General features: G+C 52.1%; 48 protein-coding genes, 1 tRNA gene, 1 rRNA gene and 1 riboswitch (1 of these 51 running past the window's edge). Of the genes, 27 read left to right on the top strand and 23 right to left on the bottom strand.

Features of this window, described 5'->3' with window-relative positions:
- Together rrf and CAG64_RS01790 are read left to right on the top strand one after the other, a co-directional pair.
- Nucleotide 1 (top strand): 5S ribosomal RNA (rrf, locus tag CAG64_RS01795); it begins 115 nt to the left of the window's first position.
- Between the two features lie 32 nt (nucleotides 2-33).
- Nucleotides 34-110: transfer RNA gene (locus tag CAG64_RS01790), tRNA-Asp, on the top strand.
- 656 nt (nucleotides 111-766) lie between these two features.
- Here the strand turns inward: CAG64_RS01790 and CAG64_RS01785 are convergent.
- Nucleotides 767-2,089 (bottom strand): cation:proton antiporter, encoded by a 1,323-nt coding sequence (locus tag CAG64_RS01785; protein WP_161457891.1) that lies wholly within the window; start codon nucleotides 2,087-2,089, stop codon nucleotides 767-769.
- Nucleotides 2,090-2,284: 195 nt separating this feature from the next.
- Between CAG64_RS01785 and metH the strand changes: the two genes are divergently transcribed.
- The gene (gene metH, locus CAG64_RS01780) at nucleotides 2,285-5,965 is read left to right on the top strand and encodes a methionine synthase (RefSeq protein ID WP_161457892.1); all 3,681 of its coding nucleotides are present in this window, start codon (nucleotides 2,285-2,287) and stop codon (nucleotides 5,963-5,965) included.
- A gap of 38 nt (nucleotides 5,966-6,003) precedes the next feature.
- On the opposite strand, the gene lysC is transcribed toward metH, so the two are convergent.
- Nucleotides 6,004-7,359, bottom strand: a complete 1,356-nt coding sequence (gene lysC / locus CAG64_RS01775) for a lysine-sensitive aspartokinase 3 (RefSeq protein ID WP_161457893.1) — start codon at nucleotides 7,357-7,359, stop codon at nucleotides 6,004-6,006.
- A gap of 120 nt (nucleotides 7,360-7,479) precedes the next feature.
- Nucleotides 7,480-7,657, bottom strand: a riboswitch (Lysine riboswitch).
- A 176-nt stretch (nucleotides 7,658-7,833) separates the two neighbouring features.
- Between lysC and CAG64_RS01770 the strand changes: the two genes are divergently transcribed.
- A complete protein-coding gene (locus tag CAG64_RS01770) occupies nucleotides 7,834-8,955 on the top strand; it encodes a pyridoxal-phosphate-dependent aminotransferase family protein (protein WP_161457894.1) in 1,122 nt (373 codons plus the stop codon).
- 56 nt (nucleotides 8,956-9,011) lie between these two features.
- Here the strand turns inward: CAG64_RS01770 and CAG64_RS01765 are convergent, their stop codons facing one another.
- From CAG64_RS01765 to CAG64_RS01750, 4 genes are all read right to left on the bottom strand, one after another.
- Nucleotides 9,012-10,778, bottom strand: a complete 1,767-nt coding sequence (locus tag CAG64_RS01765; RefSeq protein WP_161457895.1) for a PglL family O-oligosaccharyltransferase — start codon at nucleotides 10,776-10,778, stop codon at nucleotides 9,012-9,014.
- Between the two features lie 69 nt (nucleotides 10,779-10,847).
- Complete coding sequence (uvrA, locus tag CAG64_RS01760) at nucleotides 10,848-13,670, bottom strand: excinuclease ABC subunit UvrA (RefSeq protein ID WP_161457896.1); 2,823 nt, start codon at nucleotides 13,668-13,670, stop codon at nucleotides 10,848-10,850.
- Between the two features lie 141 nt (nucleotides 13,671-13,811).
- Nucleotides 13,812-14,687 carry a UTP--glucose-1-phosphate uridylyltransferase GalU gene (gene galU / locus CAG64_RS01755; RefSeq protein ID WP_021706877.1) on the bottom strand — a complete coding sequence of 292 codons (876 nt, stop codon included), beginning with the start codon at nucleotides 14,685-14,687 and terminating at the stop codon, nucleotides 13,812-13,814.
- 114 nt (nucleotides 14,688-14,801) lie between these two features.
- Nucleotides 14,802-15,449, bottom strand: coding sequence for a LuxR C-terminal-related transcriptional regulator (locus tag CAG64_RS01750; RefSeq protein ID WP_021706876.1), 648 nt, complete (start codon nucleotides 15,447-15,449; stop codon nucleotides 14,802-14,804).
- 282 nt (nucleotides 15,450-15,731) lie between these two features.
- On the opposite strand from CAG64_RS01750, the gene CAG64_RS01745 reads away from it, so the two are divergent.
- The 11 genes from CAG64_RS01745 (at nucleotide 15,732) to tldD (ending at nucleotide 30,072) form a co-directional block, all read left to right on the top strand.
- On the top strand, nucleotides 15,732-16,259 hold the full coding sequence (locus CAG64_RS01745) for a single-stranded DNA-binding protein (RefSeq protein WP_161457897.1): 528 nt from the start codon (nucleotides 15,732-15,734) through the stop codon (nucleotides 16,257-16,259).
- Nucleotides 16,260-16,384: 125 nt separating this feature from the next.
- Nucleotides 16,385-18,400, top strand: a complete 2,016-nt coding sequence (csrD, locus tag CAG64_RS01740) for an RNase E specificity factor CsrD (RefSeq protein ID WP_161457898.1) — start codon at nucleotides 16,385-16,387, stop codon at nucleotides 18,398-18,400.
- 232 nt (nucleotides 18,401-18,632) lie between these two features.
- On the top strand, nucleotides 18,633-19,100 hold the full coding sequence (locus CAG64_RS01735) for a type II secretion system protein (protein WP_161457899.1): 468 nt from the start codon (nucleotides 18,633-18,635) through the stop codon (nucleotides 19,098-19,100).
- A gap of 260 nt (nucleotides 19,101-19,360) precedes the next feature.
- A complete protein-coding gene (locus tag CAG64_RS01730) occupies nucleotides 19,361-20,404 on the top strand; it encodes a rod shape-determining protein (RefSeq protein WP_021706872.1) in 1,044 nt (347 codons plus the stop codon).
- A gap of 64 nt (nucleotides 20,405-20,468) precedes the next feature.
- Nucleotides 20,469-21,365 (top strand): rod shape-determining protein MreC, encoded by an 897-nt coding sequence (mreC, locus tag CAG64_RS01725; RefSeq protein ID WP_021706871.1) that lies wholly within the window; start codon nucleotides 20,469-20,471, stop codon nucleotides 21,363-21,365.
- Nucleotides 21,355-21,843, top strand: a complete 489-nt coding sequence (gene mreD, locus CAG64_RS01720; RefSeq protein ID WP_021706870.1) for a rod shape-determining protein MreD — start codon at nucleotides 21,355-21,357, stop codon at nucleotides 21,841-21,843. The genes mreC and mreD overlap by 11 nt, the downstream gene beginning before the upstream one ends.
- Nucleotides 21,843-22,409 (top strand): Maf family protein, encoded by a 567-nt coding sequence (locus CAG64_RS01715; RefSeq protein WP_021706869.1) that lies wholly within the window; start codon nucleotides 21,843-21,845, stop codon nucleotides 22,407-22,409. The genes mreD and CAG64_RS01715 overlap by 1 nt, the downstream gene beginning before the upstream one ends.
- 21 nt (nucleotides 22,410-22,430) lie before the next feature.
- Nucleotides 22,431-23,900: a ribonuclease G gene (rng, locus tag CAG64_RS01710; protein WP_161453915.1), complete on the top strand. Its 1,470-nt coding sequence runs from the start codon at nucleotides 22,431-22,433 to the stop codon at nucleotides 23,898-23,900.
- A 10-nt stretch (nucleotides 23,901-23,910) separates the two neighbouring features.
- Nucleotides 23,911-27,786: a YhdP family protein gene (locus tag CAG64_RS01705; protein ID WP_161457900.1), complete on the top strand. Its 3,876-nt coding sequence runs from the start codon at nucleotides 23,911-23,913 to the stop codon at nucleotides 27,784-27,786.
- 9 nt (nucleotides 27,787-27,795) lie between these two features.
- Entirely contained in the window at nucleotides 27,796-28,617 is an 822-nt protein-coding gene (locus tag CAG64_RS01700) for a carbon-nitrogen hydrolase family protein (RefSeq protein WP_161457901.1), read from the top strand.
- Nucleotides 28,618-28,626: 9 nt separating this feature from the next.
- Nucleotides 28,627-30,072 carry a metalloprotease TldD gene (tldD, locus tag CAG64_RS01695; protein ID WP_021706865.1) on the top strand — a complete coding sequence of 482 codons (1,446 nt, stop codon included), beginning with the start codon at nucleotides 28,627-28,629 and terminating at the stop codon, nucleotides 30,070-30,072.
- Between the two features lie 52 nt (nucleotides 30,073-30,124).
- On the opposite strand, the gene arcA is transcribed toward tldD, so the two are convergent.
- Complete coding sequence (gene arcA, locus CAG64_RS01690; RefSeq protein WP_021706864.1) at nucleotides 30,125-31,345, bottom strand: arginine deiminase; 1,221 nt, start codon at nucleotides 31,343-31,345, stop codon at nucleotides 30,125-30,127.
- Between the two features lie 560 nt (nucleotides 31,346-31,905).
- Between arcA and rraB the strand changes: the two genes are divergently transcribed.
- Together rraB and CAG64_RS01680 are read left to right on the top strand one after the other, a co-directional pair.
- Nucleotides 31,906-32,325, top strand: coding sequence for a ribonuclease E inhibitor RraB (gene rraB / locus CAG64_RS01685; RefSeq protein ID WP_161452422.1), 420 nt, complete (start codon nucleotides 31,906-31,908; stop codon nucleotides 32,323-32,325).
- Between the two features lie 131 nt (nucleotides 32,326-32,456).
- Entirely contained in the window at nucleotides 32,457-33,260 is an 804-nt protein-coding gene (locus tag CAG64_RS01680; protein ID WP_161488663.1) for a glycosyl hydrolase 2 galactose-binding domain-containing protein, read from the top strand.
- A gap of 3 nt (nucleotides 33,261-33,263) precedes the next feature.
- Here the strand turns inward: CAG64_RS01680 and CAG64_RS01675 are convergent, their stop codons facing one another.
- The 5 genes from CAG64_RS01675 to argR form a co-directional block, all read right to left on the bottom strand.
- Nucleotides 33,264-33,659, bottom strand: coding sequence for a DUF2061 domain-containing protein (locus tag CAG64_RS01675; protein ID WP_161488662.1), 396 nt, complete (start codon nucleotides 33,657-33,659; stop codon nucleotides 33,264-33,266).
- 149 nt (nucleotides 33,660-33,808) lie between these two features.
- A complete protein-coding gene (locus CAG64_RS01670; protein ID WP_161488661.1) occupies nucleotides 33,809-34,246 on the bottom strand; it encodes a universal stress protein in 438 nt (145 codons plus the stop codon).
- Between the two features lie 75 nt (nucleotides 34,247-34,321).
- A complete protein-coding gene (locus CAG64_RS01665) occupies nucleotides 34,322-36,901 on the bottom strand; it encodes a TRAP transporter permease (protein ID WP_161488660.1) in 2,580 nt (859 codons plus the stop codon).
- Between the two features lie 190 nt (nucleotides 36,902-37,091).
- Nucleotides 37,092-38,060 (bottom strand): TAXI family TRAP transporter solute-binding subunit, encoded by a 969-nt coding sequence (locus CAG64_RS01660; protein WP_161488659.1) that lies wholly within the window; start codon nucleotides 38,058-38,060, stop codon nucleotides 37,092-37,094.
- Between the two features lie 332 nt (nucleotides 38,061-38,392).
- Entirely contained in the window at nucleotides 38,393-38,863 is a 471-nt protein-coding gene (gene argR / locus CAG64_RS01655) for a transcriptional regulator ArgR (protein ID WP_021706857.1), read from the bottom strand.
- Between the two features lie 329 nt (nucleotides 38,864-39,192).
- On the opposite strand from argR, the gene mdh reads away from it, so the two are divergent.
- Entirely contained in the window at nucleotides 39,193-40,128 is a 936-nt protein-coding gene (gene mdh / locus CAG64_RS01650) for a malate dehydrogenase (protein WP_021706856.1), read from the top strand.
- Nucleotides 40,129-40,243: 115 nt separating this feature from the next.
- Nucleotides 40,244-40,435, top strand: a complete 192-nt coding sequence (locus tag CAG64_RS01645; RefSeq protein WP_040903103.1) for a hypothetical protein — start codon at nucleotides 40,244-40,246, stop codon at nucleotides 40,433-40,435.
- A gap of 60 nt (nucleotides 40,436-40,495) precedes the next feature.
- Here CAG64_RS01645 and ispB read toward each other — a convergent pair whose 3' ends face one another.
- Nucleotides 40,496-41,467, bottom strand: a complete 972-nt coding sequence (gene ispB, locus CAG64_RS01640; protein ID WP_021706854.1) for an octaprenyl diphosphate synthase — start codon at nucleotides 41,465-41,467, stop codon at nucleotides 40,496-40,498.
- Between the two features lie 256 nt (nucleotides 41,468-41,723).
- On the opposite strand from ispB, the gene rplU reads away from it, so the two are divergent.
- The 6 genes from rplU to folA all read left to right on the top strand — a co-directional run bounded on the left by rplU (nucleotide 41,724) and on the right by folA (nucleotide 45,504).
- Nucleotides 41,724-42,035, top strand: a complete 312-nt coding sequence (gene rplU / locus CAG64_RS01635; RefSeq protein ID WP_021706853.1) for a 50S ribosomal protein L21 — start codon at nucleotides 41,724-41,726, stop codon at nucleotides 42,033-42,035.
- A 20-nt stretch (nucleotides 42,036-42,055) separates the two neighbouring features.
- Nucleotides 42,056-42,313 carry a 50S ribosomal protein L27 gene (gene rpmA / locus CAG64_RS01630; protein WP_021706852.1) on the top strand — a complete coding sequence of 86 codons (258 nt, stop codon included), beginning with the start codon at nucleotides 42,056-42,058 and terminating at the stop codon, nucleotides 42,311-42,313.
- 169 nt (nucleotides 42,314-42,482) lie between these two features.
- Nucleotides 42,483-43,655 (top strand): Obg family GTPase CgtA, encoded by a 1,173-nt coding sequence (gene cgtA / locus CAG64_RS01625; protein WP_021706851.1) that lies wholly within the window; start codon nucleotides 42,483-42,485, stop codon nucleotides 43,653-43,655.
- A gap of 117 nt (nucleotides 43,656-43,772) precedes the next feature.
- Complete coding sequence (locus CAG64_RS01620) at nucleotides 43,773-44,534, top strand: threonine/serine exporter family protein (RefSeq protein WP_161454828.1); 762 nt, start codon at nucleotides 43,773-43,775, stop codon at nucleotides 44,532-44,534.
- Nucleotide 44,535: 1 nt separating this feature from the next.
- Nucleotides 44,536-45,009, top strand: coding sequence for a threonine/serine exporter family protein (locus tag CAG64_RS01615; protein WP_021706849.1), 474 nt, complete (start codon nucleotides 44,536-44,538; stop codon nucleotides 45,007-45,009).
- Between the two features lie 12 nt (nucleotides 45,010-45,021).
- Entirely contained in the window at nucleotides 45,022-45,504 is a 483-nt protein-coding gene (gene folA / locus CAG64_RS01610) for a type 3 dihydrofolate reductase (RefSeq protein ID WP_021706848.1), read from the top strand.
- A 32-nt stretch (nucleotides 45,505-45,536) separates the two neighbouring features.
- Here the strand turns inward: folA and apaH are convergent, their stop codons facing one another.
- From apaH to lptD, 6 genes are all read right to left on the bottom strand, one after another.
- Nucleotides 45,537-46,349: a bis(5'-nucleosyl)-tetraphosphatase (symmetrical) ApaH gene (apaH, locus tag CAG64_RS01605; protein WP_021706847.1), complete on the bottom strand. Its 813-nt coding sequence runs from the start codon at nucleotides 46,347-46,349 to the stop codon at nucleotides 45,537-45,539.
- A gap of 15 nt (nucleotides 46,350-46,364) precedes the next feature.
- On the bottom strand, nucleotides 46,365-46,745 hold the full coding sequence (gene apaG / locus CAG64_RS01600; protein WP_021706846.1) for a Co2+/Mg2+ efflux protein ApaG: 381 nt from the start codon (nucleotides 46,743-46,745) through the stop codon (nucleotides 46,365-46,367).
- A gap of 64 nt (nucleotides 46,746-46,809) precedes the next feature.
- Nucleotides 46,810-47,616: a 16S rRNA (adenine(1518)-N(6)/adenine(1519)-N(6))-dimethyltransferase RsmA gene (gene rsmA / locus CAG64_RS01595; RefSeq protein ID WP_021706845.1), complete on the bottom strand. Its 807-nt coding sequence runs from the start codon at nucleotides 47,614-47,616 to the stop codon at nucleotides 46,810-46,812.
- Between the two features lie 15 nt (nucleotides 47,617-47,631).
- Nucleotides 47,632-48,627 carry a 4-hydroxythreonine-4-phosphate dehydrogenase PdxA gene (gene pdxA / locus CAG64_RS01590; RefSeq protein ID WP_161454830.1) on the bottom strand — a complete coding sequence of 332 codons (996 nt, stop codon included), beginning with the start codon at nucleotides 48,625-48,627 and terminating at the stop codon, nucleotides 47,632-47,634.
- Nucleotides 48,614-49,912: a peptidylprolyl isomerase SurA gene (surA, locus tag CAG64_RS01585; protein WP_161454831.1), complete on the bottom strand. Its 1,299-nt coding sequence runs from the start codon at nucleotides 49,910-49,912 to the stop codon at nucleotides 48,614-48,616. Before surA ends, pdxA begins: the two co-directional genes overlap by 14 nt.
- A gap of 50 nt (nucleotides 49,913-49,962) precedes the next feature.
- Entirely contained in the window at nucleotides 49,963-52,323 is a 2,361-nt protein-coding gene (lptD, locus tag CAG64_RS01580; RefSeq protein WP_161454832.1) for an LPS assembly protein LptD, read from the bottom strand.
- A gap of 149 nt (nucleotides 52,324-52,472) precedes the next feature.
- On the opposite strand from lptD, the gene djlA reads away from it, so the two are divergent.
- On the top strand, nucleotides 52,473-53,321 hold the full coding sequence (gene djlA, locus CAG64_RS01575; RefSeq protein ID WP_161457887.1) for a co-chaperone DjlA: 849 nt from the start codon (nucleotides 52,473-52,475) through the stop codon (nucleotides 53,319-53,321).
- A gap of 142 nt (nucleotides 53,322-53,463) precedes the next feature.
- The gene (locus tag CAG64_RS01570; RefSeq protein ID WP_161488620.1) at nucleotides 53,464-54,501 is read left to right on the top strand and encodes a DUF4382 domain-containing protein; all 1,038 of its coding nucleotides are present in this window, start codon (nucleotides 53,464-53,466) and stop codon (nucleotides 54,499-54,501) included.
- Between the two features lie 62 nt (nucleotides 54,502-54,563).
- On the opposite strand, the gene CAG64_RS01565 is transcribed toward CAG64_RS01570, so the two are convergent.
- The 4 genes from CAG64_RS01565 to argF form a co-directional block, all read right to left on the bottom strand.
- Nucleotides 54,564-54,953, bottom strand: coding sequence for a RidA family protein (locus tag CAG64_RS01565; RefSeq protein WP_021706839.1), 390 nt, complete (start codon nucleotides 54,951-54,953; stop codon nucleotides 54,564-54,566).
- Nucleotides 54,954-55,053: 100 nt separating this feature from the next.
- Nucleotides 55,054-55,515 (bottom strand): aspartate carbamoyltransferase regulatory subunit, encoded by a 462-nt coding sequence (pyrI, locus tag CAG64_RS01560; RefSeq protein WP_021706838.1) that lies wholly within the window; start codon nucleotides 55,513-55,515, stop codon nucleotides 55,054-55,056.
- Nucleotides 55,516-55,531: 16 nt separating this feature from the next.
- On the bottom strand, nucleotides 55,532-56,461 hold the full coding sequence (gene pyrB, locus CAG64_RS01555) for an aspartate carbamoyltransferase (protein WP_021706837.1): 930 nt from the start codon (nucleotides 56,459-56,461) through the stop codon (nucleotides 55,532-55,534).
- Between the two features lie 233 nt (nucleotides 56,462-56,694).
- Nucleotides 56,695-57,671: ornithine carbamoyltransferase (gene argF, locus CAG64_RS01550; protein WP_161489261.1), on the bottom strand; the 977-nt coding region annotated here is incomplete at its 5' end.

Here is a 57,671-nt window from a genome sequence, read left to right as displayed (position 1 = left end):
CTTTAAATTTAGACTTAAATGTCTAACCAGTGCGGAGCGGTAGTTCAGTTGGTTAGAATACCGGCCTGTCACGCCGGGGGTCGCGGGTTCGAGTCCCGTCCGCTCCGCCATTTATTTCGAAAGCCTCGCTATCAGCGAGGCTTTTTTCGTTTTTCCCCGTTATTTTGGTCTTCGAGTAAACGAATCCCGGTTGCCCGAAATCCCGGCGGCTTTGCCACCTCTTTCAGACCCTAGCAGAAATGCTGGGGTCTTTTTGTTTGTGGGTCATCCACTTCTCCGCCACGGATTATAAACCCAGGTTGAAAAAGTTGGGCTCTTTGACGTTTTGATAAAGCTTCGGCCTTGGGTCGAAAGAAATGGTTATCTCACCGCCCTGATTGATTTTGGAGCTCTTTAGGAGCGTGTGTACGTAGGTGCTAATTAAAATATTGCCTCTTCAGAACTGCTATCCAGTTTTGTATGCGCCTTTGTATGCGTCCTACTGAACGCTGTTCCAGTTGACCCCTTTCTATGGGAGATTCTGATGTGTACGATGGGGGCGATAGGCGCACAATCCAGGCACATTCGTTAGTGGAGCTTGTCCCATATCGAGGGAGCTAAAGTAAGGCTTAGTTAGCGGTTTATTCGAGCTGTCTAGGAGTGAGAATCAACTCTATGCAGAGATAGGCGTAGAGAGAATAGCAAGAGTAGGTTAACTGTAGGTACTGGTGTTGGATATTGATAGGTAATAAAAAAGCAGCCAAGAGGCTGCTTTGTTTATGTCGCGTTACGATTCCGTTTGCTGCGTGGACGCTGCGGTTTGCCGCTCTTGCTCCATTTTCTTCTCTTCAGCTTTGGCTTTTTCGATCATCGGGGTGATGGTTGACCCCTGAACCAGAATCGAGAACACCACCACGGCATAGGTCATGACCAGGATGATCTCTTTAACATCAATTAACTTATCTTGAATCACCCAAATGCCTGACGGAATTGATAGCGCCATCGCCAACGCCAGGCCTCCTCGTAAGCCTCCCCAAGTCAGAATGTTGATCGACCAAGGGTTGTACTTGCGGTAGCGTTTAAAACCAATGTAGGACAGAAACACACTCAGGTAGCGTGCGCACAGGACTAAAGGAACGGCAAACGCCATCATGATCCAGTCTTCTTTGTGGAACTCAAACAGCAGCATCGACATACCGATCAACAGGAACAGCACACCATTTAAGAACTCATCTACCAGTTCCCAGAAGTGATCCAAGTGGTCTTCACTCTCCTTTGAGAAACCAATAAAACGTGTCCAGTTACCGATCATGATGCCAGAAACTACCATCGCAAGTGGGCCTGAAACGTGGATGTATTCTGCAAAAGCGTAACCGGCGGTTGGGACGCCGATCGTCAACAGCAGTTCCATTGAGTGGTCGTCGGTCGCGCTGATCAGGTAGTGGAATAGCAGTCCCAGAGCAAACCCGTAGGCGATACCGCCGAGTGCTTCCTGAACAAACAACATGGTCACACTGCCAACCGTCGGTGTTTCTGAACCAAAGGCGATGGTAAACAAGGTAACGAAGATCACCAGACCAAAACCGTCGTTAAACAAGGATTCGCCTTCAATCTGGGTTGAAATGCGCTTTGGCGCATCAAGCTTTTTCACAATCGCCAATACCGCTATCGGGTCTGTTGGGGAGATCAAAGCGCCGAACAGCAGGCAGTAGACTAATTCGAAGTGAATACCGATAAACTGGCAGAAGCCATAGAGAACGAAGCCAATGAAGAAAGTCGAGAATAGCGTTGCACCCAGAGCGAGAATAGTGATTTCCCACTTTTGATCTTTCAGATTTGGCAACTTGATGCCGAGACCACCAGCGAACAGCAGAAATCCGAGAATGCCCTTAAGTAGAAAATCTTCAAAGTTGATACTTGAGACCGTTTTTGTTGCGATCTCGGTCAGGTGAAACCAGTTATTCTGACCAGCAATCAATATCAATAATGAAAGGACCATGGACCCGGCGGTGATCGCGATAGTAGTTTGCATTTTGCCAACCTTGCTGTTGACAAACGCTATCATCATCGCTGCTGCCGAAAGAAAGCAAAGCGTGTAATAGACCGACATTAGACTTCTCTTGATGTAACAAATTATGAACGGGAATTTTCGGCTGATGTTGACTAAATAGCAAACACTTTTTGGCCTTTCTTAGTGATTTGAAAGATAGTTATAGAATAGTCATATTTTGTATTTTTAGACGTCTAGATTTCTATTGTGGCTGTGATAGGATGACAAAATAACAACAAGGAGTGAGGCGGTATTGTGGGAAGCAACGTAAGACAACAGATTGAAACTCAGTTAGCACAGCGAATTCTGCTGATCGATGGTGGTATGGGCACCATGATCCAAGGGTACAAGCTGGAAGAGCAGGATTACCGGGGAGAGCGTTTTGCAGAGTGGCACAGTGATCTGAAAGGGAACAACGACCTGTTGGTGCTTACACAGCCTCAGTTAATTAAAGAAATTCACTCGGCTTATCTTGAAGCCGGAGCAGACATCCTCGAAACCAACACGTTTAATGCCACCACCATTGCTATGGCTGATTACGACATGCAGTCACTGAGCGAAGAGATCAACTTCGCGGCGGCTAAGCTGGCGCGTGAAGCGGCCGATGAGTGGACAGCGAAAACACCGGATAAGCCGCGTTTTGTCGCCGGGGTGCTGGGCCCAACTAACCGCACCTGTTCTATTTCGCCGGATGTGAATGATCCGGGCTATCGAAATGTCACCTTCGATCAGTTAGTGGCAGCCTACTCAGAGTCGACACGCGCCCTCATCAAAGGAGGGAGTGATCTGATCCTGATCGAAACCATCTTTGATACGCTCAACGCGAAAGCCTGTGCGTTCGCCGTAGAAAGCGTGTTCGACGAATTGGGGATGCAGTTGCCGGTGATGATTTCCGGCACCATCACTGATGCTTCCGGACGCACACTGTCAGGTCAGACAACCGAAGCCTTTTACAACGCGCTGCGTCATGTCCGTCCTATTTCGTTCGGCCTGAATTGTGCCCTTGGGCCGGATGAATTGCGCCAGTATGTTGAAGAACTGTCACGCATTTCTGAAAGTTACGTCTCTGCTCACCCTAACGCGGGGTTGCCGAATGCTTTCGGTGAGTACGATCTTTCGCCTGAAGACATGGCGCAGCACGTCCAGGAATGGGCGCAGAGCGGTTTCCTTAACCTGATTGGGGGGTGTTGTGGTACCACGCCGGAGCATATCCGTCGTATGGCGAAGGCGGTCGAGGGCGTCACTCCGCGCGCGCTACCCGAACTGAACGTGGCGTGTCGTTTGTCGGGGCTAGAGCCACTGACGATTGAAAAAGAGACTTTATTTATCAACGTTGGTGAACGCACTAACGTGACGGGCTCAGCCCGCTTCAAGCGACTGATCAAAGAAGAGTTGTATGACGAAGCGCTAGACGTCGCCCGCCAGCAGGTTGAAAACGGTGCTCAAATCATTGACATCAACATGGACGAAGGAATGTTGGATGCTGAGGCGTGCATGGTCCGTTTCCTCAATTTGTGTGCTTCGGAGCCGGAAATCTCGAAAGTGCCGATCATGGTCGACTCTTCCAAATGGGAGGTGATTGAAGCGGGTCTGAAGTGCATTCAGGGCAAAGGGATTGTCAACTCCATCTCACTGAAGGAAGGCAAAACGAAATTCGTTGAACAAGCGAAACTGATCCGCCGTTACGGGGCTGCCGTTATCGTGATGGCCTTCGATGAAGTGGGGCAAGCCGACACCCGAAAGCGTAAGCTGGAGATCTGTACCAATGCGTATCGGATCTTGGTCGATGAAGTTGGCTTCCCGCCAGAAGATATTATCTTTGACCCGAACATCTTTGCCATTGCAACGGGGATTGAAGAGCATAACAACTACGCGGTCGACTTTATTGAGGCTGTGGCCGATATCAAACGTGATTTGCCGTACGCGATGATTTCTGGCGGTGTGTCCAACGTTTCGTTTTCTTTCCGTGGTAATAACTATGTGCGCGAAGCGATTCACGCAGTGTTCCTCTACCACTGTTTTAAAAATGGTATGGACATGGGCATCGTGAATGCCGGCCAGCTAGAGATTTACGATAACGTTCCGGACAAGTTGCGTGAGGCGGTTGAAGATGTGGTTTTGAACCGACGTGACGATGGTACCGAACGCTTATTGGATATCGCCGCCGAATACGCCAACAAAGGTGTTGGTAAAGAGGAAGACGCTTCAGCGCTCGAATGGCGCAACTGGCCAGTGGAAAAACGTCTTGAACATGCGTTGGTTAAAGGGATTACCGAGTACATTGTCGACGATACTGAAGAAGCGCGTGTGAAGGCGACAAAACCGCTAGAGGTGATTGAAGGCCCATTGATGGATGGCATGAACGTGGTCGGTGATCTGTTTGGCGAAGGCAAAATGTTTCTGCCGCAGGTGGTGAAATCCGCGCGGGTAATGAAGCAGGCAGTGGCCCACCTTGAGCCGTTTATTAACGCCGAGAAGCAGGCCGGGTCTTCCAACGGTAAGATCCTGCTGGCCACGGTGAAGGGCGATGTTCACGACATCGGAAAAAACATCGTCGGCGTGGTTTTGCAGTGCAATAACTACGAGATCATTGATCTGGGGGTCATGGTGCCGTGTGAACAGATCCTCAAAGTCGCCCGTGAGGAGAACGTCGACATTATCGGGCTGTCCGGTCTGATCACGCCGTCATTGGATGAAATGGTTCACGTGGCTAAAGAGATGGAACGTCAGGGGTTCGAGCTACCCCTATTGATTGGAGGGGCGACCACCTCGAAAGCGCATACGGCCGTCAAGATCGAACAGAATTATCATCAGCCTGTGGTGTACGTCAACAATGCGTCGCGAGCGGTCGGGGTATGTTCTTCGCTGCTTTCTGATACCTTAAAACCCGCGTTTGTAGAAAAATTGCAAGCCGACTACGACGTGGTGCGTGACCAGCATGCCCGCAAGCGCCCCCGCACTAAACCCGTGGCGCTCGACGCGGCGCGCGCCAACAAAGTAGCCATCGACTGGGAGAGTTACACGCCGCCGGTACCGGCTAAACCCGGTGTGCATGTGTTTGATGATTTTGACGTGGCAACGTTGCGTCGTTACATCGATTGGACGCCGTTCTTTATGACGTGGTCATTAGTGGGGAAATATCCGGCAATTTTAGAGCATGAAGAGGTAGGGGAAGAGGCCAAACGCCTGTTCAAAGACGCTAATGACTTACTCGATCTCGTGGAAAAGGAAGGGTTGCTCAAAGCCCGTGGGATGTGCGCGCTGTTTCCTGCGGCCAGTATTGGTGATGATATTGAAGTGTACACCGATGAGTCGCGTACTGAGGTGGCGAAAGTCTTGCACAACCTGCGTCAGCAAACGGAGAAGCCGAAAGGGTTTAATTACTGTTTGTCGGATTACATTGCACCTAAATCGTCGGGTAAAAAAGATTGGATCGGTGCTTTTGCCGTGACGGGCGGTATTGGCGAACGTGAACTGGCGGACAAGTTTAAAGCGCAGGGTGACGACTATAATGCGATCATGATTCAGGCCGTCGCGGATCGCCTGGCCGAAGCGTTTGCCGAATATCTGCATGAACAGGTTCGCCGCGAGATCTGGGGCTATGCGCCTGAGGAAAATCTCAGTAATGATGAGCTGATACGGGAGAAGTACCAAGGCATTCGGCCGGCGCCTGGTTATCCGGCGTGTCCGGAGCACACCGAAAAAGGCACTCTGTGGGAACTGCTCAATGTCGAAGAGATGATTGAGATGTCTCTGACGACGAGTTACGCGATGTGGCCTGGTGCCTCTGTCTCTGGCTGGTATTTCTCTCATCCAGACTCCCGTTATTTTGCCGTCGCTCAGATCCAGGATGATCAGGTCCAGAGTTACGCTGAGCGTAAAGGTTGGGATGCCGTGGAAGCGGAGAAGTGGTTGGGGCCGAATATCAACGGTTAAATCAAGAAAAGGTCACCATCAGGTGACCTTTTGTTTGGTTACGCTTGATGTTCGAACAAATCCTGATGCAGTTTCTGGATCACACTGCGTGACTCATGAGCATCCACTAAAAAGCAGAGATTGTGGTCGCTGGCGCCGTAACAGATCATCCGCAGATTGTAATCTCCCAGCGTACTGAAGACTTCTTTTGCATAACCCTTGGTTTCCATATGATTACCAATCAGGGCCACCAGACACAGATCCTGCTCCACTTCCACCGTACATAACTCTGCCAGCTCTTCACGAACATCCTGTGGCAGTTGCGGTGCACCGCCGGCGGTATCCGTTTTGTCCAGCGTCAGAGAGACGCTGATCTCCGAGGTGGTGATCAGATCGACGGAAATTTTGTGTTTGGCCAGGATTTCAAATACTTTCGCCAGAAAGCCGTAGGCATGGAACATCTTAGCGCTGCGCAATGTCACCATGGTTTGATTGCTGCGCAGCGCCAGTGCCCGGAACTGCGGAGAGCTTTCAACTTGTTGACGAATCCAGGTACCGCCTTTCTCTGGCTCTTTTGATGAGCCGACAAACACCGGAATACCGTGTCGCAAGGCCGGCAGCAAGGTGGATGGGTGGAGTATCTTGGCGCCGAAGTTGGCCATTTCAGACGCTTCGCTGAAGCTGATCTCCGCAATCGGTGCAGCCTTTTCTGCGATGCGTGGATCTGTGGTGTAGATCCCCGGGACATCGGTCCAGATTTCCAGGCCTTCCGCTGCCACGGCCTCGGCAATCAATGCAGCGCTGTAATCACTGCCACCGCGGCCAAGAGTGGTGGTATTGCCGTCCTGATCCGCGCCGATAAAACCCTGAGTGACGACAACATGCTCTGCGCACAGTGGAACCAGATGCGTTTTAGCCAGTGCGGCAATCGTGGCGACCTCAGGTTCAGCGCGGCCATAGTGGCTGTCGGTGCGCAGGACATCGCGAATATCAAAACGCACTGCCGGGATCCCACGCTCACGCATCAGTTGAGCCAATATATGCGTCGACATCAGTTCGCCACAGGCCACCAGATGATCGGTCAGTTTAGTGGTAGCCTGAATGGACGCCGCTTCGGCAAGGCTGGTGATAGTATCCAACAGGCTGTACACCTCGGATGCCACTTCGGTTGACTGGCTTAACTGGGACAGTATCGCGTCGTGAATAGCCGCCAGTTGTTGTAGTAAATGGGTTCGGTGTTCTTGGTCCTGAACGCCATGCGCCAGCTCCACCAATAAATTGGTGACGCCAGAGCAGGCGCTACTGACGACCAGTTTGGTGTTCGGATTGTTTTCGATGATGGCCGCACAGCGGCTCATGGCTTCAAAGTTTGCGACACTGGTTCCGCCAAATTTGGCAACGTTAAATGCGCTCACAGCATTTCTCCCACGACTTCCTGAAAAATTATTCACTGATGACTGCCAATGGCAATCGAACATCCTGTATCTGAAGAGAGTGGTAGAGCCAAAAGAGAGGTAAAATTATAATGAATTGATGACCTCAGAAGCTCTTCACCAGACGGTGCTGGTGACAGTTGCTGGGACTCAACCCAAGTCAACCGACAGATCTGATCCACAACTCAGATCTACCTCGGCACTGCTCCCCCTGAGTATGTCGTGTTGGAGTTGAGGCTCCACAACATACCTGCCTGGGCAGTGCTCCTCTTCTGCATAAAGCTTAGTCATTGAACGGGTTTGCTGAAACAATGTCAATCAATAATTCAACCGGAATGAAAATTTTTGTTAACGAATTTGTGACACTGGTTTGACCTGCCGGAAAGAGGGCGGATTGCTGCCGATGACTATTTCGATTAAGGTGAAAAGTCATGACCAGTCACGCAAGGAGCGAGCATGTCGATTCAAAGCTTTATTCCCCCTCACCGTATTCTGATGGGCCCGGGGCCGTCGGATATTTCTCCACAGGTCTTGCAGGCCTTGAGCCGCCCGACCGTCGGCCATTTAGACCCGCTGTTTATCCAGATGATGGATGAGCTCAAGCAACTGCTCAAATACGCTTTTCAGACAGAGAATGACTTTACTATTGCGGTATCGGCCCCAGGCAGTGCCGGGATGGAAGCGTGTTTCGTCAACCTGGTCGAGCCCGGAGACAAAGTGATTGTCTGCCGCAACGGGGTCTTTGGTGAGCGTATGCGCGAAAACGTGCTGCGTGCTGGTGGTGAAGCGATACTGGTGGACGACGAATGGGGCTCGCCCGTGTCGGTAGATAAAGTGGCACAGGCTCTGAGCGATCATCCTGATAGCAAAATTCTGGCGTTTGTGCATGCAGAAACTTCAACCGGTGCCCTGTCGGATGCTGAGGCGTTGGGACGCCTGGCCAAGCAACATGGGGTATTGACCATAGTCGATGCGGTGACGTCGCTGGGTGGTGTGCCATTGAAAGTGGATGAGTGGCAGTTGGATGCGGTCTATTCCGGGAGCCAGAAATGCCTTTCTTGTGTACCCGGCTTGTCACCGCTGACGTTTTCACCCCAGGCGATTGCGAAGATTCAGTCGCGTCAGACCCCGATTCAGAGTTGGTTCCTGGATCAGAGTCTGGTGTTGGGGTATTGGAGCGGAGAGGGGAAGCGCAGCTACCACCACACAGCCCCCGTGAACAGTTTGTATGCGCTGCATGAAGCTTTGCTTATCCTCAAAAATGAAGGGTTGGAGCAAGCCTGGCAGCGTCACCGCGTAATGCATGACAAACTGAAATCGGGCTTGGAAACGTTGGGCTTTGAGTTTGTGGTTGACGAAGCGCACCGCTTACCCCAACTGAACGCGATATATGTGCCGGCGCACATTGATGAAGCTAAAGTCCGGGCACATCTGTTGCTACAGTACAATCTCGAGATTGGGGCTGGTCTTGGTGCGCTGGCAGGAAAGGCGTGGCGGATTGGTCTGATGGGCTATGCTGCCCGCAACGAGAATGTTGCGTTATGTCTGCGGGCTTTAGAAGAGTCACTCACTGTGTGACGGCTGACGGCTGACGGATGACGGAACGTAAAAAAGGGCGGTACATACCGCCTTTTTTATTCTCTGCTACCTTGTGTGGCAACGGAATCAGACCTTGTCTGGTGGGACTGGATCGGGTCGAAATCCTGGAGAGGAAACAGGTACAGCGCTTCGTTTAAGGTTTGTTTGGCCCGGCTGTCGTCGCCCAGCCCCTGATAGGCCAGGATCAGATTGCGGTAAAATGCCGGGCGGGGTTTGTGCCGGATGATTTGTTGTGACCACTGAATATACGGGGTGATCAGCGCGGGATCCTGACGTGTCAGACCAAGCTGGAGATAGCTGCTGTAAACGTCCCAGTCAAATCTGTCTTTCCATACCACAGGGTTACTGATCCGGCGCAGAATCTCCGGGTTTTTCGGCTTGGAGTGTTCAAACTGCGTCAGAATGTAGTTGGTGTGCAGGGCGCTGAGCATGTACACGCAGGTGACCACCGGCAGTACCAGACTGCTGACTCTGAGCAGTGCTTTGGTGATATTGCTAAAGCGAATAGCTTTATAGCGGGCAACGCGTTGATCGACCCAGAACAGCAGGATGACAAACGTCAGCCAGTGAATTGCAGAATGATAAAACGGGTATTCCAGTTGAGAGTGCAGCACTATCGGCACAAACAGAGCAAACATCGCAGTGCGGGTGCCCTTTTTAGCGGTATAGATACGAAACAGAACCATCCCTGCGGCAAACACGATGCCTATCAGTGGCAGCAGCCCGCCTTCAGCCGACCAGAACAACAGTTCATTGTGCGGATGATCCATGGCGGGCAGGCCTGGTGGATAATCCGGATTCAACTGGTGCTGACGTGCGGTGTACAGCATGTACTGGGACTCAAAACGGCCATAACCGTAACCGGTAAAAGGCTTTTCAATCACCATGTCCAGGGTTTGAGGGAAAGTGTAACGACGGGGGCTGTCGAGGTCCGCTTTGTCCGACATCAACGAGTCACTGCCCTGCAAGTAGCCGGCAATAAGCCCCAACACGATTCCGAGAAACAGTGAAATTAGCCAGCCCACCATCCGGCGACGAGTCGCATAGCGATAGAGGTAGGGCAAGATCAGCGCAGTGGCCAGAGCAGCACCGAGCCAACCCGTGCGTGAGGCCAATACCACCAGGAGCGGCACGGTCAATAGCGGAAGTGCATACAGCAGGTTCGTGGCGCTGAGTTTATTGTGGTACTTGACTGGCTGGCGCGACAGCAGATAAGCGGACAACACCAACCCGGTCGCGAGAAAGCTCGCCATCACATTGGGCTGTTGAAAAATGCCATAAGGCCGGTTGGCGATCGTGTCATAGCCAAATGGGTTGCCCGGTGACAGCAGGAAATACTGAATATAACCCAGCAGGGCTTCGATGGTGACGGCGATAACCACCAACCACAACAGACGCAATTTATGTTTATTGCTGAGTTTGAACTGTTGTAGCGCGATGAACAGCAGGTAACCCGCCCACAGGCCAATCAGACGTCCGGTGGCGTACTCGGGCAGACTATCCGGAAAAAAGATTGGTACCGTGAGCAGTAAGCAACTGACCAAAAGACCGATGGTCAGCTTGGAATAGCGCAGTCTCTGGTTACTACCAAGCTGATAAAGACCCAGCGCCGCGGCAATACTGAACGCCATCCAGGTTGTTGGGTTGAACGAAAGCGCCAGCCCGGCACCGCCTGGGTTGGGCGTGAAAATGTGCATCGCGACGACAAACATGACGGCCAGAGCTGCCATAAAGCGCTTATTGAGTGGGACACTGGGCGTTTCCGGCTCCAGTTGTGTTCCGCTGAGGTGTACAGTTGCCATAGTTGTTAAATCACTGATAAAAACAAACCAGCGCAGGAGACGCTGGTTTGGTTACTTTACCGTTTTTTTCTACTTCAACATAGGTTTGAGGAAGCGGGCGGTGTGCGATCCTTCGACTTGTGCCACATCTTCTGGTGTCCCCTGGGCAATGATCTGCCCGCCGCCCTGGCCGCCTTCGGGCCCCAGATCAACGATCCAGTCAGCGGTTTTGATTACATCTAGGTTATGTTCGATCACCACCACGGTATTGCCGTGATCGCGCAGGCGGTGCAGGACTGTCAGCAATTGCTGAATGTCATGGAAGTGTAGCCCTGTGGTCGGTTCGTCAAGAATGTACAGGGTTTTGCCGGTATCGCGTTTGGACAGCTCCCGAGCCAGTTTGACCCGCTGAGCTTCACCACCGGATAACGTGGTGGCCGCTTGGCCGAGGCGGATGTAAGACAGGCCCACATCGATGAGCGTTTGCAGTTTACGGGCAATGGCCGGAACCGGATCAAAGAAACCACGTGCGTCTTCAACGGTCATTTCCAGCACTTCATCAATGGTTTTTCCTTTGTAGCGCACTTCCAGTGTTTCCCGGTTATAGCGTTTGCCTTTACACACATCGCAGGGCACGTACACATCCGGCAGAAAGTGCATTTCGACCTTGATAACCCCGTCACCCTGACAGGCTTCACAGCGACCACCGCGGACGTTAAAACTGAAACGGCCCGGTTTGTAGCCGCGCGAGCGGGATTCCTGAGTCCCGGCAAACAGCTCGCGGATCGGGGTGAAGATCCCGGTATAGGTGGCCGGATTGGAGCGCGGCGTCCGGCCGATCGGGCTCTGATCAATGTCGATGACTTTATCGAAATGTTCCAGGCCTTTGATGGCCTTGTATGGCGCCGGCGTGGCGGTGGTGGCGCCATTAAGCTGGGTGTGCGCGATTTTAAAGAAGGTGTCATTGATCAGAGTGGATTTACCAGAGCCGGACACGCCGGTAATGCAGCTGAACAGACCAACCGGAAGCGACAGATCGACGGCTTTGAGGTTATTGCCGGTTGCGCCCAGTAGCTCAACCGTTTTCTTGGCATTTCGTGGCGTGCGCTGCTCAGGGATGGCGATCTGCTTGTCACCGCACAGATACTGGCCGGTCAATGAGTCTGGGTTAGCGATGATCTCATGAACAGTGCCTTCTGCCACGACCTGACCGCCGTGCACCCCGGCGCCCGGACCAATATCGATCACGTGATCCGCCATGCGAATGGCGTCTTCATCATGCTCCACTACCAATACGGTGTTTCCTAGATCGCGCAGGTGCGTCAGGGTGTTGAGCAAACGTTCGTTATCTCGCTGGTGGAGACCAATCGAGGGTTCATCCAGTACGTACATCACGCCAACCAGCCCTGCGCCAATTTGACTGGCAAGCCGGATGCGTTGCGCTTCTCCGCCTGAGAGGGTTTCAGCACTGCGCGACAGGTTGAGGTAATTCAGGCCGACGTTGACCAGAAAATGCAACCGGTCATTGATTTCTTTCATCACTTTTTCGGCTATCTGGGCACGCTGGCCTTCCAGTTGCAGGGATTGGAAAAAGGCCAGTGCATCGGCAATGCTCAGTTCAACGATCTGGGGCAGCGTGGTGTCCTGGATAAAAACGTTACGCGCTTCCAGCCGCAACCGGGTGCCGTCACAACTGCTGCACGGTTTGGTGGAGATGTATTTTGCTAACTCTTCGCGTACTGAGTTTGATTCGGTATCACGGTAGCGGCGTTCGAGCGTGTTGAGGATACCTTCAAAAGGATGACGTTTGACGCGGATATCACCGCGATCGTTGACGTAATTGAATTCTATCTGAGTACGCCCGGACCCTCGCAGGATGATTTCCTGTGTTTTTTTCGGTAGGGAGGTAAAGGGGGCGTGCAGATCAAAGTCGTAATGGTCAGCCAGTGATTTGAGCATCTGGAAATAATAGAAATTTTTCTGATCCCAGCCCCGAATGGCGCCGTCTGCTAGACTGAGCGATTCATCCACGATCACCCGGGCTGGGTCAAAGTATTGCTGTACACCCAAGCCGTCACAGGTCCCACATGCACCGGCCGGGTTATTGAACGAAAACAGGCGTGGCTCCAGCTCTCGCATGCTGTAGCCACAGTGCGGACAGGCAAAATTGGCCGAGAAGACAATTTCCTCTCCGTCGCCATCCATTGGGGCAACCACGACGATGCCGCCGGACAGCTCCAGTGCGGTTTCAAAGGACTCCGCCAGGCGTTGCTGTAAATCATCACGAACTTTGAAGCGATCCACCACCACCTCGATGGTGTGCTTTTTATGCAGTTCCAGTGGTGGGGGATCGGACAGATCGCAGGTTTCGCCGTCGATACGTGCGCGGATAAATCCCTGCGCCGCCAGATTCTCCAGCGTTTTGACGTGTTCACCTTTCCGCTCTTTGACGATCGGGGCCAGCAACATCATACGGGCACCTTCCGGCAGATCCAGTACCTTGTCGACCATCTGGCTGATGGTTTGTGCGGCCAGCGGAACCTTGTGATCCGGACAGCGAGGCTCACCCACCCGGGCGTACAGCAGACGCAGATAATCATACACTTCGGTGATGGTACCGACAGTGGATCGCGGATTGTGTGAGGTGGATTTTTGCTCTATCGAAATGGCCGGTGACAGGCCTTCGATATGGTCCACATCGGGTTTTTCCATCAGAGACAGGAACTGGCGGGCATACGCAGACAGAGATTCAACGTAACGACGTTGACCTTCTGCGTATAAGGTGTCAAAGGCCAGGGAAGATTTACCCGAGCCGGATAAGCCGGTGATGACGATCAGCTTGTCGCGGGGAATCGTCAGGTTGACGTTTTTCAGGTTGTGGGTTCTGGCACCACGAACTTCAATCTTATCCATCTTCTGTGCTCTGTGAAAAATTGAGTTCGCCAAGTATTACATAGTGTGAGAAATGTGCAAAGGAATACTGTATAAAAAAACAGTCAAAGAAAAAGGCGGCTCAGAGAGCCGCCTTCAGTTAGTTTGTTGAACAAGCAGGAATTACTTCTGTTCTTTTTGCGTGGTTTGTTTACCCAATGTAGAGACTTTGCTGTCTTTCAGGTACAGATTTTCGTAGCAGTAGTTGGTTGCTTCGATATACCCTTCCACGCTACCACAGTCAAAGCGGTGGCCTTTAAATTTGTACGCCAGAACACAGCCCGCTTTCGCTTGCTTGAGCAGCGCGTCCGTGATTTGAATTTCGCCACCTTTACCAGGTTCGGTATTTTCTATCAGTTCGAAAATATCCGGCGTCAGGATGTAGCGGCCGATGATTGCCAGGTTGCTTGGTGCGGTGCCCGGCTCCGGTTTTTCGACCATGTCATCCACGCGGTAGATGTCATCTTTGATCATTTCACCCGAGATCACCCCGTACTTGTGAGTCTCTTCGGCTGGCACTTCCTGAACGGCAACAATCGAGCAGCGGAATTGTTTAAACAGCGCGACCATCTGTGCCAGGACGCCTTCCTGTTCATTGACACACAGGTCGTCGGCCAGAACAACGGCAAATGGTTCGTCACCCACCAGTTCACGACCAGTCAGAATCGCGTGTCCCAGGCCTTTCATCTCGCGTTGGCGGATGTAAGTGAAGTTTGCGCTGTCGATGATGTTGCGGATATCGACCAGAAGCTCTTCTTTATTGGTGCCGCTGATCTGGTGCTCCAGCTCGTAGTTCTTGTCAAAGTGATCCATGATTGCGTGCTTGCCGCGACCGGTAACAATACACATCCCGTTCATACCAGCGGCAATGGCTTCGTCAACGCCATATTCGATCAGTGGTTTGTTCACCACTGGCATCATCTCTTTAGGCATAGACTTGGTGGCGGGGAGGAAGCGTGTACCGTAGCCAGCTGCCGGGAAAAGGCACTTTTTAATCATGTGAGAAAACCCTTTAAAATATCGTTGTTCTGAGTACCGCCCGAACCTTACCACGAAATGGATGAATAGATAATGAATCGTGACGCGAAAGTCTCTTTGACCTGCAAAAAGTGATCAACCCAACAAATTTTGGTCTGCCCAGGCAATGGCCTGAACCCGATTTTTGACCGACAGCTTTTTGAAAATCTGATACAGATGGGATTTGACCGTGTACTCACTGATAAACAGACTCTCGGCAATTTGTTGATTGGAGGCGCCGGTTTGCAGACAACGCAGAATTTGCAGTTCCCGCGCGGTAATGTCGACGGTAGCCGGTGCGGTATGACTTGCAATCACGTGACGATAATAATGCAGTAACTGGCTGGTGACTTTTCTTGGCAGCCAGTTCTGACCGTTAATGATTTCGCCGCAGCCTCGTGCGATCGCGTTAATCTCATCATTTTGATAAAACAGCCCTTTCAAATTGCCAAACGTCAGCAGTTCCTCGGTGGGCAGGCGCTTTTCGACATTAAAGATGATGGTTTCATAGTTTTTGTTGGTCAGTGGCAGACCACGAACTTGTTGTCTGAGGTGACGGTGGGTCTGATAATCCAGCATCAGAATTTTGTGCCGGTGTTTCGGTGCAGCCTGCATCAATTCCGCTGGCTCAATGCGTGGAATGGTTAATCCTAACGTGGCGGAAACGCGGTCAATGACCGGCATAGGCTGCTGTTTATCCGCGCATAAAAAATAAATCGTCCGTGTGTAGTCGGCTCTGCGCATAGTCTCTCTCCATGAGAAGTTGTTAAAATGGAGCGCTAAAATGACGCATGCCTGGTGAAAGTTCTATTGGTGTTCAAACTTTTGCGTTGGGTTTCATACAACCAGGTAATGCATAATTTTATTAATAGCGGAGCAGTATGAATCGGGTCTAAAAAATGAACACATCACACCGCGCGGGGAATCCGTTCCGCGCACACTACGAATGAGTTGTACCAGGATGAATCCGTGGTATCCTAATGCGCTATTCTTTATACAGACAGATGAAACAAGACGGAGCAAAACATGGCCAGCCGTGGAGTGAACAAAGTTATATTAGTCGGTAATCTGGGGAATGACCCAGAGATTCGTTACATGCCAAGTGGCGGTGCAGTGGCCAACATTACAGTGGCTACGTCGGAAACATGGCGTGATAAAGCGACTGGCGAACAGCGTGAAAAAACCGAATGGCACCGTGTGGCGTTGTTTGGCAAGCTGGCCGAAGTGGCTGGTGAATACCTGCGCAAAGGGTCTCAAGTTTACATCGAAGGTCAGCTGCAAACGCGTAAGTGGCAGGACCAAAGTGGTCAGGATCGTTACACCACTGAGATCGTTGTTCAAGGTTTTAACGGTGTGATGCAGATGCTGGGTGGTCGTGCTCAGGGCGGTGCGCCAGGCCAGGGTATGGGACAACCTCAGCAACAGCAAGGTGGTTGGGGACAGCCTCAGCAACCCGCAATGCAACAGCAACAACAGCCAGCACAGCAACCGCAACAGGCTCAACCTCAGTACAATGAGCCGCCGATGGATTTTGATGACGATATCCCATTCTAAGCGCTTGATTAGCAAAAAAAGCCGCGGATCCCGCGGCTTTTTTATATATTAAACAAGACAATCATGTATCCCGCTGCCGATGTGGCAGCCGGCACGCTTTACCGGGGAAAAGGAATTCTGCGCACATGAGGTACACGCCTACCTTAAAACTGAGCACGCGCTTGGTGGCTTTCGTCACCGTGATAGTGATCAGTGCTATGTTCATTTTATTCATCGGTGGAACGCTGTCGTTCAAGCGTGTCGGGCAGGAATATCTGGATCACTACCTGCAGGGCATTGTTGAAGTGGTCGATAAAGAGATGGAAGATCCGGACGCCGCGTATTCAATGCAGCGCTGGATGCCTAAAATGCTGCAAGCTTCGAACATCATCGAAATGCAGCTCTCTTCCCCTGTCGGTGTAGTTTATCGCTTCAAAGATACCTCCTCACGCATTGATGAGCAGTTGTTGTACGAAAAGTCGTTTGCTTTGGAGCGCAACAGTGGCTATCAGATCGCATTTAAAGCGCTGCCCCCGTATTTGGGTTACAGTTACTCACTCGAGGCATTGTGGTCTATTACACTCGCGGTGGCTTTGGTGATTTTCTGTCTGATGCGAGGCGTTAAGTGGCTGAAGGAGCAGTTATACGGCTCTGAGCTGCTGGAAGAGCGTGGGCGGATGATCCTAGCTGGTCGAGTCGAAGAGCACGCCAAAGGCGATGAGCGCGAATGGCCATACACCGCCAGTGAAGCCTTGGATATGCTGATCGAAGAATTGCAGGACGCGCGGCAAGAGCGCAGCCGCTTTGATACGTTTATTCGTTCACAGACATTTCTCGATCAACTGACCGGTACCGCGAACCGGGTGTTGTTTGACAGTAAACTCGAGTCAACTCTGTCCGAAAGCGGAGCCTACGGCGGGGTGATGCTATTGCGCATCAATGACTGGGATTCCTTGTGCGAGGAAAACGGTAAGAAAGCCGCCGATGATTTCATTGTCGATGTCGGTGAGGGGTTGTCGAATGTTCTGCAGCGTTACCCGGACGTGATTCTGTCGCGTTATTACGATGCCGACTTCGCTATTTTTATTCCACATCAGGGCGCGAAAGAAGTCGCTACCATTGCCTCTAACTGCCTTAAACAACTGGAAAAGATCACACCTCCGCCTCCGATTGACGCTGAGGACTGGTGCCACATCGGGGTCAGTATGTATCAGGAAGGGGAGCGCAGAGGGCGCATTCTTGATGAAGCCGAAACGGCGCTGAAAAGTGCGCAGCTGCAACGAATCAACACCTGGAGTCGTTTTCAGAAAAGCGCCAACGCCAATCTGGAACGTGGCAGTGTCCGTTGGCGGACCTTGTTTGATCAAGTGCTGACTCCCAGTAAGCTGCAAATCTATCAGCAACCGTGCTACCTGTTAACGTCACACAAAGAGTTACAGTTAGAACACCATGAGCTGTTTGCCCGCATTGATGATCCGGAGCGCGGGATCCTGAAAGCGTCCCGATTTAATGCTGCGATCGAATCGGTGGGTTATGAAACCATGCTGGATAAAACGGTATTGATCTCTGTGATCCGCCATATCAAACAGTCGCCACAGCGTAAGCCGCTATCGGTGAATCTGTATGTCCAGCCATTTGCGGATAAATCTTACTTTAAATGGTTCCGCGATGAGCTGCTGCAGTTGCCAATGGATCTGCGTGGCATGCTGACGTTTGAGTTTTCGGAGGCCCGTCTGGTCAAACATCTTGATTACATGCGCCCGGTGATCCGAATGATCGCTGGTATCGGTTGCAAAGTGTGTGTCGGTCAGGCCGGGCGCTCGATCGTCAGTACCTATTATCTGAAAGATCTTAAAGTGGACTTCCTTAAGCTGCATCGCAGTTTGATCAAACAGATCGATCAACGCCATGAAAATCAGTTATTTGTCCGCAGCCTGATTGGCGCCTGTAAAGGACTGAAAACTCAGGTTATCGCGGTAGGCGTCGACAGCAGGGAAGAGCAGGATGTGCTTATCAGCCTTGGGGTGGATGGGTTGCAGGGGCGTTATCTGGCGGCGGAAACGCCCATGTTGCCTGAAATCAGCCCAACCCCGGTCACACGGCGTGACACCAGTAGCGCGAAAGTCCAGCCCGGTAGACGAAACCGCTGGCGGCGCAAATAGCCCCATCAGTGGTGCCTTATACTGTGCGGGTTGTCACTCTGGGTTTCGAATGGTAGTGCGTTTCCAGCTGCGAGCGTGGAACGCTGCTCATAACAATCAGCCTCGAGCGGTATGATGCTCCGCGATTTTTTGTTAGGGTGCGGGCATGCCTTCTGAGGTGGCGTCAACGTGGTTCGTGTGTTCGCCACTGACAGTCAGCGGATTATCAACTGCGAGCCGAGGAAACGTGCCAATGAATCAACACTTGGGATTTAGCCTGATAAAACTGACGGTGATGCTGATGATCCTGGGAATTCTGACGGTGATCGCCGCCCCGCGCTTTTTGAATCTTCATTCTGAGGCTCGAATGTCGGCATTAGAGGGACTCAAAAGTGCTATGCAAAACGCAGCCGGCGTTGTGCATGCACAGGCTGAACAGGCTCCGCAGGCAACGCGATCTGCAGTCACTATGAGCCTGAATTCGGGCTCGCAAGTGGTCGAGATGGTGTTTGGTTATCCGGCAGCCACGTCAGCCGGAATTGGTCACGCGGTGGCGGGTCTGAGCGACACCGCTACCTGGCGGGTGGTGTCGACGTCGGCCACATCGATTAGCTATGGATTTCGTGACGATAGCGAAAAAGCCTGTGTCGTGCGCTACGTGCAGCCCTCAAGTGCGGGCGAACCACCTCAAATTATCACCTCGAATGCTGAGCAGTGCTGATTCATAAGGCCGCCTGATAGCCATCTTTCCGAGCGCGATGATATTCACCGCCGGTCATAAGCGTATGCGTTGCCTGCGTCACACCCGGCGCAGCGGATTGCTACGCGATCAAGGCAGATTTTTCCGATTAGGTTAGGAATCTGTTAGAAATTGAGTGTTTCAGCCCATGTTTCCGCTTCAATGCCTTGCTGTGATGGCGAGGCATTGGTACATTTAGTGCAATTTTCATCTTCTAATTCTTGCAGGACGAGCGAAGAAATATGTTCAAAAAACTTCGTGGCATGTTTTCAAATGACCTATCGATTGATTTAGGTACTGCCAACACTCTTATTTATGTTAAAGGACAGGGCATTGTTCTGGACGAACCCTCAGTAGTCGCCATCCGTCAGGACCGTAACCGGACGGGAAAAAGTGTAGCCGCAGTTGGTCATGCCGCCAAGCAGATGCTGGGCCGTACGCCGGGTAATATTTCTGCTATTCGTCCAATGAAAGACGGTGTGATCGCCGACTTTTATGTTACGGAAAAAATGCTGCAACACTTCATTAAACAGGTGCATGACAACAGCATTTTGAAACCAAGCCCGCGCGTACTGGTGTGTGTGCCTTGTGGCTCCACTCAGGTAGAGCGCCGTGCGATTCGTGAATCGGCACTGGGCGCTGGTGCACGTGAAGTGTACTTAATCGATGAGCCAATGGCGGCCGCGATCGGTGCTGGCCTGCGTGTTTCAGAACCGACCGGTTCTATGGTGGTCGATATCGGTGGCGGTACGACGGAAGTGGCGGTGATCTCGCTGAACGGTGTGGTGTATTCCTCCTCAGTGCGTATCGGTGGTGACCGTTTTGATGAAGCTATCATCAATTATGTTCGCCGTAACTACGGTAGTCTGATTGGTGAAGCGACCGCAGAAAAGATCAAACATGAAATCGGCTCGGCATACCCGGGTGATGAAGTTCAGGAAATTGAAGTGCGCGGCCGTAACCTAGCAGAAGGTGTGCCACGCAGTTTCAGCCTCAACTCAAACGAAATTCTGGAAGCGTTGCAAGAGCCTCTGACGGGCATCGTCTCCGCGGTGATGGTTGCGCTGGAACAGTGTCCGCCTGAACTGGCGTCCGACATTTCAGAAAACGGCATGGTACTGACCGGTGGTGGTGCTTTGCTGAAAGACATCGACCGTCTGCTGACGGAAGAAACAGGTATTCCGGTTGTTATTGCTGAAGATCCCCTCACTTGTGTGGCTCGTGGCGGTGGTAAAGCGCTGGAAATGATCGACATGCACGGTGGCGATCTCTTTAGCGAAGAATAATAACGATGTCGATCCGGGCTGACCGAGCGCCGGATCCTGAAACCGGAATAGGGGATCTCTATAGATGAAGCCGATTTTTGGCAGAGGACCTTCCCTGCAACTTCGCCTGTTTCTTGCGGTCATCGTATCAGCCAGCCTTATGCTGGCTGATAGTCGTTTAGGTGCTTTCGCCAACGTACGCTTTTTGCTCAACAGCCTGGTCGCGCCAATCCAGTACGCGGCCGATCTTCCCCGGGTGATGTTTGACGATTTTTATGAGCGACTCAACTCCCGTCAGGAACTGATGGAATCCAATCGTGGACTGAAACAGGAAGTGCTGCGCCTCAAAAGTGAGCTGATCCTGTTGGACCAGTACCGGGAGGAAAACCAGCGTTTTCGTAAACTGCTGGGCTCGTCGTTTGTCCGTGATGAGAGAAAAGTGGTGACGGAAGTGATGGCGGTGGATACCTCCCCATATCGTCATCAGGTGGTGATCGACAAAGGTCAGATTGATGGCGTATACGTTGGGCAGCCAGTGATCAATGAAAAAGGCATTGTGGGTCAGGTAACATTTGTGTCGGCGCACAATAGTCGGGTACTGCTGTTGACCGACAGCAACAGTGCCATTCCTGTGCAAGTGATACGCAATGATATCCGGGTGATCGCATCCGGTAATGGGAAAATTGACCAGATTCAGCTTGAACATATTCCAACCAGCACCGACATTCAACAGGGCGACCTATTGGTGAGCTCTGGACTGGGCGGCGTGTACCCGGAAGGTTATCCGGTGGCACATGTTTCGAAAGTCGAGCGAGACACTCAGCGCGAGTTTGCGTCCATTGAGGCGGATCCGGTGGTGGATTTCGAACGTTTGCGATACCTACTGCTGATATGGCCCAATGGCTCGAAACCTGAAGCGGCCGGTCTGACAACCAGCAATGAGCCGCCACAAGCTCAGCCGGAGGCGCAAGATGGGCAATAATACGTTAAGCAGCCGCCTGGCAATTTGGCTGACCTTTCTGATCGCGTTGGTGCTACAGACCATTCCCTGGCCGGGCGTGCTGGATTTGGTTCGACCGTCCTGGTTGCTGCTGGTGACCTGCTATTGGGTGCTGGCACTGCCACATCGTGTCAATGTCGGTACTGCGCTGATTCTGGGGTTGTTGTGGGACGTGCTGCTGGGCTCAACGCTGGGCATTCGCGGCATGATGATGTCGATTGTGGTCTATCTGGTGGCATTAAACTTTCTGGTGCTGCGTAACATGGCACTGTGGCAGCAAGCATTGGTGATTGCTTTGCTGTCGATGTTACTGGATGTACTGATTTTCGGTGGTGAATACCTGATCCGAGACATCACGTTTAACACTATGTCGCTGTGGAGCGGGCTGGTTAACTGCATTCTTTGGCCGTGGTTATTCCTGTTGCTGCGTCGCATTCGACGTCACTGGCATGTAAGATAATGAATATAGTATTAGCGTCCGGCTCTCCGCGGCGTAAAGAACTGCTGGCTCAGCTTGGCTATCAGTTTCAGGTAATGACCACGGATGTGGAAGAGCAGCGGCAGCCCGGCGAAGCGCCACTGGATTACGTGCGCCGCTTGTCGCAAGACAAAGCGCTGGCGGGAGTGACGCTGGCAGGGGCTGTGATGGCAGCCCCGGTGGTGATTGGCTCCGACACCATCGTCGTTCAGGGCGATGAGGTGTTGGAAAAACCGCTCGACCTGGCCGATGCCAAGCGTATGCTGCTGGGGTTATCCGATACACGCCACCAGGTGATGACCGCGGTCACCGTGGCCAATAAACAGATGCATAAATCGGTCGTTGTGACGACCGATGTGTGGTTCAAACCCTTGTCTGAAAAAGAAATTGAACAATACTGGCAAACGGGTGAGCCATGCGATAAAGCTGGCAGTTACGGCATACAAGGACTGGGTGGAAAATTTGTAACCAGAATTGAGGGCAGCTTTTACGCTGTTGTGGGTTTACCTCTATTTGAAACTGACCAGCTTCTGCGCGAATTCTTATAAATTAAAAATTGAGGTGCTCTCATGAGTGCAGAACTGCTGATTAACGTGACCCCGAGTGAAACTCGTGTGGCCATGATTGAAGGCGGCGTCCTTCAGGAAATCCATATTGAACGTGAAGCAAAACGAGGCATTGTTGGCAACATCTACAAAGGGAAAGTGAGCCGGGTTCTGCCGGGTATGCAGGCCGCTTTTGTGGATATCGGTTTAGACAAAGCGGCGTTTCTTCACGCCTCTGATATTGTCCCTCACACCGAATGCGTGGCTGAAAACGAAAAGCAGCAATTTCAGGTCCGCGATATCTCCGAACTGGTTCGTCAGGGACAGGATATCGTGGTCCAGGTGGTCAAAGATCCGCTCGGTACCAAAGGGGCACGGTTGACCACGGACATCACTCTGCCTTCCCGTTATCTGGTCTTCATGCCAGGCGCCAGCCATGTTGGTGTCTCGCAGCGAATTGAAAGCGAAGAAGAGCGCGAACGCCTGAAGAAAGTGGTGATGAACTACTGCGATGAGCACGGCGGTTTTATCATCCGTACTGCGGCAGAAGGCGCATTTGATAAAGAGCTCTCTCAGGACGCGGCGTTTCTGAAACGCCTGTGGTCGAAAGTGATGGAGCGCCGCTCTAAATACAAAACCCGTTCGACATTATATGGTGAGCTTGGATTGTCTCAGCGTATCCTGCGCGACTTTGTCGGTACAGACCTGACAAAAATTCTGGTCGACTCACGTACGGAGTATGAAAACCTACAAGAATTTACCTCCGAATACGTCCCTGAGCTGACCGATAAGCTGGAATTGTACGAAGGCGACAAGCCGATTTTCGATATGTACGACACCGAGAATGAGATCCAACGTTCGCTGGAGCGGAAGGTGGAACTCAAATCCGGTGGTTATCTGATCATTGATCAAACCGAAGCCATGACCACGGTCGACATCAACACCGGTGCGTTTGTCGGGCGGCGGAATCTAGAAGAAACCATCTTCAATACCAATGTCGAGGCGACGCAGGCGATCGCGCGTCAACTGCGTTTGCGTAACCTAGGTGGCATCATCATCATCGATTTTATCGATATGGCATCGGATGAGCACCGTAAGCGGGTACTTACCTCACTGGAAGCCGCCTTGAGTAAAGATCGGGTGAAAACCAACATCAACGGCTTTACCCAGCTTGGCCTGGTTGAAATGACCCGTAAACGTACCCGCGAAAGTATTGAACATGTGCTGTGTTCTACTTGTCCAACTTGTGAGGGGCGTGGCAGCGTTAAAACCGTGGAAACTGTGTGCTATGAAGTCCTGCGTGAAATCACCCGGGTCAATCGTGCTTACGATGCCGACAAGTTTGTGGTGTACGCCTCACCGGCCGTCGCGGACACGTTGCAGGGCGACGAATCTCATGCGCTGGCGGAACTGGAAGTGTTTATTGGCAAGGAAGTGCGTATCCAGGCGGAGCCACTTTACAGTCAGGAACAGTTTGATGTGGTTATGATGTGATGGAAATTGTGTGAATCCTGGTGTTACCCGCTTATCGCGTTTTCTTCTTTGGTTAGTCGTCACTTTACTGGTGACGCTTGCCGTGGCTGTGACCGCTTTGCGGATCATGTTACCTGAGCTCAACCGCTATCAAGTTCAGATTCAGAACATGGTCAATGAAGCCACCGGGCTTGAATTTCATATTGATAATGTCAGTGGATTCTGGCGTAACACACACCCATCCATTTCCCTTCAGGGCCTGAAGGCAGAGCAGCCAGAGGGCTCAACCGTCGGTTTTTCGGCCGACAAAATTGAAATTGAGTTTGACCTGATCCAGTCGCTGATGCAGATGCAGCCGGTGATTGCTGAACTGACGACCTACCAGCTGAAACTGGATTTGCGCCGCGTCGATCTGTTCTCTCAGCGTCAATCTGATGCCACTGACAGCAAAGACAACCGGGTACTGCAACGTCTGGATAACTTGTTCTTGCGCCAGTTGGATGACTTTTCTCTGCTCCATTCCGCGATTCAGTACCGTTCTGTGGCCGGCGAAGAGCGCCAGCTCGATATTGAGAAGCTGCGCTGGAAGAACAGTGGCCGCCGCCATCGCGCTGAAGGGGTGGTCAGCATTGCGGAAAAACACATCAACTCGCTGTCGGTGAACGCTGATTTTATTGACCATGGCTCGTTGCAGGATGTGTCCGGTGAGTTTTATGTCGGGGCCGAGAATCTGCGCATTACGCCGTGGCTGACCACCTATCTGCAGACACAGACGGGCATTGACAATGGTCAAATCAGCTTCAACAGTTGGGTCACGCTTGAGCACAGTCATCCGCAGGATGCGTATGTCGAGTTAAAGCCGTCAGACATCAGCTGGCAGGAAGGAACGCGTCATGACCTGATGCTCGAATCCGGCATATTCCAATTGGTTCCTTCGCAAAAAGGCTGGCAAGTAAGCGGGCATTCACTACGAGTACGCACCGATGACAAAGCATGGCCGGAATTGGATGTGGCGTTTAACTGGCAACCGGACAAATGGCGTCTGAACGTCTCGCAACTGGATCTGGCTGCGATCGCTCCGCTGGTGAAGTTGGCACCTGACTCTGACCAAACCTCGCTGTTGATTGATCAGCTCCAGCCGGGGGGACTGGTTGAAGACTTGCGCATCGCCATGGGGAAAGACCGCGATTCTTTGCAATACTCGGCGCGTTTGAGTGACGGAGCGCTGGCACAATGGCAACTACTGCCTGAACTGCATCACCTGTCGGCCACCCTGGCCGGGAATGCCCGCCAGGCGCACGCCCGATTATCATTAATTGATGATGTGTTGCCGTATGGCGAGGTCTTCCAGGCTCCGCTCAATATTAAGCAAGGCGCAGTAAACATCGTCTGGCAAAAGCAGACCAGCGGCTGGTCGTTGTGGGCTGATAAAGTCACGGTCGCAACCTCGGATTTACAGGTATTGGGGGCGTTTCGTCTTGATTTTCCTGAGGAGCAGAGTCCGTTTTTGTCTTTCTATGCTGAAGCGGATCTGTACAACGCCGGTCAGACCTGGCGTTATTTGCCCACGCTGGCGTTAGGACGCACGCTGACCGATTATCTCTCGACCGCAATACAGGCCGGTCAGGTCGATACCGCCAAGCTGGTATGGTACGGCGCACTCAATGATTTCCCCTATCATGAGCATAATGGTGTCTTTCAGGCGTGGGTGGGTCTGAAGCACGCCAAGTTCAGTTTTGATACGGCCTGGCCGCCAATCACCGACCTGCAACTGGATCTGTTGTTCCACAACGATGCCATGTACCTCGATTCGCATGACGCCACGCTGATGAACGTGAAAGCGCAGCGGATCACTGGCCGCATTCCCGAACTGGCGGAAGGGGGGCACATTGAGATTGAAGCCAGTGCCACGGCGCAAGGGAACGATTTACGCGATTACATGACCGCCACGCCGCTGGTGGACTCGGTGGGCGCAGCACTGACCGCAGTGCAGGTGGATGGTGAGGTCAAATCTGCGTTTCAGCTCAATATTCCATTTGACGGCGATAATGAGCCGCGCGCCTGGGGCTGGGCTGATCTGACAGGCAATCATGTGGAAATCGATGCACCGGCGATGACGCTGGAAAAAGTTTCGGGTCGGATCCGCTTTGACAACGACGTGGTCCAGGCCGCGGGGCTGGCCGCTGGCTTGCTCAAGCAGCCCGTCTCTATTGACTTCAAAGGTGAAAGTGCGGCGAACGGATATGACGTGAATATCGATGTATTGGGCGACTGGAAGATCAAGCCACTCAGCCCTTATCTGGGGTCTCGCTGGACGCAGCCACTGACGGGACATGCGCCGTGGACGATGGATCTCAATATTCAGCTCAATGATGTCGGCTTCACTTATCAAATTGATACGCAGGCGGATTTACGTCAACTGAGCAGCCGTTACCCCTATCCACTCAATCGAGACGCAGGCACTGCGGGCAAAGCGCGTTTGCAGGCATCAGGTAATCAACAATCAGTCACCGCCCGGTTGTCGCTGCCGTCGGCCAAATATCAGGCGGAAATCGACATCAGCAAAGATAAGCCGGTGTTGCAAGCCACCAACCTGGTGCTGGGCAGTGGCAGTTTTAAGATCAGCCCGGTGGTGGGGCATCAGGCGCAAGTGCGTACCGATAAGTTGAACCTGGATGAGTGGCTGGCCCTACTGGGTCATTCGTCTGACGCTCAAACGGCGTCGTCACAGCAGCAGAAGGCAGAGGCTGTGGAAATACCATTGCCTGAACGGGTTGATGTCAACGTTGCGGAGCTGACGCTGGGCGGGATCGACTGGCACGACGTTAACTTTGATGCTCGTAAGAAGAACCTCACCTGGTATATGTCGCTGGACAGTCAGGAAGCCAAAGGCGAAGCCAGCTACCTGCAGCCCTACGATCTGAGTGTGGTTCTGGAACGCCTGCATGTGTACATTCCTGAGCTGGAGAACAAGCAGAAGTCAGAAACCAGCCTGTTCCGGGGTCAGGAAGAGGGGGCATCACTGATCTCTGACTTTGATCGCGAGTTTCACGATCTGATGCCCAACCTGACTCTGAATATCGACGATTTCTGGTTGCAGGGCTACAAGGTGGGCAAGTTGACGATGGATTTGCAGCGCACTGGCGATCAACTGGAGTGGAAACAACTGACGCTGCAAAGTGGCAACAACAAAGTGGCGATCCAAGGCGCCTGGTCACTGACCGATACCAGTAGCCACACCAATTTCAACCTTGATATGCAAGGGCAGAATAACTCAGAGTTGATGGAGCGTTTCGGCATCAGCTCCGGCATCCAACAGGCTCCGTTTGAGCTGTCCGGTAATATCGACTGGGATGGCGCGCCCTGGTCGATGAGGGTTGATACGCTCAAAGGCAACATCAAAACCAAACTGGGCAAAGGCATGGTGTCGGATGTCAGCGGTGCGGCGCGTCTGCTCGGTCTGTTCAGTCTGGATTCGATCATTCGCAAGATGCAACTCGATTTTTCCGACGTGTTTGACAAAGGCATGGCGTTCAACTCGATTTCCGGCAGCGGTGAGATCCGCAACGGCATTTTTGTCACTAATGACATTAAGATGGACGCGGTGGCGGGCGAGATGAAGATCAAAGGCATGGCCAACCTTAATACCCGGATGGTGGATGCCGAAGTTAACTTCACGCCGGATATTACCTCCGGCATACCGGTATTAACCGCGTTTGCAGTGACACCGCAGACGGCGTTGTATGTGCTGGCCATAACCACGGTGCTTTCCCCTGTTGTGGAAGTCTTTACTCAGGTAGATTATGAAGTGAAAGGGCCGTTGGACTCGCCGACGGTAAAAGAACTGTCGCGCAGTAAAGGTGAGTTTAAACTGCCGGAATCACTGCGGCTTAAAAGTAAAGAGTAAGGAGGACGCATGGAGCGCGTCGGATTGATCCAGATGACCTCAGGTGCGGGCCCTGAGCAAAATATTGACTTTGTGGCGGCGCAGCTGCCCGGATTGGTGGCGCAAGGCGCCCAATGGGTGGTATTGCCAGAGAATGCACTGGTGTTTGGCTCGCGAGCCGATTATCACCGTCACGCCTATCCACTTGGTGACGGGCCACTATTCGGGGCGATGGCGGCTCTGGCGCGCCAGCATGCCATCTGGATCGTGGTTGGCAGTATGCCAGTGCGCCGGGCGGAGGGCGTCAGCACCACGTGTGTGGTGATCAATTCGCTCGGGGAACCCGTAGCGTACTATGATAAACTGCATATGTTTGATGTCGATGTCGCCGATGGCCACCAACATTATCGGGAGTCGGAAACCTTTATACCGGGTAATCAGGTGAGTACCACCTCGACACCTTTTGGCAAACTTGGTCTGTCAATCTGTTATGATGTGCGTTTCCCCCATTTGTATGCGGAGCTGGTGGATTTGGGTGCTCAGATCCTGCTTGTTCCAGCGGCGTTTACCGCGGTCACCGGTGAGGCGCATTGGGAAACGCTGTTGCGTGCCCGAGCGATTGAGACGCAGTGCTGGGTGGTCGCCGTTAATCAGACAGGCACCCACCAGGGGGGCAGAGAAACCTGGGGACATTCAATGGTGATTACACCCTGGGGTGAGAAAGTCACCGATCTTGGCCGGCAGGCAGGTGTAGGCATCGCCGACATCGACCTGGCGCAGGTCGATAAGCTTCGAACCGCCATGCCGGTTCAGCAACATCGCCGTTTCGCCAATCAGTTTCAACCTAAATAAGAGCAGAATATGACGATTAACCGCATTGAAGATGCACTCCTGAAACCGGCCGGTCTGACAGAGCAGGACGTTGCCGCGACTCTGGCAAGCATCACGACCCGCGCTGTAGACTACGCTGACATCTATTTTCAATCCAGCTGGCACGAGTCTCTGGTACTGGAAGACAGCATCATCAAAGATGGTTCATTCAATATTGATTGTGGCGTTGGTGTCCGCGCTGTCTCCGGCGAGAAAACCGGCTTTGCCTACTCTGATCAGATTCAACTTGAAGGGTTAAAACAAAGTGCCCAGGCCGCCCGGGGGATTGCACAACAAGGCCAGAATGGTCAATTGCAGGCGTTTCGCCGTCATGATAACCAACAGGTGTACGCGGCTGTTAACCCGTTAGAATGTTGGGAGAAACAACAGAAAACTCAACTTCTGAAAGCGCTGGATGCGTACATCCGGACCAAAGAACCGTTAATTAAAGAAGTGTCAGTCAGCCTCAGTGGTGTCCATGAACAGGTGCTGGTGGCTGCAACCGACGGAACCTATGCTGGCGATATCCGTCCGCTGGTGCGTTTGTCGATCAGCGTGCTGGCACAAAAAGGCGATCGTCGTGAGCGCGGCAGCGCCGGTGGTGGTGGTCGCTTCGATTACAATTATTTCCTCTCGGATCTCAACGGCAGTCAGATTGCGTACCAGTACGCAGACGAAGCGATCCGAATGGCGCTGGTGAATCTGGAAGCCGACGCCGCGCCTGCGGGGGCGATGCCAGTTGTATTGGGTTCTGGTTGGCCGGGAGTACTGCTGCACGAAGCTGTCGGACACGGCCTGGAAGGGGACTTTAACCGCAAGGAATCGTCGGTCTTTTCCGGCAAGATGGGCCAGAAAGTCACCTCAGATCTGTGTACCATTGTGGATGACGGCACTTTGACGGATCTGCGAGGCTCACTCAACATCGATGATGAAGGAGTCAACGGCCAGTACAACACGCTGATTGAAAACGGGGTGCTCAAAGGGTACATGCAGGACAAACTGAATGCGCGCCTGATGGGTGTCGCACCGACGGGTAATGGCCGTCGTGAGTCTTATGCTCACCTGCCGATGCCGCGCATGACCAATACCTACATGCTGCCAGGTCAGCACACGCCGGAAGAGATCATCTCGACGGTGAAAAAAGGCCTGTATGCGCCGAATTTTGGTGGGGGCCAGGTGGACATCACGTCTGGTAAATTTGTTTTCTCTGCCTCTGAAGCGTATTTGATTGAAGACGGAAAAATTACCCGTCCGGTGAAAGGCGCGACGTTAATTGGCTCGGGCATTGAAGCGATGCAGCAGGTATCGATGGTGGGCAACGATCTCAGCATTGATCGGGGCGTGGGTGTTTGCGGCAAAGCCGGGCAGAGTGTGCCTGTGGGGGTTGGACAACCGACGCTGAAACTCGACTCGCTGACCGTCGGCGGAACGGAATAACAAAAAAGCTGCGCAGAGCGCAGCTTTTTTTTCGTTCAGAGCCTGTCAGGAGTCAGATGTCGTCCCGCTCGATAGGGCAGCTCATACAACGCGCACCACCACGGCCACGGCCCAGCTCGTTGCCCGGGATGGTCAGAACCTGAATGCCGGCTTTATCATACTTCTCGTTGGTGTAGACATTGCGCTCGTAGCCAATTACCACACCCGGTTTGACGGTGAGTACGTTGTTGGCGTCATTCCATTGCTCACGTTCCGCTTCGTAATTGTCACCGCCGGTGGTGATGATTTTGAGGTAATCCAGTCCCAGCGCCTCTTCGATTGCGTGCACGTAGCTCGGTGCGCTCTGCGCCTGGATGGTGCCATCGTCTTTAGGCGTCAGACGCCAGGTCGCGAGATCTTTGCGCATGATTTCCGGATACACCGAGAACGTATCAATGTCCATGTGAGTCATTACTGTATCCAGGTGCATGCACGAACGGTGTTTTGGCAGTTCCACTGCGATCACTTCTTTGGCTTGTCCATGACGGAATAGGTTGGCCGCCAGGTTCTCAACTCCTTGCGGAGTGGTGCGCTCGGAAATACCAATCAAGACAGCTCCATTACCAATCACCAGTACGTCGCCGCCTTCAATGTTGGCGTTGTCGTAATGCAAATCTTCATCACCGAAGTACTTAATGAAGTCCTGGCCGGCAAAGACCGGGTGCCAGCGGTAGATCGCCCGCAAATGGTTGGTTTCACGTTGACGAGCCGGTTTCATCATTGGATTGAGTGACACGCCACCGTAGACCCAGCAAGATGTATCACGGGTAAACAGATGATTGGGTAGCGGTTCAATGACGAAATCTAGTGGACGGTGCATGCGAGGTAGCATTGAGGCGGAATCCAGCTTAAGTTCAGAATACGCCAGACCACCCAGTAAGACGGTGGCCAGATGCTCATTATCCATTTCTGACAGATAACGACGCAGTTCGCTGGCAAAGGTTGGGCCGTAACGGAAATCAGAAATCTGGGTGTCGAGCAGCCACTGTTTGGCTTCTGCGATGGCCAAAGTTTCCACCAACAGATCGTGCAGCAGCAGAACTTCCACGTCCTGAGCACGTAAGGTGTCGGCGAAGGCATCATGCTCTTTGCCTGCCGCTTCGACCGCCAGTACATCATCAAACAACAGCTCATGGCAGTTTGATGGTGTTAAGTGGGTGAGGGCGCGTTCTGGGCGATTCAGCAGCACTCGGCGCAGTTGACCGACTTCAGATCCAACGTACAACTTACTCATTTTGTATCCTTACTCTTATTCCAGCCCGTATTTATGACAAGCTTAACGGGAAGATGCAAGTTGATTAATTGAAGCTTTTATCTAAATTTTGTGTTTTTTGTTGGTGTATATTTTTATACGATGTGTTTTTTTGATTATTATTGAAATTTTATGTGTTTTGGTGCCGGTTGGGGAAAATGCGTGACTATGCGTACTTGGCCCAAGGTGCAATAGCGTAGATCTCAATGTAAATGAGAATAGTTATTCAATATTTGAGATGAATAGCAAGCTTTATCTAAATTTTATGCAGATAAGTGGGTGAGAGCTGTATTCATCCTGAACTGATATTCACGCACTTTTTCGCCATCCGATGTGGTTTTGACCGCAAAATAAAACTCTGAATGCGTCATTTTGGCTAAAAATGTTAATTTTTTGTGTGTTTGCACGCGGTTCTTTTCCGCTCTGCGCGCCTGGTGCGCTAAAGATCCGGATCATTCGGGTTTCGAGGTGGTAATTCCACGCGATCCATGCCATATTTCGTCGCAATTCAAATGATCCTTTTTTACTGTCTGGAGCACCTTATGTCGCATGAAGATGAATACATGTCTGTGGAAGAACTGATCGAGATTCAAAAAGAAGATACTCGCGACATCATTCAGGCCTTGTTGGAAGATGGCAGTGATCCAGATGCGCTGTATGAGATCGAACACCACCTGTTTGCGGAAGACTTTGATACGCTGGAAAAAGCGGTCGTCGAAGCATTTAAGATGGGGTTCGAAGTACTTGAAGCGGAAGAAACTGAAGATGAAGACGGCAACAAACTTTTGTGTTGCGACGCGACTATGGAATCGGCCCTGAATGCTGAAGCGATTGACGCTCAGGCGGAAAAACTGATTCACCTTGCCGAAAAATACGACATCATCTACGACGGATGGGGTACCTACTACGAAGGTGAAGATGCCCTGTACAGCGACGAAGATGAGGACGAAGAAGACGCTTAATTGTCTTGGTCGAAAATCAATGGATACCAGCCGATGTCGGCTGGTATTTTTTTGTCTGTCGACAAACTCATGTCCTTATGGAATGAGATTCATTATACTTTTAACCTTTCATTCAACGATGTTTTGATATCATGCAGCTAACATTGGCCGGTCTCTGGCAACTTTCTCCGCTCACCGATCTCTCCATTCCTCAGGACGACATCACGTTTCCCGGACCGCTGAGCCGTGTCCTGCCATCATCGCTGAGTGAAGCGGACATTGCCCGTCAAGAATGGCACCTGATGCACGACATTGAGGTTGATGACGCTATGCTGGCGTTTCCAGCCGTGGATCTGGTGATGACGGGGATCGATTTTCATGCCGAAGTTCGCGTTAACGGCGTGGCGGTGTTTGATTGTGACGCGACCCACAATGAGTATCGCAAGGACATTCGGCCGTATCTGCAGCGTGGCCGCAACCGGTTTGAAATTCTGTTTCTCCAAGAAGAAGATGACTGGCTGATCGATGACGAGCCAGCCACGCCGCTCTGCCCGTTGGGAGAAAGTGCTTACCGGATTAGTGATGCGCGCATCGGGGTTTGGCAAGTGCCGTATTTGCAGTTTATCCGCCATGTGCGTCTTGAACACATTACCACGGAACAAATCTGGCATTATGGGGGCGGGTGTGAATTTCTGGTCGACTTGCACTATCAGACCTACACCCCTGGCCTGGTCTCAGCGTCCGTCAAGTTTAACGGCATGACTTATCAGTTGCCGATAGATGTTCGCAGCGACCACGCCAGTGCACTGTTTCAGGTTGAGGCGCCGATCTATGTTGACCCTCTTCATCCGATGCCCGAGCAGCTCTATCTGCTGGAAATCATGCTCGACGGTCAGAGCCGGCGTTTGTACATCGGCCTGAGCGAAAATCAGTGTGTAACGCACTACCCAGTGTAGAGATCAGTGCGTGCAAACCAGACTGAATGACTGTTTTGATGACTGCTTACGTTGCCAGAAGGTCTCATGGAAATAGTACGCACAGGTATTAATGGTTGGTTCAATCGCCGCCATGATGCCACCGACAAATGCGTCACCAGTCAACACGTATACCACGCTAAACGCCACACTGAAGTGCACCACGGCGAAGCTGGTGGTTTTGCTCCGTGCAGATCGGGCGAGTGTTTTTAGTGAGGAAAATGTGTTCCACGCTTTTTCGTGAAAGTAGAACGCCACCGTGTTGACCATAGGTTCAATCATCGCGATCAGGCTGCCTACAATGATATCTCCGGTCAGCACGTACGCCACGGTGAATGCGATAGTAAAATGAATCGTTGCAAAACTGAGCGTTTTTTTCATAGTGAATGCCTGATGAGTGGTTGTCTCGATATGACTATTATTGATAATCATTCTCATAAAATAAAATGGAACATTTCAATAATATCAATAGGCAAAAACTATTAATGTAGCGCTGAATAAAAAAGGCGCCTACTGGCGCCAGATTGGTTTCAGCCCTGTGGTTTCACCACGAGCACATTGATAGGTGAGCTCTGAACCACTTTGCTGGCCACAGAGCCAAGCATGACTTTGTCCATTTTGGAACGCTTGTGACTTGGCATCACGATAAGATCCGCACCGAGTTTGTCCGCGTAGTCGAGGATGGTTCGGTAGGCTTTTCCTTCAGCCACATGGATCTGGTACACCACCTCATCATCTATCTGCTTTTCCGCAAACTGTTTTAGTTGGGCTTTCACATCGGCTTTCATTTTCTTGGCAGCGTCTTTGGGGAAGTAAGTTGCGACCATCGACATGTGAATCCCCGGTAATACCGTCAAAAGATGCACTTCGGCGTTGGAATGTTTGGCGTGCCAAACCGCCAGTTGAACGGCTTTATCGGCAAAGCCTTTTTCATTGAGGTCAACGGGAACCAGGATTTGTTTAAACATAGGTCATTCTCTTGTCGGGTGGCTTGTGCCACTTGATCCTTTGTGTCAGGCTCCGGCTTGCGGAGCCTGATTTTGTTATGCGCTGACCGGTATACGACGTGCGCGACGTTTCTGATTCAGACCCAGAGCGATCAAGATCAACAAGGCCGGAATGAACACCCACTCTTTCATCGGACGATCTGCTTCTTGAACGATCGACTCGATCTCCCAATCAAAGTCAATACCGGCCGCTTCTGCTGGACTACCGAATTCCACCATATCGACCAGCATTTTGCCGTCGCTTTGAGTCAGAGTCAGTCCCATCGAGCTGAGACGCGCTTTGGCGCTGGTGGCCTGTTCGTCAAACGGCAGGCTGACGATTTTCTCAATGTGTTCACCTTCGAGATTGTCGCCACTGACTTTCAGTTCCAGCGATTGTCCTACATGCAGTTGTTCGACAACTTGCGCTATCTCAACGCCTGGGGTAATAACCTTCGCTGGGTACACCATGTCCCACCAGAAGCCCGGACGGAAGAAGGAAAAAGTCAGAACCAGAAGCAGCAGAGTCTCCCACCAGCGGTTCTTGGTGAACCACCACCCCTGAGTGGCTGCGGAGAAGATCAACATGGCGATGATCGAGGAGACCACCGTGAGCATCAGATGCCACCAACTGTCGATGCCGATCAGCAACAACTGGGTATTGAAGATGAACATGAACGGCAAAATGGCGGTTCGGATATCGTATGTGAAACCCTGAATACCGGTTCGGATCGGATCCGATTTGGCGATCGCGGCAGCGGCGAAGGCCGCCAGACCTACCGGAGGCGTATCGTCGGCCAAAATACCGAAGTAGAACACAAACAGATGCACCGCGATCAACGGAATGATCATGCCGTGCTGGGCGCCCAATGTGACGATCACCGGAGCCATTAGTGTTGACACCACGATGTAGTTAGCGGTGGTTGGCAGGCCCATGCCCAGAATCAAACTGATCACCGCGGTAAACAGCAGCATCAAGATCACACTACCGCCAGAAATGAACTCAACGAAATCGGTCATCACCAGACCAATACCGGTTAAGGTTACAACACCGACGACGGTACCAGCGGCGGCGGTCGCCACCCCGATGCCGATCATATTGCGCGCACCGGACACCAGACTCTCTGCCAGATCAACAAACCCGGCTTTGGTCTGTTCCCCCATGTCGTTGCTCTGGTTAAAGATCGCCATCAACGGACGCTGGGTGATCAGAATAAAGATCATAAACACGGTTGCCCAGAACGCGGACAGACCCGGTGAGAAACGCTCGACGGTCAGACACCACACCAGAACCACGATAGGGAGCAGGTAATGCAGGCCTGACTTGATCGTCGGGCCGGAATCAGGCACTTCTTGAATATCGGCGTCGATTTCAATATCGCCCTCGTGGGCAAAGCGCGATGAGATACGTACCAGCAACACGTACGCGATAAGCAGCACTGTGGTGACAATCGGAGTGGCGGCGGCGCCAAAGACGTCCTTGGTCCAGCCCACGCCATAGTAAACCAGTGCGCTGAGCACGCACAGCCCCAAAATGGTACCGGTAAATGACAGCATGCTTTGCAGCAGCGTCGGATTATGACGACGTGGCAGGCCGGTCATGCCCGCTTTGCATGCTTCCAGATGAACGATGTAGATCAGGGCGATGTAGGAGATCAGCGCGGGCAGCAGCGCAGCTTTGATCACTTCAACGTAAGAAATACCCACGTATTCCACCATTAAGAAGGCTGCAGCGCCCATGATCGGTGGTGTGAGCTGTCCATTGGTGGACGCGGCAACTTCCACAGCACCAGCTTTGGTGCCCGGAAAACCGACCCGTTTCATCAGCGGAATGGTGAAAGTCCCGGTGGTCACGACGTTCGCAATCGAGGAGCCAGACACTAGGCCAGACAGACCGGAGGCCACCACGGCGGCTTTGGCCGGGCCACCACGCATGTGACCTAACAAGGAAAACGCTACTTTGATGAAGTAGGCGCCAGCACCTGCGCGCTCAAGCATGGCCCCAAACAAAACAAACAGGAACACGAACGAGGTAGAGACGCCCAGGGCAACCCCAAACACCCCTTCGGTCGTCAGCCACAAGTGTGACATGGCTTTGTTCAGGCTGGCCCCTTTGTGGGCGATCACATCGGGCATATACGGGCCGCCGAAGGTGTACAGCAGGAAGACGGCGGCGACGATCATCAACGGTGGACCGAGCGCACGTCGGGTGGCCTCAAGCAGCAGCAACATACCAATCACTGAAACGACAATGTCCAGTGTGGTAGGGGCCCCAGAGCGCCCAGCCAGCTCCGCATAGAACAGGTAAATATAGGCCGCCGAGAAGCTGCCAGCCAGCGCCAGCACCCAGTCGATCAGAGGGATATGATCACGGGAAGAGTGCTTCAACGCCGGATAGGCGGTGAACGCTAGAAAGATGGCGAAGGTCAAATGAATAGAGCGAGCCTGGGTGTCATTGAGGACACCAAAGTCAAAAATGAACGGTAGAGGTGAAGCGTACCAAAGCTGGAAGAGTGACCAGCACAGCGGTACAAACCACAAGATGCGGCCCGGAATGCCACTTGGATTACGGGCGCCGGTATCGGACTGAGCCACCATGTCTTGCACATCTTGCGACGAATGATTTGTCTGCGTCATGTACTTTATCCTTATTATAAACGGTCCTGCCTGTCAGTGTTTGGACCACGACTTTGCCACTACTCAGTGTAGTGGATTGAGAGCAAGTTGTTTTCTCAGGTTGTACGAAAGGTGGTTTTCCAAAAGGAAGAAAACCAAAGGTATGAGGATGGTAGGGAGGCCTGGCGACCTCCCCGTCTGCAGGGCTGAATTACTTCAGCAAACCCACTTCTTTGTAGTATTTTTCCGCACCCGGATGCAGAGGGATAGACAGCCCGGCTTTCACCATGTCTTCTTTTTTCAGGTTGGCGAATGCCGGGTGAAGACGTTTGAAGGTATCAAAGTTTTCGAATACCGCTTTCGCCACATTGTAAGCCACGTCGTCGGACACGTCAGTGGATGTCACCATAGTGGCGGCAACACCAAAGCTCTTCACGTCTTTATCTGTGCCACGATACATGCCGGCAGGAACCGTGCTGTAAGCGTAGTATGGGTTGTCTGCGACGATCTTGTCGATCTGTGGGCCTGTCGCAGGTACCAGTTTCGCGTCACAAGATGTGGTGGCCTCTTTAATCGAACCGTTCGGGTGACCAACCATATAGATAAATGCGTCGATTTTGTTGTCGCACAGGGCTTGCGAGCGCTCAGAACCTTTCAGCTCTGACGCTAGTTTGAAACTGTCGTTGGTCCAGCCCATGGCTTCCATCACCACACCCATTGTCGCGCGGTCACCTGAGCCTGGGTTACCGATGTTGACACGTTTGCCAGCCAGATCGGTCACATTCTCGATGCCTGAGTCTGCACGAGCGATGATGTTAAAAGGTTCGGTGTGCAGAGAGAACATCGCGCGAAGTTTTTTGTATGGGCCTTGCTCGGCAAACTTACTGGTGCCGTTGTAGCCGTGGTATTGCCAATCTGACTGAACGATACCGAAATCCAGCTCGCCGGCGCGAATGGTATTGACGTTGTAGATCGAACCGCCGGTTGACTCTACCGAACAACGGATGTTGTGATCCTTACGGCCTTTGTTCACCAGCTTACAGATCGCCCCACCAGTCGGGTAGTAAACGCCGGTGACGGAACCTGTACCAATCGTGATGAATTCCTGAGCGTTAACCGCGCCTGCACCCATTACTGCGGCTGCAATCGCACCGACCTTAATCAAATTTTTAAATGCCATGAATTTCCCTTCCTTTATTTATTATTAACCCACCGCAAGTGTAGTCGCTGGGGGAGTTTCCCATACTGGAAACGGCATCTTTTTCAAATCCGCGAGTTGAAAAAGTGCCTGAATAATAGCAAAAAATTGGCAGATAATTACAAGGATGTTAAGAAATATAGAGAATTGGGCTAAAATGTAAGCAGATTTGCATGGCGAAAATATGGTCTAATTCTCTTATTAATCATCAGTTTATGATTAACTAACCAGCAAGCCTTTGATTTTTAAAGATGTGATATAAGTCACGCGTTAAAAAATTGGCGTGACTTATATGAAAGAGCGGAAAGTGGAATTTATCCAGTGTATTCAAACAGTTCACATACGGACTGAAACAGTTGCTCTGTGGTGACGTTCAGGGTCGGGGTAATGAAAATAGTGTCATCACCCGCGACGACACCCAGAATGCCTTCCGACTTGCCGAGTGAATCCAGCAGACGGGCAATCAACTGCGCCGCACCCGGACCAGTGTGAATGACCACCAGGGCTTGGTTATGGTCGACATCCAGTACCAGTTCACGCAGCGAGCTGGAGACCGTCGGAACGCCTAATTCGGCTGGCAGACAGTAAACCATCTCCATTTTGGCATTGCGCGTACGTACTGCACCAAATTTGGTCAGCATACGTGAGACTTTGGACTGGTTGATGTTCTCAAAGCCTTCGTGCTTGAGCGCTTCAACAATGTCGCCCTGAGAGCCAAAGCGCTCTTCTTTCAACAGCGCTTTAAACGCGCGGACCAAATTATCTTGTTTCTCTGAATTACGCATAGTTCTTCTTCTGCTTCGGAAAATCAGTTGGTGCATATTTTCGCATAGTCATGCACTCGGCGCCAAACCCAGGTGCAAAACTGTCTAACACATCACTGTAAACTTTCACCACTTTACTGAGAATTATCGATGTAACTCTTTGTCATTAAGGTAATTAATATGATAATCACCGCTGTCGGTGTAGCACGAAAAAGTGGAGTTGCGCAAAGTCGCAAAGCTGACGTTAATTGATTGTAATCAACTTGTGATTGCTATAGGTTGAGTGCAGCTGTTTATATAGAATGCCCTACAAGAATGTAATAAGAGATCTACTCTCAAGGAGAACTACAATGAAAGTAGCTGTTATTGGTGCCGCTGGTGGCATCGGTCAAGCCCTAGCCCTTCTTCTTAAAAACCGCCTTCCTGCGGGTTCTGATTTAGCCCTGTACGACATTGCTCCGGTTACGCCAGGTGTGGCGGCCGATCTGAGTCATATCCCAACGCCTGTATCGATCAAAGGTTACGCAGGTGAAGATCCAACGCCAGCACTGGAAGGTGCAGACGTGGTCCTGATCTCTGCAGGTGTTGCGCGTAAACCGGGTATGGATCGTGCGGATCTGTTTAATGTGAATGCCGGTATCGTAAAATCACTGGCGGAAAAGATCGCGGTAGTATGCCCAACGGCGTGTATCGGTATCATCACGAACCCAGTCAACACCACAGTGCCAATCGCAGCTGAAGTGCTGAAAAAAGCAGGTGTATACGACAAGCGTAAACTGTTTGGTGTGACAACGCTGGACGTGATCCGCTCGGAAACGTTCGTCGCTGAACTGAAAGACAAAGATCCAGGCGAGATCCGCGTGCCTGTGATCGGCGGCCACTCGGGCGTGACAATTCTGCCTTTGTTGTCTCAGGTCGAAGGCGTTGAATTTACCGCAGAAGAGATCGATGCTCTGACCAAACGTATCCAGAATGCGGGTACCGAAGTGGTGGAAGCGAAAGCGGGCGGCGGCTCGGCAACTCTGTCTATGGGTCAGGCGGCGTGTCGCTTTGGCCTGTCTCTGGTGAAAGCACTTCAGGGTGAACCTGGAGTGGTGGAATGTGCTTATGTTGAAGGTGACGGTCAACACGCGCCGTTCTTTGCACAGCCAGTGAAACTGGGTAAAGACGGGGTGGATGAAATCCTAAGTTATGGCGCCCTGAGCCAGTATGAGCAAGCTGCGCTGGAAGGTATGTTGACAACGCTGCAAGGCGACATCGAGACCGGTGTTGAGTTTGTTAAATAAGCCAGTCTAACCGTGTGTTGCAAGCCGATCCTGTGGATCGGCTTTTTTGATCCTGATGATCGTGTATGGCGTAAACTTAAAGGGAACCCCAAGTCATGCGTTGCGGGAGGGAGAGATGGACATAGCGCAAATTAGAAAAGGCATGGTGGTGGAGTGTTCACAAGGTGTGGGGACCGTACTGGTGGTCGACCGTGAAACTCAATCGGTGTTGCTGGAAAAACAGGACACTCATGAGCAGCTGGCCGTGGATGCCGGAGAGATCGAATTTAACCCACAACTGCACACTGGCTGCGAACGCTATTACTGAGCCACAGATACCATAAAGGGGAGCCTGGCTCCCCTTTACTCTGGATGTCGTACCGCTGAGTTACTTGCTGCGGTTGACCGACAAATGAGCCAGAGCGATCAACGCTTGTTTGTATTCTGAGTCGGGCAGTACCGCCAGTTCGGCAATCGCTTTATCCGCTTCTTGCAGCGCTTTTTGCGTGGTGTACTCCAGAGAACCGGCCTGGTCCATAACCGCCAGAATGTCGTTCAGTCGTTCCATTCCGTTAGCTTTCTCTATCGCTTCCCGAATCATGGTGGCTTGCTCGGCGTTACCATGACGCATGGCGTGCAGCAGTGGCAGTGTCGGTTTTCCTTCTGCGAGGTCATCGCCGACGTTTTTGCCCATTTCTTCGCCGTCAGAGCTGTAATCCATCACGTCATCAATCAACTGGAATGCAGTGCCCAGGTACTTGCCATAGTTCTGCAGAGCCAGTTCGATCTCTTGCGATGAATCGGTCAGAATGGCACCAATTTGGGTGGCGGCTTCGAACAGACGAGCGGTTTTTGAGTAGATGACCTGCATGTAACTCTCTTCGGTGGTGTCCGGATCGTTGCAGTTCATCAGTTGCTGCACTTCACCTTCGGCGATCACGTTCACCGCATCACTCATCAGTTTGAGGATCTTCATGGATCCCAGTTCCGTCATCATCTGGAACGAACGGGTGTAGATAAAATCCCCGACCAGCACGCTGGCTGCATTGCCAAACGCCGCATTGGCGGTCGCTTTGCCCCGGCGCATATCGGACTCGTCCACCACGTCATCGTGCAAGAGTGTCGCCGTGTGGATGAATTCAATGAAGGCCGCTGCCATGGTATGGCCGTTGCCCTGATAACCCAGTGCGCGAGCGGACAAGACCGCCAAAAGGGGACGCAGACGCTTACCTCCCCCACTAACGATATAAAAACCGAGCTGATTGATTAGAGAAACGTCAGAGTTAAGTTGGGCTTGAATTGTTTCATTCACTTTTGCCATGTCGTCGGCAGTAAGCGCTTGGATAGCTTTAAAATCCATTGTAAATCCGGCTGAGGTTAGAACCCATAAGGTCTTTTATCTACTTTAATTCTTGAATAATACACTAAAAAACGTTGATAAATACATTGCTTAAAGGCATGATTGCGGCACTTTTCTTTGGCGATTAGCTTTTCGCCAATTTTTTCAAAATATGGCTTGTCATAGGGGCATCCTTTCTGTAGAATCTGCGCCCTATTGATGATTAGTTTAGCGCACACCCTCATGAAAAGGCTGTGCGGAAAAAGCGGAGTAAAATATGTACGCTGTTTTCCAATCTGGTGGTAAACAACACCGTGTAAGCGAAGGTCAAACTCTTCGTTTAGAGAAATTAGACGTTGAAACTGGCGCAACTGTAGAATTTGATAAAGTTCTGCTGGTTGCTAACGGTGAAAACATTCAAGTTGGTGCACCTCTTGTAGAGGGTGGCAAAGTTGTTGCTGAAGTAGTACAGCACGGTCGTGGCGATAAAGTTAAAATCGTTAAGTTCCGTCGTCGTAAGCACTCTCGTAAGCAACAGGGTCACCGTCAGTGGTTCACTGAAGTGAAGATCACTGGTATCAACGCTTAATCTAATAGGAGAGTTTAACAATGGCACACAAAAAAGCTGGTGGTTCTACTCGTAACGGCCGCGATTCAGAAAGCAAACGTCTTGGTGTTAAGCGTTTCGGTGGTGAATCGGTACTAGCAGGTAACATCATTGTTCGTCAACGTGGTACTAAATTCCACGCTGGTAACAACGTTGGCCTAGGTAAAGACCACACTCTGTTCGCTCTGACTGACGGCAAAGTTAAGTTTGAGACGAAAGGTCCTAAAAACCGTAAATTCGTAAGCATTGAAGCTGAATAATTTAGGTTTCTAGCTGAATTCAAAAGCCCTGCCGATTCGGCGGGGTTTTTTATTTATACAGAGAGCAAAGACCTTAGACCCTAGACCCTAGCAAGCGGGGAGACTGGGATCTACAGTCTAAGGTTTACTAGACTTATATTGACTTCCCACGCAAACGAGTGGAGGAAAAATGAAGTTCGTTGATGAAGCGGTAATTAAAGTTCAGGCAGGCGATGGCGGCAACGGTGTCGTCAGCTTCTGGCGTGAAAAATTCGTTGCGAAAGGTGGCCCGGATGGTGGCGACGGTGGCGACGGTGGTGATGTTTACATCGAAGCCGATGAGAACCTTAATACCTTGATTGATTACCGCTTCCAGCGCTTCTATGAAGCGGAACGCGGTGAAAATGGCCGCGGTGGTAACTGTACCGGTAAGCGCGGTAAAGACAAAGTCATGCGTGTTCCGGTGGGGACGCGAGCGGTCGACATTCATACCAATGAAATTGTCGGTGAAGTGGCTGAGCACGGCAAAAAGGTCATGGTGGCGAAAGGTGGCTGGCACGGACTGGGTAACACCCGTTTTAAGTCCTCGGTCAACCGTGCGCCGCGCCAAAAGACAATGGGTACCAAAGGTGAAGTGCGTGAACTGCGGCTGGAACTGTTGCTGCTGGCGGATGTCGGTATGCTTGGTTTGCCAAACGCGGGTAAGTCAACCTTCATCCGTGCGGTATCGGCGGCCAAACCTAAAGTGGCGGACTATCCGTTTACCACGTTGATCCCGAGCTTGGGTGTGGTGAGTGTGGTTCCTGAAAAGAGCTTTGTGGTGGCGGACATTCCGGGTCTGATTGAGGGCGCTGCGGACGGCGCGGGCCTGGGCATTCGCTTCCTGAAGCACTTGGAACGTTGTCGTGTTTTGCTGCATATGATCGATATCATGCCGATCGATCAATCCGATCCGGTTGAAAATGCGCTGACGATCATCGATGAGCTGGAACAGTACAGTGAGAAACTGGCGGATAAACCACGTTGGCTGGTTTTCAACAAGGTTGATCTGATGCCGGAAGAGGAAGCGGACGAAGTGATCCAACGGATCCTCGACGCTCTGGGCTGGGAAGAGCAATACTTCAAGATCTCTGCGGTGAATAAACAGGGCACCAAAGAGCTGTGCTACAAACTGGCGGACTTCATGGAAACGCTGCCGCGCGATGTGGAAGAGCGCAGCGATGAAGAAAAAGTCGAGTTTATGTGGGATGACTACCACAAAGACGCGATGGCCGGTGACAATGTGGTCACCGAAGATGACTGGGATGATGAAGATTGGGACGACGAAGAAGATGACGGGCACGTTATCTACGTTCGCGACTGATTGAAATCCGTTAAAAAGCCGCAATGTCTATTGCGGCTTTTTTGTGTCTAAATCATGATTCTGACTGATGTTTTCAGGCACAATAACACGATACCTAAATGGAGTTAGAGACACACTATGGCATCGGAACAGCGGGCGGTGTCCCGTTTAATTGCCCAGGCCGGGCAAATGTTACTGGCCCATGGCGCAGAGAGTACGTTGGTGGGTGATATTATGCGTCGTATCGGACTTGCGAGTGGCATGAATGAGGTGGAAGTCTCGTTGTCCGCCAGCTCGCTGGTGATCACCACGGTGTACGACGGGCATTGTATTACCACTGCCCGGCGTTGCCCGGATCGTGGCATCAACATGCGTGTGGTCACACAGGTACAACGGATTTGTATCATGCTCGAGCGTGGCATCATTGATCCGCCGATGGCGCAGCACAAATTGGAGAAGATCAGCCCGGCGCGTTACAACCGCTGGTTGGTGCTGGTGATGATTGGCTTGTCCTGTGCTTCGTTCAGTCGACTGGCAGGCGGTGACTGGAGTGTGTTTGCGATGACCTTTCTCGCTTCATCGGTTGGTATGGTGGTGCGTCAGGAGATCGGTCACCGCCATTTCAATCCACTGCTCAACTTCACCGCGACAGCCTTTGTCACCACCGTGATTTCCGCTCAGGCGGTGACACTGCAAATTGGTAATCGCCCTGAACTGGCGATGGCGTCGTCCGTACTGATGCTGGTACCGGGATTTCCGTTGATCAATGCCGTTGCTGACATGCTGAAAGGCTACATCAATATGGGGATTGCACGATTTACCATGGCCAGCTTGCTGACGTTGGCGACGAGCTTGGGCATTGTGGCTGCGATGACACTGATCGGCGTATGGGGGTGGTGAGATGCTGAGTTGGACGCTGTTGCTGGGATTACTCAATGACATGTTTTTTGCCGCCATTCCGGCGGTGGGATTTGCTCTGGTGTTTAATGTGCCAGTGCCGGCACTGAAGTACTGTGCATTGGGCGGCGCGCTGGGGCACGGTGCGCGTTATCTGATGATGCAGTTTGGCATTCCGATTGAGTGGGCGACGTTTTTTGCCGCAACGTTGGTGGGAATGATCGGCGTGCACTGGTCGCACAAATTCCTCGCCCACCCGAAAGTGTTTACTGTGGCGGCATTGATCCCTATGGTGCCTGGGGTGTTTGCGTTTAAAGCCATGATTGCTATGGTCGAAATCAATCATCTGGGCTATCAGCCAGCCTTAATTGCGACGCTGATGGAAAACTTTCTCAAGGCGATGTTCATTATTGCCGGTCTGGCGGTTGGTCTGGCCGTTCCCGGGCTGTTATTCTACCGTCGTCGACCGATTGTTTAGATAGGAAAAGTTATGATCATCAGTATGATTGCCGCGATGGCAGAGCAGCGTATCATTGGCAAAGACAATCAAATGCCATGGCATTTACCTGCGGATTTCGCCTGGTTTAAGCGCTGTACGTTAGGCAAGCCGGTGGTGATGGGGCGCAAAACGTATGATTCAATTGGCCGTCCTCTGCCGGGACGGATGAACATCGTTATCAGTCGTGATGCATCGCTTATCATTGACGGCGTGACCACCGTGACCTCAATTGAATCGGCGCTGGAAGCCGCTGGCGATGCGGAAGAGGTGATGATTATCGGCGGCGGTAGCATCTATCGGACTTGCCTGCCGCAAGCTGACAAATTATATCTGACGTTCATTGACACCCAAGTGGATGGTGACACCCGGTTTCCTGATTGGGGAGAAGCGTTTGAAGAGATCCACAGTGAAGAGTATGCCCGGGATGAGAAAAACGCTTACGACATGCGTTTTACCATCTGGCAACGCCGTTGATGCCATCGCCCACCCCTCCGGTGGGCGTAATCTCAGGCGGTCGTCAGAGCAGGTTGATGGAACCAGCGCTGATCTTCCCAACGGAGCATCGTGAGGCTGCCGCCCCAGACACAGCCGGTATCGAGTCCGATCACACTTTCTCCCTGATAACCTTCCAACGCCGCCCAATGACCAAACAAAACCGGTTTTGCCAACTGAATGCGTTGCGGTAAACGGAACCAGGGCATCAGTTCCTGGGGACTGACCTCGTTAGGGGGCAGCTTACATGCCATGTCGAGTCGTCCGTCCGGCAAGCAAAAGCGCATCCGGGTATACGCATTGATGATGTAACGATAACGCTCCAGCCCTGATAAGGTCGGCTGCCAGAAATCCGGCGTGTTGCTGTACATATGCTCAATTAGCCAAGGCCAGTGTTCACTGCGTAGCACGTGCTCTACTTCTCGGGCGCACTGACGCGCGGTATCCAGATCCCATTGCGGGGAGATCCCAGCATGGGCCATCACAAACTGATCGTGTTCCGCCAACAGGGGCTGTTGACGCAACCAGGCCAGCAACTCGTCGCGATCCGGTGCGTCGAAAATCGGCTGGGTTTGATCTTTCTTTTTGACTTTGTGGATCCCAAGCGATACGGCCAGAAGATGCAGATCATGATTCCCCAGTACCACGGTCGCGTTGTCGCCCAGATCGCGTACAAAACGCAGTGTCTCAAGGGATTTGGGGCCTCTGGCCACTAAGTCACCCGCCAGCCATAAGTGATCGTTGTCCGCGCAAAAGCCGGCCTGAGTCAGCAGTGCCTGCAACTCATCAAAGCAACCTTGAATATCACCAACAATATATGTCGACACAGCAACTCCGTTCGGTTAGTTCAGCACATTCGGTACCGCCAGGCGGAACGGATCGATTTCAGCGCTGAATTCCACGCCTTTACTGTCGTGCATGATGTACTGGCCTTGCATGACGCCGACCGGGGTTTCCAGTGCCGTTCCACTGCTGTAGGTGTATTCGTCGTTGCCGTCGATAAACGGCTGCTTGCCGACAACGCCTTCACCTTCTACCGACATTTGTTTGCCGTTAGCATCGGTGATTAACCAGCGTCTGCTGATCAGCTGCACGGTTTCTGTACTGAGGTTTTTAATCGTGATCATGTAGGCAAACACATAGCGCTGCAGTTCCGGATTGGATTGCTCGGCGATGTATTTGGTGTGAACCTGAACTTTGATGCAAGGTGAGGATACGTCCATGGCAACTCCTTACTTGTCTTAACAGACAAAAGCCGATAGCAGTGCTATCGGCTTGATGATGCAATTATTGGTGGTGAGCGTCCAGCCAGTTGGCCATCGCGACAAACTGCTCCAGAGTCAGATTCTCCGGACGAACGCCTGAGTTGATACCCAGTTGTTCAAACTCGTTGTCACCCAGCAGGCCCTTGTAGCAGTTTCGCACGGTTTTACGGCGTTGATTGAAGCCTTCGCGACAGACGCGATCCAGCCATTTGAGACTGGTGGCCGGGTGCGGTAGATCTTCATAAGGCACCAGACGCACAACCGCTGAATCTACTTTTGGTGGCGGGACAAACGCCGTTGGTGGCACTTCCAGTACAGGCATGACTTTACAGTAGTACTGCGCCATGACGGTCAGGCGACCATACGCTTTGCTGCCTGGGCCGGCGGCCAAGCGGTTGACCACCTCTTTTTGCAGCATAAAGTGCATGTCCTGAATGTCTTTATGGAACTCAAACAGGTGGAACATCAGCGGCGTAGAGATGTTGTAAGGCAGGTTACCGAAAATACGTAACTTGTTGTTTGGCTTGACCAGTTGTGTGAAGTCAAAGCGCATGGCATCGCCTTCGTGAATGGTCAGTTTGTCTGCCAGTTCCGGGTGGTTACGTAAACGCTCCGCCAGATCGCGATCGAGTTCAATCACGGTCATCTTATCGATTTCGCGGCCAACCGGTTCGGTAATAGCGCCCAGGCCCGGACCGATCTCAACCAGATTCTGGCCTGGTTTCGGGTTGATGGCTGAGACAATGCCATCAATGATATACGGATCGTTCAGAAAGTTTTGACCAAAACGTTTACGCGCTTTGTGCCCTAAATGGACATCATTTCTCATAGTCATCTCAAAAAATTAATTCGGTTGCTTTTCTACTAATTCAATAGCGTGTGTCAGTGCTGTTCTAAAGCTCCCTGTGTCCGCTCGTCCTGTCCCTGCCAGATCGAGAGCGGTACCGTGATCGACCGAAGTTCTTATAAAGGGTAGACCAAGGGTGATATTTACTGAACGGCCGAAGCCTTTAAACTTCAGAACCGGCAACACCTGGTCGTGGTACATGCCCAGTACGGCATCGGCCTCGTCGAGGTATTTCTGGTTGAAGATCGTATCCGCCGGCAACGGGCCGACCAGATTCATGCCATGTTCGTTGCGCAGCCGCTCCAGTGTCGGAGAGATGGTTTCGATCTCTTCCATCCCCAGACAGCCGTCTTCGCCAGCATGCGGGTTCAGTCCGCAGACATATATCTTGGGTTGCTCAATGGCAAATTTCTCAACCAGATCCTGATGCAGGATATGAATGATTTTTTCCAGACGTTCGCTGGTGACGGCTTTAGACACATAGGCCAATGGAATGTGAGTGGTCACCAGCGCCACACGCAGCCCTTCGGTTGCCAGCATCATTACCACCAGCGGTGTTGCTGACTTTTCCGCGAAGAATTCTGTGTGTCCGCTGAACGCAACGCCTGCCCGGTTGATCACCCCCTTGTGCACAGGGCCGGTGACAATAGCATCAAATTCACCGCTCATACAGCCCAAAGCGGCTCTTTCCAGTGTTTTTAATACGTAGTGACCGTTGGCTTCATCCAGTTGTCCAGCGCTGCAAGGCGCTGCCAGAGGAATATGGTCCACCACCAATGAGCCTGCGGTTTGCGCCACAGGAGCTTTGGCAGCATCGTAGTCGAGCAGCTTGACCTCAACGCCAAGTTGCTTGGCGCGCTCGGCCAACAGCGACTTGTCGGCACTGACGACAATCTGGTGTTCCCAGCTTTCTGTTGAGAGAGCCAGCACCAGATCCGGTCCAATCCCCGCCGGCTCACCGGCGGTCACCACGATTCGTTTAGTTGTTGCCATCGTTTTCGTCATTCAGTTGTTCAACAAAGGCACTGGCCCGCATTTCTTGCAGCCATGCACTGGCTTCTTCATTGAATTTACGATTAAACAAAATTCGGTAAGCCTTGTTTTTCAGCGCAGCATCGGTGCGGTCAACCTGACGACGCGCCATTACTTCAACAATGTGCCAGCCGTGTACGGTTTTGAATGGCTCACTGATTTGCCCAATTGGCAGAGTTTCGACCTGATGCTTGAATTCTGGTACGTACAGATCCGGGGTTTGATAGCCCAGGCTGCCGCCTTGAGCGGCCGAGCCCGGATCCTGACTGTACTGTTTCGCCAGTTCTGCAAAGCTGGCTTTGCCTTCTCGAATTTGACGGATAAAGTCATTCAGCTCTTTTTGTGCCCCCTCATCGCTGAGGATGACGGTCGGCTTGATCAGAATGTGGCGCGCGTTGACTTCCGTTACTGCCACTGTCTCCAGACCTTTCACGTCGTCGATTTTCAGAATGTGGAAACCGACACCGCTGCGAAACGGTCCGATAATCGTGCCTTTGCTCTGAAAGCTGATTTGATCGGCAAAAATGGTTGGCATCTCTTCTTTGCGCATCCAGCCCCAGTCACCGCCTTGCAGTGCTTTTGGTCCTTTCGAGTAAGTGTATGCCATGGTTGCGAAGTCTGCGCCGGATTTGAGTTTCGCGACCAGATCGTTGGCTTGTTTCTCAACGTCGGCTTTATCGACGCCTTCGTCGACGCGCAACTGGATATGGGAGATTTTATACTGCACCGTGGCATTGGTTTCCTGAGCCAGCAGGTTTGCCAGGTTGTCTACTTCGGCCGGTAAAATATTGATGCGGCGACGAACCAGCGCATTGCGCGCTTCACTGGCGGCGATCTCTTTACGGATCTGCTCACGGTAATCCGCCCAGGTCAGCCCTTCAGCTGCCACAGCCGCCTGCAGTTGCTCCAGCGACTGGTCGTTTTTCTGCGCAATGTCACCAATGGCTTGGTTGAGACGGTTGTCGTCAACACGCACACCGATACGCTCTGCTTCTTGTTGCTGAATGGTATCCATGATCAGCTTCTCGGTCACCTGTTCTTTCAGGACCGAATCTGGTGGCAGGGTTTGCGCGTTTTTCTTGGCATTGGCGCGAATGGTTTTCATCGCTGAGTCGATGTCACTTTGCAGTACCACACCGTCGTTGACGATGACCGCGATCTGATCCAGCTCACGCGGTGCAGCGTGGGCCAGGGTCACTGTGCAGGTTGCCAGCAGAGTGATGAGGGTAGCTTTCCAGGATTTCATTTATCGTCCTATCTATAAAACCGGTCTGCCCGTGAGGCAGACCGAGATCATTAGTTATTTAAGAAGAATGGGCGGCCGTAGCCCAGAGCATTGCCAGCACCGCTGACACCAGTTGCACTGGAGTCTGACCCGACTGAGGTACCGAAACCGATGATACCGAAGTTAACACTGAAGTTGTTCTCATATTCAGGATCTGCGTCTGGGTAAGCACCGAACGATGGGTCCCATTTACGCAGCTGGTTACTGTAGGTAAAGCCGATGTACCAGCAGTCTGAACGGTAGTTCAGGTTAGCCAACCATTCGATGTCTTGATCTATGGTCAGGTCGTAGAAGTACTGAGCTCTGGCCGACCAGTTGCGGTTCAGCTTGTAACTGCCCAGCAGGCCGAGTTGGGAGATGCCGTCTTTGGTGATGTTGTTGGTGTTAAAAGTGACGGTCTCATCAATGTAGTCTTTATCGACGTAACGGTAGTTGGTCTGTACGTAGCCCGCATTGAAACGGTATTCCAGCGTGCTGTTGGCGGACTGAACCGAGCTGGAGTCGATGTCATACTGAATCCCACCATGGTAGAACAGCGCATCGGCATAGTTGAAGTCCATCTCTACTGCCCAGGCGGAGTAGTTGGTGTCTTCATCGTTGTTGCTGTCTTCGTAAGGGGATGAATCTTTCGTGCCTTTGTCCAGGAAGAAAATCTGACCAAACGAGATATTCAGACGCTCTTTGTAGCCATCATCGAAGAAACGCGTGGTGGCCCCGTAACTGACCTGGTTGGCCGGTGCGATGTAGTCGACACTGCTGTACTTACGGCTGCGGAACAGACCATAGTAGTCAGTTTGCAGCAGCGTGGTGTCGTACCAGCCGATGTTGTCCTGTTTTTCGTTCGGTACGTACAGATACTGAACCTGAGGTTCCAGCGTCTGAGTGTAGCCATCAATAAAGGTGGTGCCGCGCTCAAGGACCACACCGGCATGGGTGCGGAACTGCGGGATCACCCGGGTGAGGTTCTCGTCCAGATTCTCGTACGCCTCATTGGTGCGATCCACTCCTTCCAGATCCTGATGGTAGTATGTGGTCAACAAGCGCGCTTCTGTGGTCCAGGTACCCCAGGTGTTGCCCACCGGCACGGTCAGGCCCGGCTCAATATGGACGCGGGTGGCCGACGGCTTGCCTCTGGCGTCGGTATCAAAACGTGAAATGCTGCTCAGCATGTCAAAGTCCAGATAACGCATCAGCTCAGGCGAGTAGTAGTTAAACGCCAGCTGTGGCATCAGACGATACGGCTGGTTGGTGTTGGTCGGGTCGTCGGTCAACAACTGGAAGTCCCGCACCAGTACTGACGCGTCCCAGTTGTTGGAGCGGTATGTCGCTTCGCCTTCCTGGATCAGCTGGCCATCTTCACGGTTACCTATGCTGGAGTCGACGTCGGAGAAGTAATCAATGTCACTGACTTTAGAATAATCAATGTTGAATTTCCACGCTTGACGGAAAATACCGCTGTGACGGTACTGGATACCCCAGCGATCGCCTTTCTCCTGATATTTCTGATCATCCGGCAGATACTCAAATTCGATGCCGCCTTTACCCAGCACGTTGAGGTAGCGGAATTCACCGTTCAACTGCGTACCGCGCTCCGACATGTATTTGAACGTGGTGGTTAAGTCGTACTGTGGATGGATGTTCCAGTAAATTGGCACCTCCATCTCATAACCGTCGCTCGAGCCGTACGAGACGGTCGGGTATAGGAAGCCAGTTTTACGCGTGTCACCGATCGGCACGGTCAACCAGGGCAGATAAAACACCGGCACGTTCTGGATTTCAAAACGTGGGTTGTAGAACGTGGCCTGTTCTTCATTCTGATCAACGTCGATGCTGGTGGCGACCATGCGCCACGCGTTGTCACCGTCTGGGCAGGAGGTAATCGAGCCGTCTTCAATCTCGTACACGGCTTTGCCAGTTTTGGAGATGTAGACCGCATGACCGCGGCCCGGCTCACACAGGAATTTGTACTTGGTGTTCTCTAAGGTCACCTGATCCGTGTTGAGATCGTTGGTGGCGCGATCGGAGAGACCTTTTAGTTGGCCATCGCTGAAGTTAACGTTACCTTCAGCGACCACGATGTTCTCTTTTTGGTGCAGGGTGACGTTATCTGCAATAATGCGTTTCTTACCCTGGGTGACAACCACGTTACCGCTGTAGGTCGCTTTTTCGCCGTTTACTGCTTCCAGCGCATCCGCTTCAACGTTAATTGGTTGTTCGTTCGGGTTTTCGGGGTCTGGCTGATTGATCAAGCATTGATCTATAGCGGGCAGTTCCTGCACACTATCCTCTACCGTCGCTTCGGCTTGAGTCGGAGGCACAAAAAAAGCAGCACTGATTGAAGCGGCCAATAGGGTTAGGGGAAAACGTGGCATCGAGTTTTACTATCCTGTTGAACTTGATTTCTTCGGTGAATAGGTGACCGAATGTTAAATAAATCGGCCCTTATCATAAAGTAATTTGAAGCTTACGGCACTATCAGACCACTGAACCACAGAAAAATTCATAGATTGAGAGCACATAAATGCAGATTTTTGGCAAAATCCTGGGCGGTTTTTTTGGTTTTCTTTTCGGGGGACCGTTTGGCGCCATACTGGGGATCTTCATCGGCCACCAGTTTGATAAAGCCCGCCGCATGAGTCAGGCGGGATTCCGTACCGGCGCATTCGGTTCGGGGCCAAGCCAGACAGAAAAACAAGAAGAATTCTTTAAAGCAGCGTTTGCGGTGATGGGGCATGTGGCCAAAGCCAAAGGCCAGGTGACACCGCAGGAGATCGAACTGGCGACCATTATGATGGATCGCATGAATCTGCACGGTGAGCAGCGCCGTGCAGCGCAGGACGCTTTCCGTGATGGCAAGAGCCCGGATTTTCCGCTTGAAAGCACGCTGGAGCGGGTGCGCATTTCGACTGGGGGCCGTTTTGACCTATTGCAGTTCTTTCTCGAGCTGCAAATATCGGCGGCGTTTGCCGATGGCAGTCTGCATCCGAGTGAACGCAATGTCCTGCACAAAATCGCCCGTGGCCTGGGTTTTTCGTCCGAGCAACTCGAACAACGTCTGCGGATGCAGGAAGCGGCGTTTCGCTTTCAGCATGGGGGCGGGCAGCAAAGTGGCCAGCGTTCCCATCAGTCTGGTTGGCAACAAGCGTCTCAGGCCAATCACCTTGCCGATGCCTACGACGTGCTTGGTGTGAGTGAGAGTGACGATGCGAAAACGATCAAGCGTGCGTATCGCAAACTGATGAATGAACACCATCCTGATAAGTTGATGGCGAAAGGTCTGCCACCGGAAATGATGAATGTGGCCAAAGAAAAATCGCAGGAAATCCAGAACGCCTACGATTTGATCAAAAAAGTCAAAGGGTTCAAATAGCGCACGCGGAAGCAGGATCGCACTTTACCTGAGTATTGCCATTTACTAACCAAACGCTGACCCTTAAACGGGGCAGCGTGCCCAGATGTTTGATAATGTTTTATTTGTTAATAAGAAAAGTCACTTATTCAAGGTAATACATATGAAACATTGGAATATGGCGATGGTTGCCGGAGCTGTGGCTCTGGCTTTGACTGGTTGTGGTTCAGATTCAGGATCGGATTCGAACTCAACCACACCAGTGACGTTATCGGTATCGGATGCGCCGGTGGACGATGTCTCCGAAGTAGTCGTGACCTACAGCAAAGTCGCGTTTCTGCCACTGGGTGGCGGTGATCCGGTTGTGGTCGAGGTATACAAACGCGATGCTGAGGGAAATTTGATTGACGAGAACGGCGATCCACTGCCGGACGGTCAGGAACCGTTGCCGCTGAGTGTCAACCTGCTGGATTTCCAGGGCAGTGACGCGCAGGCTCTGGTGGAAGACCAGGTCTTAGACAACGGTGACTACAAACTGTGCGTGTTCGCCAACGACGGTGACCATCCTGAGTACCCTTCTTATGTCGTTGAAGCCGCTTCCGGTAACCAGTATCCACTGACGGTCAAAGGTGAGGGCAAGTGCCCTCAAGGGGTTGGTGAAGAACCTAACGCCGGCGTGTTGTACTTTAACGACACCTTTACGGTTAATAACCAGAACGACGATTTTGTCCTGGAGTTTGATCTACGGCGTGGCCTCAAAGAGGACACCACGTCACCAGACAACTACACCATTCAGCGTACGTCCGTGGCACTGGTTAATACCGTGACCACCGGAGAGATTGAAGGGGAGATTGCCACGGCCACTTATGGCGCATGCGAAACGGATTCGCCATCCGGTAATGGCTACGCGCATGCTGTTTACCTGTACTCGGGCGATGTCGCCCAAGCTGATATGGGCACTTTTGCCGGAACGGGCAGCGTTGCGCCACTGAGCGCCGCCAATGTCACAACTGACGATAACGGCATAAGCTACGAATACGAATTCGGCTATCTGGCGCCGGGCACTTATTCGATCGGCTACACCTGTACTGCGAACGATGACTCGGAAGAGGGCATTGTGGACGGTGAAACTTTCCGTATCCACGCGTCTCAGAGTAATATCGTGGTGACGGCAGGGCAAGATAGCGAAGCCAATCTGTAACGATGACCAGCACGAAAAAGGCGAGCATGAGCTCGCCTTTTGTGTCTTGCGCGCCGCTTAGGTTATTTACGCACTGCGATGGCTTCGATTTCGATACCTACGTCTTTTGGCAGGCGCGCCACTTCCACACACGAGCGTGCCGGGTAATTGGCAACCTGATGCTCATCAAAGAACTTGCCGTACACCTCGTTGACGGTGCCAAAGTCGTTCAGGTCTTTAACGAAAACCGTCATTTTCACGATGTCTGCGACGGTCAGGCCAGACGCTTCTACTACGGCTTTGACATTGTCCAGTGACTGACGTGCCTGCTGTGCGATGTCGGCAGACACTTCACCTGTCGCCGGGTTCACTGGGATCTGACCCGAAGTCAGTACCATATTACCCAGATCAACGCCTTGTACGTAAGGACCAATTGCCGCTGGCGCGGATTCCGTGTGAAGTACTTTCGTCATTATTATGTTCCATCTTAGTAAGGGGAAATCGGAAGCCCCAGTGTGCCGCGAAAGCCGCGGGGGGTAAAGAAAAATCCCCGCTCGAGGCGGGGAAGAGTGACTAGCGTTCGGTGACGATTTCGCGCGAGAAGACTTTCTCGCAGTACTTGCATTTAAGGCGGATATCATCCCGTTTTTCAATCACCTTAAAGCTGCTGTCGACTGGCTCATTGTGTGAAATGCAGTTGCTGTTTGGGCACTCGAACACGGCGTTGATTTGCGGTGGCAGTGTCAGAGCCAGTTTTTTCACTACCTGATAGTCTTCAATCTGGTTAACGGTTGCGTGCGGCGCATACAGAGCCAGTTTGTTGGCCTGCTCTTCACTGATGAATACGTTTTCAATCTTGAGTAAATCTTTGTGGCCCAGCGCAGAAGACGGCAGGTTGAGGCCTATGGTCACGCGTTGCTCCGCTTTGTCCATTGCAAACAGTTTCAGCACCTTGATGCCGATCTGAGCCGGGATATGGTCAATCACAGTGCCGTTTTTGATCGCTTCGACCTGAAGTTGCGTTTCTTTTCCCATTTGAATTGTCTCCCGATTACAGTGTTTCGTTTAGGACCAGTGCCAACAAAGCTTCACGCGCATAGACGCCGTTTTCTGCCTGCTCAAAGTAGTAGGCATGGGGGGTCTTATCCACGTCGGTGGTGATTTCATCGACACGCGGCAGTGGGTGCAGCACTTTCAGGTTATCCCGCGCCTCCTTGAGCATCGAGGCCGTCAGGATGTAGGCGGACTTAATGTGGGCGTATTCTGACTCGTCGAAGCGCTCTTTCTGTACCCGGGTCATATAGAGGATATCCAGTTGTGGAATCACGCTCTCCATGTCGGTATGCAGGCTGTATTCAATGCCCGCATCGTCCAGTTCTTCGCAGATGTAATCCGGCATCGCCAGCGCCTCTGGCGCGACGAAGTAAAAGCGGACCTGCTTGAATTTCGCCAGTGCCTGAGTCAGTGAGTGGACCGTACGGCCATACTTGAGGTCTCCGACAAACGCGACGTTCAGTTGGTCGAGACGTCCCTGGGTTTCCGCAATGGTAAACAGATCGAGCAGGGTTTGGGTGGGGTGCTGGTTGGCGCCGTCTCCGGCGTTGATGACCGGAACGCCTTTCGAAAATTCCGACGCCAGACGAGCCGCGCCTTCCTGAGGGTGGCGCATCACAAACGCATCGACGTAAGAAGCGATCACTTGCACGGAGTCCGCCAGGGTTTCCCCTTTTTTCGCCAGCGAGGTGTTACCGCCGTTGTCAAAGCCGATCACATCCCCCCCGATGCGTTGAATGGCCGTCTCGAACGACAGGCGGGTACGGGTGGAAGGTTCAAAGAAACAGCTGGCGATGACCTTATTTTTAATCAGCTCCGGATTTGGCTGCGCTTTCAGCTGACCAGCGGTGTCCACGATGAGTTCCAGCTCTTCGCGTGAGAGTTCCGGAATTGAGATGATGTGCTTGTGATAAAGCGTATTGGTCATGATCGTCTTCCCTAGCAGTATACTTCAGACAATAAAAAAGCCTCCCGAGATGGGAGGCTTTAGAAATCAGATGAGGAAGAAAAAGAATTCGCCGGTAAGCCAACCAGCTTACCTAGAGTATGTCGCATTGTCGCTACCAGACTCGGCTTCATTTCACTTCCCTCAGACAAATTGCCGAGCATTATACGCCGGAAATTTGTGAGCGCAAGCGATTACATCATGCTTTGCGCGTCTTACTGGCCAAGTGTGGCGACCATGACGGCTTTGATAGTATGCATGCGATTTTCGGCCTGATCAAACACGATGGAACACCCGGATTCAAACACGTCTTCCGTGACTTCGAGCCCTTGCATGCCATATTGTTCGGCCACTTGCTTGCCGATGGTGGTTTCATCATTGTGAAATGCAGGCAGGCAGTGCATGAATTTCACCTGTGGATTGGCGGTTTTTTCAATCACCGTCTGGTTGACCTGATAAGGCGTCAGAGTGGCGACGCGTTCACCCCATGCTTCGGCGGCTTCGCCCATGGAAACCCAAACGTCAGTGTAGAGGAAGTCACAGTCTTTGACGCCGTCGTCGACACTTTCCGTCAGCGTGATCTGGGCGCCTGTCTCGGCCGCAATTGCCTGACACTCCGCGACCAACTCCGCCTGCGGCCAGAACGCTTTCGGGGCGACTAAGCGAATGTCCATCCCCATTTTTGCGGCGCCGACCATCAGCGAGTTGCCCATGTTATTGCGCGCATCGCCCAGGTAAGCGAAACGGATCTGGTGTAACGGCTTGCCGCGGCCGTGTTCGAGCATGGTGAGGAAGTCGGCCAGGATCTGAGTGGGGTGATATTCATCGGTCAGACCGTTCCATACCGGTACACCGGCGTGGGTCCCCAGCTCTTCGACAATCGCCTGACCAAAGCCACGATATTCAATGCCGTCATACATACGTCCCAACACCCGGGCGGTGTCTTTCATCGACTCTTTGTGGCCGATCTGGGATCCGGACGGACCGATGTACGACACCTGGGCGCCCTGATCAAAGGCGGCCACTTCAAACGCGCAGCGGGTTCGGGTCGAGGCTTTTTCAAAAATCAGGGCGATGTTTTTGCCGCACAAGGTTTTCTGCTCGGTGCCGGCGTATTTGGCCTTTTTCAGCTCTGCTGACAGCTCGAGCAGGAAATGGATTTCTTTTGGGGTAAAGTCCAGTAACTTGAGGA

Origin of the sequence: Vibrio sp. V38_P2S17PM301 (assembly GCF_009904845.1) — a bacterium.
Lineage (GTDB): Bacteria > Pseudomonadota > Gammaproteobacteria > Enterobacterales > Vibrionaceae > Vibrio > Vibrio proteolyticus.
Note: the sequence above shows the minus strand (reverse complement) of the source record. Positions and strands in the feature narration are given on the sequence as shown.

What these genes read in the sequence shown, in the direction of transcription:
- pyrB (WP_021706837.1), bottom strand. Translation starts at nt 56,461, where the DNA reads ATGACCAATACGCTTTATCACAAGCACATCATCTCAATTCCGGAACTC.
- CAG64_RS01675 (WP_161488662.1), bottom strand. Translation starts at nt 33,659, where the DNA reads ATGAAAAAAACGCTCAGTTTTGCAACGATTCATTTTACTATCGCATTC.
- djlA (WP_161457887.1), top strand. Translation starts at nt 52,473, where the DNA reads ATGCAGATTTTTGGCAAAATCCTGGGCGGTTTTTTTGGTTTTCTTTTC.
- argR (WP_021706857.1), bottom strand. Translation starts at nt 38,863, where the DNA reads ATGCGTAATTCAGAGAAACAAGATAATTTGGTCCGCGCGTTTAAAGCG.
- CAG64_RS01745 (WP_161457897.1), top strand. Translation starts at nt 15,732, where the DNA reads ATGGCCAGCCGTGGAGTGAACAAAGTTATATTAGTCGGTAATCTGGGG.
- rplU (WP_021706853.1), top strand. Translation starts at nt 41,724, where the DNA reads ATGTACGCTGTTTTCCAATCTGGTGGTAAACAACACCGTGTAAGCGAA.
- CAG64_RS01735 (WP_161457899.1), top strand. Translation starts at nt 18,633, where the DNA reads ATGAATCAACACTTGGGATTTAGCCTGATAAAACTGACGGTGATGCTG.
- CAG64_RS01645 (WP_040903103.1), top strand. Translation starts at nt 40,244, where the DNA reads ATGGACATAGCGCAAATTAGAAAAGGCATGGTGGTGGAGTGTTCACAA.
- arcA (WP_021706864.1), bottom strand. Translation starts at nt 31,345, where the DNA reads ATGAGTAAGTTGTACGTTGGATCTGAAGTCGGTCAACTGCGCCGAGTG.
- CAG64_RS01700 (WP_161457901.1), top strand. Translation starts at nt 27,796, where the DNA reads ATGGAGCGCGTCGGATTGATCCAGATGACCTCAGGTGCGGGCCCTGAG.
- CAG64_RS01785 (WP_161457891.1), bottom strand. Translation starts at nt 2,089, where the DNA reads ATGTCGGTCTATTACACGCTTTGCTTTCTTTCGGCAGCAGCGATGATG.
- surA (WP_161454831.1), bottom strand. Translation starts at nt 49,912, where the DNA reads ATGAAATCCTGGAAAGCTACCCTCATCACTCTGCTGGCAACCTGCACA.
- CAG64_RS01565 (WP_021706839.1), bottom strand. Translation starts at nt 54,953, where the DNA reads ATGACGAAAGTACTTCACACGGAATCCGCGCCAGCGGCAATTGGTCCT.
- CAG64_RS01570 (WP_161488620.1), top strand. Translation starts at nt 53,464, where the DNA reads ATGAAACATTGGAATATGGCGATGGTTGCCGGAGCTGTGGCTCTGGCT.
- CAG64_RS01670 (WP_161488661.1), bottom strand. Translation starts at nt 34,246, where the DNA reads ATGTTTAAACAAATCCTGGTTCCCGTTGACCTCAATGAAAAAGGCTTT.
- CAG64_RS01765 (WP_161457895.1), bottom strand. Translation starts at nt 10,778, where the DNA reads ATGGCAACTGTACACCTCAGCGGAACACAACTGGAGCCGGAAACGCCC.
- folA (WP_021706848.1), top strand. Translation starts at nt 45,022, where the DNA reads ATGATCATCAGTATGATTGCCGCGATGGCAGAGCAGCGTATCATTGGC.
- mreC (WP_021706871.1), top strand. Translation starts at nt 20,469, where the DNA reads ATGAAGCCGATTTTTGGCAGAGGACCTTCCCTGCAACTTCGCCTGTTT.
- pyrI (WP_021706838.1), bottom strand. Translation starts at nt 55,515, where the DNA reads ATGGGAAAAGAAACGCAACTTCAGGTCGAAGCGATCAAAAACGGCACT.
- CAG64_RS01665 (WP_161488660.1), bottom strand. Translation starts at nt 36,901, where the DNA reads ATGACGCAGACAAATCATTCGTCGCAAGATGTGCAAGACATGGTGGCT.
- galU (WP_021706877.1), bottom strand. Translation starts at nt 14,687, where the DNA reads ATGATTAAAAAGTGCCTTTTCCCGGCAGCTGGCTACGGTACACGCTTC.
- CAG64_RS01615 (WP_021706849.1), top strand. Translation starts at nt 44,536, where the DNA reads ATGCTGAGTTGGACGCTGTTGCTGGGATTACTCAATGACATGTTTTTT.
- mdh (WP_021706856.1), top strand. Translation starts at nt 39,193, where the DNA reads ATGAAAGTAGCTGTTATTGGTGCCGCTGGTGGCATCGGTCAAGCCCTA.
- uvrA (WP_161457896.1), bottom strand. Translation starts at nt 13,670, where the DNA reads ATGGATAAGATTGAAGTTCGTGGTGCCAGAACCCACAACCTGAAAAAC.
- lptD (WP_161454832.1), bottom strand. Translation starts at nt 52,323, where the DNA reads ATGCCACGTTTTCCCCTAACCCTATTGGCCGCTTCAATCAGTGCTGCT.
- CAG64_RS01660 (WP_161488659.1), bottom strand. Translation starts at nt 38,060, where the DNA reads ATGGCATTTAAAAATTTGATTAAGGTCGGTGCGATTGCAGCCGCAGTA.
- cgtA (WP_021706851.1), top strand. Translation starts at nt 42,483, where the DNA reads ATGAAGTTCGTTGATGAAGCGGTAATTAAAGTTCAGGCAGGCGATGGC.
- CAG64_RS01680 (WP_161488663.1), top strand. Translation starts at nt 32,457, where the DNA reads ATGCAGCTAACATTGGCCGGTCTCTGGCAACTTTCTCCGCTCACCGAT.
- tldD (WP_021706865.1), top strand. Translation starts at nt 28,627, where the DNA reads ATGACGATTAACCGCATTGAAGATGCACTCCTGAAACCGGCCGGTCTG.
- rng (WP_161453915.1), top strand. Translation starts at nt 22,431, where the DNA reads ATGAGTGCAGAACTGCTGATTAACGTGACCCCGAGTGAAACTCGTGTG.
- CAG64_RS01620 (WP_161454828.1), top strand. Translation starts at nt 43,773, where the DNA reads ATGGCATCGGAACAGCGGGCGGTGTCCCGTTTAATTGCCCAGGCCGGG.
- ispB (WP_021706854.1), bottom strand. Translation starts at nt 41,467, where the DNA reads ATGGATTTTAAAGCTATCCAAGCGCTTACTGCCGACGACATGGCAAAA.
- CAG64_RS01750 (WP_021706876.1), bottom strand. Translation starts at nt 15,449, where the DNA reads ATGCGCAGAGCCGACTACACACGGACGATTTATTTTTTATGCGCGGAT.
- rpmA (WP_021706852.1), top strand. Translation starts at nt 42,056, where the DNA reads ATGGCACACAAAAAAGCTGGTGGTTCTACTCGTAACGGCCGCGATTCA.
- csrD (WP_161457898.1), top strand. Translation starts at nt 16,385, where the DNA reads ATGAGGTACACGCCTACCTTAAAACTGAGCACGCGCTTGGTGGCTTTC.
- rsmA (WP_021706845.1), bottom strand. Translation starts at nt 47,616, where the DNA reads ATGAGAAATGATGTCCATTTAGGGCACAAAGCGCGTAAACGTTTTGGT.
- pdxA (WP_161454830.1), bottom strand. Translation starts at nt 48,627, where the DNA reads ATGGCAACAACTAAACGAATCGTGGTGACCGCCGGTGAGCCGGCGGGG.
- apaG (WP_021706846.1), bottom strand. Translation starts at nt 46,745, where the DNA reads ATGGACGTATCCTCACCTTGCATCAAAGTTCAGGTTCACACCAAATAC.
- CAG64_RS01730 (WP_021706872.1), top strand. Translation starts at nt 19,361, where the DNA reads ATGTTCAAAAAACTTCGTGGCATGTTTTCAAATGACCTATCGATTGAT.
- CAG64_RS01770 (WP_161457894.1), top strand. Translation starts at nt 7,834, where the DNA reads ATGTCGATTCAAAGCTTTATTCCCCCTCACCGTATTCTGATGGGCCCG.
- rraB (WP_161452422.1), top strand. Translation starts at nt 31,906, where the DNA reads ATGTCGCATGAAGATGAATACATGTCTGTGGAAGAACTGATCGAGATT.
- CAG64_RS01715 (WP_021706869.1), top strand. Translation starts at nt 21,843, where the DNA reads ATGAATATAGTATTAGCGTCCGGCTCTCCGCGGCGTAAAGAACTGCTG.
- mreD (WP_021706870.1), top strand. Translation starts at nt 21,355, where the DNA reads ATGGGCAATAATACGTTAAGCAGCCGCCTGGCAATTTGGCTGACCTTT.